Raw genomic sequence first — 57,671 nt, 5'->3', positions numbered from 1 at the left:
CGGTGACCTTCTGCCCGGGCCCCCGCTCGGCCTGGCCGCGCTGGCGGGGCACGGTCGGGCGGCCCTGGGTCGGGATGCGGGTGAGCGGCTCGCCGCGGGCGACCTTCTCGTCGGCGCGGCCGATCAGCCAGTCCCGGCTGGGCACGACGAGGCCGGCCGGGGTGAAGGCGATCTTGCGGAGCTCGGCATGGCTGCCGGAGTCCTTGCGCCACAGGCCGCTGATGATGTCGACGGCCTCCTCGGGGGTCGCGGCGAACTCCAGCCCCGCGTACACCGGCGCGCAGGCGTCGAGGCCGAGGTCCTGGGCGGTGAGCCGGCGCCCCAGACGCCGGGTGAAGACCTCGGCGATGAGGGCCGGGGTCGTGCCGCGCGGCTGCTGCCCGCGCAGCCAGCGGGTGACCGAGGTCTTGTCGTATCTGAGATCAAGCCCGTGTTCGAGGCCGAGCTGGTCCACTCGGCGGGCGAGACCCGCGTTGGAGAATCCCGCTTCTGCGATGAGCGCGGCGAGCTGTCGGTTGGGAGTGCGCTGCGCGGGTCGTTCCGTCATCTGCGGTGCGGTCTCCTGCCTTTCGGGCCTCGCAAAGCCATACGGCGGCCGAGTGCCCGGATTGCCGGTGAGCTGCCCTTTTGGCCTCTCGAACGGCGCGAATGTAGCGGAGAGTAAGCAGTCGATCGCACATTTCGCCGCCTATTCATCCGATCGTGTGAGGATTGCCCTACTGGGCTGACGCGGGCCGGGGGGCATCACCCGAACGAGCCGGTCGTACAGTGGCGTAGGCACGCTTTGTGCCTTACGAGCTGCCAGGGCACTTCGAGGGAGGCGCTTGCCGTGAGTGAGTTGCGGTTCGTCCGGGTCGGATTCGGTGCGGACGCCGTCGAGTACCAGGAGGCGTGGGACGAGCAGCGCCGGGTGCACGCGGCGCGGTTCCAGGACGAGATCCCCGACACGGTCCTGCTGCTCGAACACCCCCCGGTCTACACGGCGGGCCGGCGCACGGCGGACAACGAGCGGCCCCTGGACGGCACGCCGGTCATCGACGTGGACCGCGGCGGCAAGATCACCTGGCACGGCCCGGGCCAGCTGGTCGGCTACCCGATCCAGAAGCTCCCGCGTCCCGTGGACGTCGTGGCGCACGTACGGCGCCTGGAGGAGGCCCTGATCCGCACCTGTGCGGAGTTCGGCCTGGAGACGACCCGCGTGGAGGGCCGGAGTGGCGTGTGGGTCCTGGGCGACCCGGTGGAGCAGCGCCCCGCCCTCGGCGGTCTCGCCCTGGACTTCGACCCGCGGCTCACCGACGACGAGTTCGACCCGCGCCTGAACGGCCCCGAGTACGCGCCCTCCAACGCCGGCCAGCGGCGCGAGGACCGCAAGATCGCGGCGATCGGGATCCGGGTCGCGAAGGGCGTCACGATGCACGGCTTCGCGCTCAACGTGAACCCGGACAACAAGTGGTTCGACCGCATCATCCCGTGCGGCATCCGGGACGCGGGCGTCGCCTCCCTGGCCGCCGAGCTCGGCCGGGACATCACGATCGACGAGGTGCTGCCGGTCGTCGAGCGGCACCTGAGGGACGTACTGGAGAACGCGGAACCGAAGCCGCGGGAGATCGAGACGGCTGCCGTCTGAGACCGGGAATGAGCCCTCGGCCGACAGGGTTGGCCTGACCGCAGGGCTCAGTAAACACGGGCGTACCCTGGTGTACGCCGACGAATCGAAGCACAGGGAGCCGACGTGTCCGCAGTCTCACCGGACGGACGCAAGATGCTGCGCCTGGAGGTCAGGAACGCCCAGACCCCCATCGAGCGCAAGCCCGAGTGGATCAAGACCCGGGCGAAAATGGGTCCCGAGTACACCAAGATGCAGAGTCTCGTGAAGAGCGAGGGCCTGCACACGGTCTGCCAGGAAGCCGGCTGCCCCAACATCTACGAGTGCTGGGAGGACCGCGAGGCGACCTTCCTCATCGGTGGCGACCAGTGCACCCGGCGCTGCGACTTCTGCCAGATCGACACCGGCAAGCCCGAGGCGCTCGACCGTGACGAGCCGCGCCGCGTCGGCGAGTCCGTGGTCACCATGGACCTGAACTACGCCACCATCACCGGCGTCGCCCGCGATGACCTGGAGGACGGCGGCGCCTGGCTGTACGCCGAGACCGTGCGCCAGATCCACCAGCAGACCGCCGGCCGCGAGGGCGGCCACACCAAGGTCGAGCTGCTCGCGCCCGACTTCAACGCCGTCCCGGAGCTGCTCCAGCAGGTCTTCGAGTCGCGCCCCGAGGTCTTCGCGCACAACGTCGAGACGGTGCCGCGGATCTTCAAGCGCATCCGCCCCGGCTTCCGTTACGAGCGCTCCCTGAAGGTCATCACCGAGGCCCGCGACTTCGGCCTGGTGACCAAGTCCAACCTGATCCTCGGCATGGGCGAGACCCGCGAGGAGGTCAGCGAGGCGCTCAAGCAGCTGCACGACGCGGGCTGCGAGCTGGTCACCATCACGCAGTACCTGCGCCCGAGCGTCCGCCACCACCCCGTGGAGCGCTGGGTCAAGCCGCAGGAGTTCGTGGAGCTGAAGGACGAGGCCGACCAGATCGGCTTCTCCGGCGTGATGTCCGGGCCGCTGGTGCGCTCCTCGTACCGCGCCGGACGGCTGTACCAGATGGCCGTCGAGAAGCGTGGTGCCTACGTCGCGTCGCAGGCCGTCTGATGGCACGGAGTGCCACCGCGCGCGTGTGAATCCGCGCACAAGCAACTACCCCTCGGTAAAGACCCGTTGACGCGGCTCTGAGGCGTCCCCGCAGATGGGGGCGCTATCAGGGCCGCGTCAAGAGTTTGGGCCCGCGCATTAAGGCTTCATTGGTGTTTGACCGGTCGGTCACGCCCTGGTAACACCAATCAGTGACCCTGGTTGTACACCCCGTGCACCACTCACCAAAGCCGCCGATCCCGAGGGGGGACCTCCACCATGCAGGCCGCGCCGGTTCGCGCCACCGCCATTCCGTCGTTCACCACTGCACTCCGTGCCGTCGAGTCACTGCTGATGAGCAGCGGCCAGCGCACCGCCCGTCGCAACGCCTGGACGTCCGTACTGGAGGACCGCCGTCGCGCCAAGGACCGGGTCGAGGCCCAGCGCGTCCTGGACCAGGCCACCTCCGTCCACCCCTGACCCCCTCCTGGACACTGCCGTCGTCGGCGCTCCCGAGGCCACGTAGACTGCGTGGCATGGCGAGGAAGGACACGGCAGCGGACGCTGCGAACCCCGGGCGACTCAAGCAGATCGCTCTGACCTACAAGATGACCCGCAGGGCCGACAAGAAGATCGGTCTTGTACTCGCGGCTGTCGGAATCGTCACCTTCGGTGTCTTCCTCGCGATCGGTTTCTTGATCGGTCACCCCATCTATCTCGGCATCCTGGGCCTGCTGCTCGCCTTCCTCGCGTCGGCGATCGTGTTCGGGCGCCGGGCCGAGCGGGCCGCCTTCGGGCAGATGGAGGGCCAGCCGGGCGCAGCCGCGGCCGTGCTGGACAACATCGGCCGAGGCTGGACGACGACACCCGCGGTGTCGATGAACCGCAGCCAGGACGTGGTCCACCGGGCCGTCGGCAAGGCCGGCATCGTGCTGGTCGCCGAGGGCAACCCGAACCGGGTGAAGAGCCTGCTGGCCGCCGAGAAGAAGAAGATGAACCGCATCGTCGCGGACGTGCCGGTGCACGACCTGATCGTGGGCACGGGCGAGGGCCAGGTCGGGCTGAAGAAGCTGCGGACCACCATGCTGAAGCTCCCGCGCGTGCTGACCGGCCCCCAGGTGACCGCCACCAACGACCGGCTCAAGGCCATGGGCGACCTGATGAGCAACATGCCGTTGCCGAAGGGCCCCATGCCGAAGGGCATGAAGCTGCCGAAGGGCGGGCCGAAGGCTCGCTGACCTGCCTCGTACGAGAAAGGGGGCGCCCGGATCACTCCGGGCGCCCCCTTCGTCGTACGAGTGCTGGACGCGTTCGTCCTACGCGTACTAGATGCGCACTTCCACGGTCCCCGCCAGCCGGTCGTGCAGACCGCGGCCGTCGCGGTCCCAGATCAGGGCGGGGATCGCGACGCACAGCAGGGCCGTGCGCAGTAGGGCGCGCAGCGGGTTCACGGTGCCGGTTTCGAGGACGACCACGCGGAGGCCGAAGAGTCGCTTACCCGGAGTGAACCCGATGGTGCCGACGGTCAGGGCGCTCATCAGGAAGAAGACGAGCAGGGCCCAGTTTCCGGTCGCCTGGTCGTAGCCGTCGGTGATCAGACCGTATGCGATCAAGAGGCAGAAGCCCCAGTCGACTGCGAGTGCCCCGAGCCGTCGTCCCGGCCGGGCGATGGAGCCCGGCCCCTCCTCCGGAAGGCCCAGTTGCTGACCCCTGTATCCGAAGTCGACACCGGCTTCCTCGGCTGCGGCGCGGGGGCCCGAGAGCCAGGATCCGATTGCTTGCCTCTTGTCCACGCGTCCACGGTACTGTGCCCGTTTTGCGATACGGACAGGTGGGGTGCGGTACGGGATGTCCGGTTAACGTGTGCGAAACAAATGGGTCACGCCCGAGAAATCACCCGTCCCTAGGGTCGAAGACGGCGTGTGCCACCGCACTGGCCGCACGAACGAACTACCATCCCGGCGCGGACGGGCCCGGGAGTAGGAGGAGCTGGATGTTCCAGAACGCCGACGAGGCCAAGAAGTTCATCGCGGACGAGGACGTCAAGTTCGTCGACGTCCGGTTCTGCGACCTGCCGGGCGTCATGCAGCACTTCACGGTGCCCGTCGAGGCGTTCGACCCGGACGAGGAGCTCGCCTTCGACGGATCGTCGATCCGCGGTTTCCAGGCGATCCACGAGTCCGACATGGCGCTGCGTGCCGACCTGTCGACGGCCCGGGTGGACCCCTTCCGCCGGGACAAGACCCTCAACATCAACTTCTTCATCCACGACCCGATCACGGGCGAGCAGTACTCCCGTGACCCGCGCAACGTGGCGAAGAAGGCCGAGGCCTACCTCGCGTCGACCGGTATCGCGGACACCGCGTACTTCGGTCCGGAGGCCGAGTTCTACGTCTTCGACAGCGTGCGCTTCGCCACCACGTCGAACGAGTCCTTCTACCACATCGACTCCGAGGCGGGCGCCTGGAACACCGGTGCGCTTGAGGACAACCGTGGTTACAAGGTCCGCTACAAGGGCGGTTACTTCCCGGTCCCGCCGGTCGACCACTTCGCCGACCTGCGTGCGGAGATCTCCCTGGAGCTGGACCGCGCCGGCCTGAAGGTCGAGCGCCAGCACCACGAGGTGGGCACCGCCGGCCAGGCCGAGATCAACTACAAGTTCAACACGCTGCTCGCCGCCGCCGACGACCTTCAGCTCTTCAAGTACATCGTGAAGAACGTCGCCTGGCGCAACGGCAAGACGGCGACCTTCATGCCGAAGCCGATCTTCGGTGACAACGGCTCGGGCATGCACATCCACTCATCGCTGTGGACGGGCGGCTCGCCGCTCTTCTACGACGAGGCCGGTTACGCGGGCCTGTCGGACACCGCCCGCTACTACATCGGCGGCATCCTCAAGCACGCCCCGTCGCTGCTCGCCTTCACCAACCCGACGGTGAACTCGTACCACCGTCTGGTTCCGGGCTTCGAGGCGCCGATCAACCTGGTGTACTCGCAGCGCAACCGCTCCGCCGCGATGCGTATCCCGATCACGGGCTCCAACCCGAAGGCCAAGCGCGTCGAGTTCCGCGCGCCCGACTCCTCCGGCAACCCGTACCTGGCCTTCTCGGCCCTGCTGCTGGCGGGCCTGGACGGCATCAAGAACAAGATCGAGCCGGCCGAGCCGATCGACAAGGACCTCTACGAGCTGGCTCCCGAGGAGCACGCGGGCGTCGCCCAGGTCCCGACCTCCCTCCCGGCCGTCCTCGACTCCCTCGAGGCCGACCACGAGTTCCTCCTCCAGGGCGACGTCTTCACGCCGGACCTGATCGAGACGTGGATCGACTTCAAGCGGACGAACGAGATCGCGCCGCTGCAGCTGCGTCCGCACCCGCACGAGTTCGAGCTGTACTTCGACGTGTGACAGACGCGTACGCGAGGGCCGGCCACCCCATCACAGGGGGGCCGGCCCTCCGGCATACCGGGGCTCGGTCCCGACGGCTAACGAAGTGACTCGGGGCCGGTGGACGGCCCTGTGGAAGAGGCTGCGGCGACGAATGCCACGAGCTGCGAGGTCGCCCTGTCCGCCGCCTCGGTCGGCGACTGCTGCCGCACTCGCCGTATGGTTCGAAGCGTCTCGTGCCCCGGCCACACCAGGGCAAGCAGCCTCAACGCGTCGATCCGTACCGGTCCGTCTACGCAACGCTCCACAGCGGAGCGCGACTCGGGGTCGTCCGGCCACCGCTGCGCCAGTACGCACAGGGCGGTCAGCACGACCTCCGGCGCGGCGTCGTGCGTGGCCTTGAGCGCGATCTCGCGGACCATGCGGTCCCCCGGCCAGCGGTCACTCGACACCTGCAAGGCAATACTGCGGACATACGAGTCCGGGTCGCTCGTGGCCGCGAGCACCATACGCTGTGCCTCTGGATCCTCGGGCCAACGCTCGCCCAACCCCAGCAGGGCCCTCGTCCGGACGTACGCGTCTTCGTCGCCGACGGCAGCCAGCAGAACCTGCCGGACGTCCTCGTCCTGGGGCCACCGTTGGGCAAGGGTCTCCACGGCGAACCAGCGGACGTCACTGTCGTCGTCACTCGCGCCTGACAGCAGTGCCTGCCGAATCTCGGGATGCCCCGGCCACTCCCACCCGGAGATCTCGAGGGCCGCCTGACGTACCTGGGGCGCGACGTCGCCTGTGGCGGCGAGCGCCGCGCGCCGCGCCTCTTCGTCAGGTTGCATGACGTCGAGGACCTGCCAGCGGAGCTGGGCGTCGGAATCGCGAGTGAGGTCGAACATCAGCCGCCGAACCTCTTCGTCATCGGGCCACTGATCGGCCAGTGCCCACAGCGCACTGTGCCTTTGGTCCGCGGACAGGTCGGAGTTGGACGCGGCCGTGAACAGGATCTCCCGAGCTTCGCGGTCCCCGGCCCAATGCTCGCTCAGGCTCGCGAACAGCCCGTCACTGCGGCCCTTCCGAACTGCGGCGAATACGGCCTTCCGTACCTCGTCTTCCTGGGGCCAACGAGCTGCCAGCACCTTGCACGCGCTTTGCCGGACGTACGGGTCCACGTCGCCCAAGGCCGTCAGCGCCAGCGGCCGAACCTCCTCCCCGACCGTCTCTTGCTCCGCAAGCGCCTTCCAGGCACCCCAGCGCATACGCGCTTCCGGATCGCCGACCGCCCCCAGCACAGCGCGTCGAACCTCAGAGTCCTCCGGCCACTGTCGCGCGAGCGCCCTCAGCGCCGCGATGCGGGCATCCGCATGAGCGCCCTGCTCATGGGCAACGGCGAGGAGCATGGACCGGGTCTCGGGATCCCCCGACCAGTGCTTCGCGACCAGATTCACGGCCGCGATCCGCACTTGTGCCTCCAGGTCGGCGGCGCGAGCCGCGTCGAACAATATCGATCGAACACGGGGGTCTCCCGCATAGTGCCCCGCCAGTGTCCGAAGCGCTTCGGCGCGAACGGCCGGAACCGCTTGCTCGTCACTCGCGAGGGCGTTCACCGTCTCCCTGACCCCGGCTTCGTGGGCCCATCGTCTTCCCAGCACCCGCGCGGCGACAGCCCCCGTCTCGTTCCATGTGACCCGAGCCAGTGCCATGGCCTCCTGCGCATCGCGGCACATCGCCAGGGCGAGCTCGGCCGCACGGGGACTGCCGCTCAGGACAAGTTGCGGCAAGAACCAGCTCCGGAAGCGCTCGCGGCCGCTCCAAGACCTTGGGAACGTCGGAAGGGCAACCAGCGCCCGGGGGAACGTCACACCGGGAAGTACGGTGAGCAGCGCGGTGACAGCGTCGACGACCGCATCGCTCTGGACAGCGAGCGACGACTCGGCCCGCTGGGGCGTGAGGGCTGAGTCGACGGGCGGGCGGCCGATGCGGCGCGCCTCGGCGAGGACCTGCAGGGCGAAATCGAGGAACTCGGTGTCTCCGGCGGAGCGATACAAGGGGGCCGCGCCGACGTGCCGGTGCAACCGCAGCAGACGCGCGATGAACCGGGCGTGCAGAGCCTCGGCATCGCGGCTGATCATGCCGAGGAACAACAGGATGACTTCGCGCCAGTGGGAATCGACCGCCTTGTCGGCGAGAAAGTCGATCACTCGCTCGTCATCCCACTGCCGACAGCGGTGCGACAGGTCGCGTGCGGCGAGGTACTCCAGGAACGTTCGGTGGACGAAGCCGTACGTCTCCGCTCCGAACGGATGGATGAGGAAGGCGCGCTCATGGAGTCGTTCGACCATCGCGCGCGCCACGGTACGGGCGACCGGAAGCGTGTAGCCCAGCTCCGTGACGAAGTCCCTGATCATCCGCTCCAGATCGCCGAGGGCGATCAGCGGCCCTTCGTCGGCCGCAGACCCGCCCGTGCCCTCCTGCATACGGGCGGCGATGCACTCCAGCAGTTCCTGGAGGGTCCGGCCGTCGAGTTCGTCGAGCGCATGAGCGACGTCGGGGTGCGCATGTCGTGGCAGGCGCAGGTGCTTGGCGTCGCGATCCCAACGGCCGGCCAGAACCGTGACAGCGTGTTCGTAGACGTCTCTGCGATCACGGGGGATGGAGGCTCCGAGGCCGATGGCCGCCAGGATCGTCAGCAACAGTGGATTGCCGGCGAGTTCGGCGACGGATGGAAAGTCACGCACGGCGTCGGTCAGGCGACGTGCGAGGCGGGCTGCCTCGGCCGGAGCGTCGGGTTGGGCCGCGGCATACCAACGGCCGATGAAGGAGTCGATCTGCCCTCGGGTGAGATCCTGCAACTTGGCCACACGGAAGTCGGCGCGGCTGAACTCACCCGCGCGGAAGCCGACGAGGCGGGAGGTCACTACGACGCGTGTGTGCGGGTTGCTCTGGGCGAAGGCCGTGACATGCCGGGCGATGTCGGCACGTCGAGCGGGGTCGAAGACCTCGTCGAGGCCATCGAAGACCATCACCACCGGACGCCGCCCGTTGGTCAGGAGATCGTCCAGCACCTCACGGGGCAGGCCCATGCGTTCGGCGCTGTTGTACTCCGCCCAGTAGTCCTCGACGGTTGATCCGATCCATCGCGGGTCGGCGAACCGACGCAGCTCCACCACGATCGGGATCGCGCCCCGCAGCGCCCGAAGACCGTAGGGGGCCACGTCCAGCCCCTCGGCCAGTGCCAGGGCAAGGTACTTGGCGAGCGTCGTCTTTCCGGCCCCGGGGTCGCCGAGTACCACAAGACGGCGTCCGTCCTCCGAACCCAGGACATCCAGGACGGGCTGCGGCGGGCGTTCGGGGCGCGGGTGCCGCCGCCCCGTGGCCTCCTTCGGCATGTCCCGTTCGCCCGGCTCCCCGCGTTCGAGCAGCTCGCGCACCAGCCGTTCCGAGAGGTGCCGCTGCGGCCACTCCCAGGCCAGAAGTGGCGCCTCGAACACCTCGCGCAAACCGATCTGCGGCTGTTCGCCGGCTCTCGCGGCCTCGCCGAGGACGTCCATGTTCAGGCTGCGATGTGTCTGGACCAGCCTCTGGAGATAGGCGGCGACGGCGGCGTCCGTACGGGCGTCCTGTGCGCTTCCGCCGTCCCGGGACTGCCGGCTCTCGTTCGCCTCGCCGACGGCCGCGTCGTACCGGTTGCGCCAGGACCGGCCGTCCGGATGCCTCAGCCACTCCGGCCGGACCCGGCCGTCCGCGTCCAGGGTTCGCTGGCCGGCCCAGGACAACCACACGGCGACAACCGCCAACAGGACATCAGCGTTCTTCGGCAGCCGGAAGTCCTCCGGTGTGGCCGCCGCCCACTCGCTCGCCCGCTGCCCGTGGAACCGCTCCGTTCCGGGCAGTCGCGTATGGCGCACCTGCCGCTGTAGGTGCGCCTGTGTCCGCTCGGAGCGTTTCTCTGCGGTAGCGCGCAACTCCCACAGCGCTCTGCGCAGTTCCTCACGAGCAAAACCCACGGAACGCCCCCTCCACTCCCCCGTCCCCGCCGCACCCGGGCACCCGAAGCGGGCGACCCGGGAGGACCCGGCACCGAGGCGCTGAACAGGCAGCATAGTGAACGGTCCGCCCGGCACGCCCGGGTGCCGGGACGCCACTCTTCCCCTCGGTCCACAGTCGACCGCAGCCGGCTTCGACCGGCGTCCACCGCACTCGACAGGAGGCCCCGTGTCCCGCAGGAGCAAGATCAGCGCCCCCGGCCCTCGAACGCCGCGCCACTCGGTGTGGCGGGAAGTTGGACGCCGTGCCCTTCTCAGTCTCGCCGGGTCTGCGGGCGCTGCCGCCGTCGTGGTCCTCGACTGGTGGCTCCGGGGCTAGGACCTGTCAGGCGTCGTAGCCGCATCCGGCGCGTCGCTCGTCCGACATCCGCCTGCCCGGCTCCCGGGCGGGCGCAGACGGCTCACCGGCCGGCTGCTCCGGCACGCGCCAGACGATACGGAAGCGTTCGGCATCGGGAAGGCCCAGCGGGCCCACCGGGCTGATCGATCTGATCAGGTAACCGAAGACCATGTGATGCGCCTCCTCCGACACTTCGTCCCAGGTGTCCGGAGCCACGATCATCACCTCACGCATCAGGCTCAGGTCCGACTCGTTCTCCAGCATCTCGGCCCGGTCCTCCCGGTCCATGGTCTCGTCGGCCCGCATGGCACGGATCGACTCGGCGAGGAGATTGGGCTCGCGGCTCAGGCGCCGGCGAATCTCCTGGCAGCCGTACTGGAAGGCCGCGGACGCCTCCATGGCCTCCCGGTCGGGATTGCGGTAGCCGTAGGGTGCCCCCTCCTCGGCCCCCACGTAGTCGCCCTTCAACATGTGCAAAAGGACGCGCATCGCGTGCTCGGCTCCCTGCTGCTCCACGTGCATCACCATCAGCCGGACCCAGTCGTCCTCGGACAGCAGTGGTTCGTGTGGAACGGCAAGCGACGGATGGATCTCGATGGCGTTGAAGGGATTGAGCAGTGCGCCCATGACCAGTTCCGCGTTCCACTTGCCGTCCTCGCCTCCCCAACCTCCGTGGAAGAGCTCCTGGAAGGACTTCAGCGCGCCCGACTCCCCTTCGTCGGTCGCGCGCCACAGCGGCAGGAACCTGGCCGTCTCGGACTCCTCGTCCCGAGGTGGGCTGCACAGCCGGGCCAGGGTCACGACGATGTCGTGAACGGTTTCCCAGCGCGACACGCGGCTGCCGTTGAGGGCGGCCCGCACGCTCTCGTGGCTGGCTCCCGACAACAGGTCGTCCCGGTCACGGATGCGCGTGCTCACCTTCCGGAAGCTGGGCTTACCCGCCGCGCGGTGCAATTCCTGGAGCGCTTCGACCAACTCCTGGTGCGGACCGGCCGGTTCGGGTGAGGCGTCGGATGCGGCCAACTGGATTCCTCGCTGTTCAGAGGTGTCAAGTTCCGCCAACACCGTAGAAGCCGCAGGCCAGGGCCGAGTCAGCTTTCGTCAAGTTCCCTGGCCCGGCCGCCAAACGGTGACTCGCGCTCGACGGGCGAGGTGAGCATGGAGAAGGCGCTGGTGGAGCGCCTTCGTCCAAGGAGTTGCCGCGCATGCACATCCCTTCCTACGCCCATGACACGATCCGCGCCGCCCTGCCCGCCATGCCCACGTCCCGCCAGGTCGGTGCCCTGGACTGCTGTCTGTGCGACGAGCCGTTCGGCGAGGACAGAGCCGCTCTTCCGCTCGGCCCGACACCTACGTCCGGCCTGTTCGGCTGCCGCCCGTGTCTCACCCGGCTGGTGCGGCTGGCACGCCGGTCACGCGATGCCCGGCTGGTCCGGGACGCCGAGCGGGCCAGGACCGAGGCAGCCGTATGGGAGGCGGAACGTGAGCGGTATCTGGCCGCGGTGCAGGGGGTGCGCGAGGCCGCCGAGGCCGTCACCCGGCTCGCCGGTGAGGCGACGGTGGCACCGCTGCCCCTCGCCTGGCTGCACGTGTCCCTGGAGTCGGCGTACGCCTGGGCCCCCGAGGACGTCCCCACACCCCCGGGGGCCGTCGGCTCCGAGGACAACGCATTGCAGGACGAGGGATTCCGGCTCAACCTGGAGATGTTCTCCGCGCGCGCGGCGGTCGCCAACCGGCTCGCCCATCACCTGATCAACAAGGCCGCCCCCGCCGAACCGGATCTGTGCGCGGAGTCGGAGTGCCCCGAGGACTGCTCCGGACGGCACCACACCGACCACATCGACTGCGGGCCGGACGCAATCTTCGAGCATCTGGCGCAGCACGGGGTCGTGATCGAGCGCCGGCAGAACGACGCCACCCCGGCCGCACCCGACCCGCCGGCACCTTCGGTCGGCAGCGCCGACCTGGTCGACGTACTGAAGCACTGCGGCATCGACGCGGACGACATGGAATCCGTCGTCAGCGCGGCCGCCGTCGGTCTCGTCTCCGTCGCCTGGAGGGACGGGCCGCTGGAGGCGATCCGTGAGGCCGACGGCGGGCCGAGCAACGGTGAGGTCCTCGCGCAGAGCGTCGACCTGTACCGCAGAGCCCACAAGGCACTGCTCGCCGCCCGGGAGAACGGGCCCGAGGCGCTGCTCGCCTTCCAGGCCGTCGCAGCGGACGTGGACCTGCCGTGGGCGGGCGGTTCGGGCTTCACCCTGCGGGCCGGCGGAGAACCCACCGAGGAGTTCGTGGAGAACGTCGACGACAGGGTCTGGTTCACAGTGAAGGTCATGCGCGAGCAGGGCTGGTGGACGGGGGTGCTGCGCAGAGCCACATCTGCCGCTGCCCTCGACGCCGACCAGTTCGGCATGCCGCGCTGGCCCGGCACCGTGCGCACGGCGATGGCGCGGCTCGCTCCGCTGGACCGGTCGGATGCGCCCGAGGCGCTGACCGACCTGGCGGCCGTGGAGGCCGCGCTGCTCGAGGCGCCGGACCGGCTGGGCGTGGCCGCCCTCGACTGGCTGGCCGCTCGTGGCCTGCTCGACCAGTGAGGGTGGGGGTCCGTCGTGGGATGGGACGAGATCACGCTGGCCGTCCTGGCCGCGTTCGGGTGCGTCACGCTGCTGCTGGCGCAGATCGACGACGTACTCGGCAGGCTGCCACGGATCATCAGGGCCTGGCGCCGGGTACGGCGGGAGCTGGACTGCGGTACGGAGGAGCCTCCGAACGAGCCGGACGCGGGTTGATGGCGGTCTCCCGGGCTTCGCGGACTTCCTCCCCCGGGGCGGGGCACCGTCGTAAGGTAGGGGTACTGCTGTTCGAGAAGGGTCAACGGGGATGTCCGAACAGGACGACGGCGAGCGCGAATTCGACATCAAGTGGGCGGACAACGCCGAGCACAAGGAGCCCTCGGCGCGGGCGCGCATGCTCGCCGCGCGCTGGAAGGAGAACCCGCCCGGTCCGGTGCCGTTCCGGGCCGATCCGGATCATGTGGCACGGCGGCAGCGCCGGTCGGGGTGGGTGTCCACGGTGGTCGTTCTGGGTTGCGTCGCCGCGTTGATCGTTCTGCTGGGGTACATCAACTTCCGCGGGGCCTACTAGGCGTCCGCCGGGCCCGGGGCCTTTGCTGGTCCTAGGGCCGATCGCGACCCGTTCATGGGCGTCACCGGGTGCACACTGGGCAGTGGGACGAGTGCCTGAGTGCGCGCGGGGTGATGCGAGATGCAGAGCCGGTTCCGGAGTGATCGGGGGTTGACCGCCCGTATGGGGGTCACTCTGTTTCTGCTCGGGTTGTTGTACGTGGCGTTCGTGGCCGCGTTGATCGTGCTGCTGAAGTCCTGGGTGCTCGTCGTGGTCGTGGCGGCGGGGCTGCTGGGGGCGCAGTACTGGTTCTCGGACCGGGTCGCGCTGTTCGCGATGCGGGGGCGGGTCGTGGAGCGGGAGGAGTATCCCGAGCTGCACGGGGTCGTCGATCGGCTGTGCGCGATCGCCGATATGCCGGGGCCCGTCGTCGCCGTGTCGGACATGGAGATGCCGAACGCGTTCGCCACCGGGCGCAATCCCGATCATGCCGTGGTCTGTGTGACCACGGGGCTGCTGCGCCGGCTGGAGCCGGACGAGCTGGAGGGGGTGCTCGCGCACGAGCTGTCGCACGTGGCGCACAAGGACGTCGCCGTGATCACGGTCGCCTCGTTCCTCGGTGTGATCGCGGGGCTGATCGTGCGGTTCGCCTTCTACTCGCAGATCTTCGGCGGCGGGCGACGGGACCAGAACACCGCCGTGATCTTCGCCGCCGTGATGGGAGTGTCGGCGGCCGTGTACGCGATCAGCTTCCTGCTGATCCGGGCCCTGTCCCGGTACCGGGAACTGGCCGCCGACCGGGCCGCGGCGCTCCTCACCGGGCGCCCCTCGGTGCTGGCCTCCGCGCTCACCAAGGTCTCCGGCGACATCGCCCGGATCCCGACCAAGGACCTGCGCACGGCCCAGGCCTTCAACGCCTTCTACTTCACTCCGGCACTGGGCCGCGGGCCCAGCATCGGGCAGCTCTTCTCGACCCACCCGAGCCTGGAGCAGCGGCTCGAACAACTGGGGCGGATCTCCGTCGAGTTGGGCGAGACCACGGCTCCCGGAGGGGTGTGAGCATGGGGCTGCTGGACATTCTGCTCGGTCGTACGAAGCCGGTCGCGCCCGACCTCGACCAGCTCTTCGGGCTGCCGTCGGCGGCGGTGACGCTGGAGGCGGCGGCCGGGTTCAGGCCGACCGGGAACGGCGCCGTGTGCTTCGCCGCGGTCGAGGGCGCGGCCTTCGAGCAGACCCACCGCGAGGTCCAGGCGCTGCTCGACGCGGACGCCGAGCGCGACGGACGGCCGGTGGAGCTGGCCCGGGACCGCTACGGCTACTCGTGGCTGGTCTCCCGGCGCACCCCCGACCAGCTGCCGGAGCTGGTCAACGACCTGCACGCGGTGAACAGCGCGATGGAGGTCAACGGCTTCGGGCCGCAGCTGCTGTGCTCGCTGGCCGGGTTCGAGGACGAGCGCCAGGGCAGGCGCCTCGCCCTCGTCTATCTCTACAAGCGCGGCACCTTCTATCCCTTCGCGCCCCTGCCCGGCACGGCGGAACGCCGCGACAACCCGCTGGAGCTGCGGGTGAAGGCGGCCCTCGCGAACGACCTGCGGATCGAGCAGGACCTGAACCGCTGGTTCCCGGTGTGGGGCGCCCCCGGCCTGTGACCGTGGGCGCCCCCTCGGGCTACCACCGGAGCTGGTCTCAGCTGCTCTTCTCCCGCTCCTGCCGACGGGACTCAAGCGGGCGCTCGCGGCGGTAGCGGCGCTCCCACTTGGCCTGCATGTCACGGCGGTCGCGGTACGCCCGGTAGTCCGACGGCATGGATCCTCCCGACGAGGACCCTCCCCCGGCTCCCCCGCTCGGCGCGGAGGCGTCCCGGCCGTACCGCAGGTACAGGAAGAGCACGGCGACGGCGGCCAGCCAGTAGTTGTGGTTTCCGAATCCTAAGATCACCAGGACGACAGTCCCGGCCATGACGATGGTGCCCATCACGGGCCTCCGTGAGCGTGGGTTGGATCTGGTGCTGATTCTGGATCTGGTGCTGGACCTGGAGCGGTGATCGATGTCTCGACGGGGCGCTGGGGAGGGGCGACCGTCCGTCGGTGCGTAGAGAGTAGCCCCGAGTCCGCAGGGTGACCCCCGCCCTGCGGAAAGCGGCGTGAGCAGCTCCGTTACGCGTGTCCAGGGTAGGGATGCGGTCACTCGGCGTGCATCTTCTTTTCCCGGTACGGCAGTTCGGCAGGCGTCGTCGGTGCCGGAAGGAAGCCGGTCAGATCCCGGGCGTGGCCCTGATCAGCCCGGCCTCGACGGCCGCGCCCAGCGTCGCGTGGTCGGCGGCTGTCTGGTCGGCGTAGGAGAGGGCGAACCCCGTGACCGCGTGGTCGAAGGTGTCGGCGTTGCCGAGGTAGGCCGCGATGGCGATACGGTCGCCGGAGCGGGCGTGGGCCCGGGCGAGGGCGGTGCCGCACAGGCGGGCGTAGGACCGGAGGTCCTCGGGTCTCATCCCGGCGACGTCCGCGGAGGCCTTCATGTCGCGCAGCTGACGCCAGTAGAAGGCGCGGCCCTGCGGCCCGGACATCCAGCCGAGGAAGATGTCGCCGGCGGCCTGCAGCACGCGCTGGCCCGCGACGACGCGATGTCCGTGGTGAACGTACGGCCCACTGGGCAGATGCTCCTCCAGTACGGACTGCCGTGCCTCCTTGATCTGCAGGAACAGCGGGTCGTCGGCGTCCCGTCCGGCGAGCAGCACGATGAAGCAGCGCAGGCCGACGCTGCCGACGCCGACGACCTTGTGCGCGGCGTCGACGAAGCGGTAGCGGTCGAGGAGGCGGCGGCGCTCCTCGGAGAGGGTCGAGCGGTAGTCGCTGAAGATCTTGCGCAGGAAGGCCATGTCGGAGTTGCCCACGGGTTCGATGAGCGGCGGGTCCTGGATGATCCGGCGGCGCCCGTCGACCACGTCGGTGAGCTTGCCGTAGGCCTGGAGGCTGGTGCGGCGGCGGGCGCGGCCGAGGGTGGCCTCGACACGGCGGCGGTCACGGGCGGTACGGACGAGGGGCAGCAGTTCGTCGGCGTCGATGCGCGTGTACCAGACGTCGAGTTCGCCGAGCCGGGCCAGCTTACGGATGGCGATGCGGTACGCGGCCACGGCCTCCCGCGTCGCGCGGCGGACCCCGGCCTCCGGGTGGCCGATCTCGCGGGCGGCCACGGCGACCGAGGCGGCGAGCCGTTTGACGTCCCACTCGAACGGGCCGCGGTACGTCTCGTCGAAGTCGTTGAGGTCGAAGAGGAGGGCGCGTTCCGGGGAGGCGTACAGGCCGAAGTTGAGCAGGTGGGCGTCGCCGCACAGCTGCACGGTGAGGCCGGTGTGCGGGGCGGCGGCGAGATCGGCGGCCATCACGGCGGCGGCGCCGCGCAGGAAGGCGAAGGGGGACGCCGCCATCCGGCCGTACCTGATCGGCAGCAGCTCCGGCATCCGGTCGCGGCCCTGGCGTTCCAGTACGGCGACGGGGTCGGGCCGGTCGACGGAGGGCAGCTGGGCGCCGTGCGCGGAGCGGCGGACGCGTTTGCGGGCGGCCTTGCCGCGCAGGGCACGGTCGGCGGGGGTGGCGGCGGCGGTGGGGGCGGTCACGAGAGTTCGGGTCCGGGTCCGGCCGACCCGTGCGCCGGGTGTCGTAGGCCGTCCGGGCGGTGGCTGTCGTATGCCGTCCACGCCCTGGCTGTCCATCGCGCCTCCCGCTGCCACGCCCGCTCACACGGCTCGCCACCCTCTGATCGCAGTGAAGGCGGGCCGAGGGGCATGCGCATGCCGGGTACGGCGATCGGGTGAACCGGCAGGTGGCCGTCCCGGTGGCGGACCGTTGTCAGTGGCGTCCGAGAGGATGCGGGTGCGGGTGCGGGTGCGGGACGAGGTGACCGCGTGACGGGTGGAGGCCGGGATGGGTGACGGGTTGCGGTACATCGGGGTGGCGGAGCGGCGGGCCCGGCTGGGGCTGCGGCATCGGCTGGCCGGAGCGGCCCGGGCGGCGAGTCCGGCCGAGGTCGCCGAGTCGCTGGTCGCGCTGCACGGCACCGATCCGGCGACCGTGTACCTGGCCGTGGGCGCGCGGCTGGCGGACCCCGCGAAGACCGTCGCCCGGACCGAGCGGGCGCTGTACGAGGACCGGGCGCTGGTCCGGATGCACGGCATGCGGCACACCGTGTTCGTGTTCCCCACCGAGCTGACCGCCGTCGTGCACGCCTCCACCGGCCTCGCGGTCGCCGCCCGGGAGCGGGCCTCGCTGGTCAAGGACATGGCGAAGGCGGGGGCGCCGGATGCGGCGTGGCTGGCGGAGGTCGAGGAGTCGGCGCTGGCCGCGCTGGCGCGGCGCGGGCAGGCGACGGCGGCCGAACTCGCGGAGGACGAGCCGCGGTTGCGCGAGCAGTTCACGTACGCGGCCGGGAAGAGCTACGAGGGCGTGCACACCGTCTCGACACGGCTGCTGCGGGTGCTCGGCGTCGAGGGAAAGGTGGTGCGCGGGCGGCCACTTGGCTCCTGGACGTCCTCGCAGTTCCGGTGGGCACCCGCACCCGAACATCCCGAACTGGACGTGGCCGAGGCGCAGTCGGAGCTGCTACGGCGCTGGCTCGCGGTATGCGGACCGGCGACGGAGGCCGACCTGAAGTGGTGGACGGGGTGGCGGGTGACGGAGGTGCGCCGGGCCCTCGCGGCGATCAAGGCGCAGGCCGTGTCCCTCGACGAGGGGACGGGGTACGTCGTCGACGGCGATGCCGGTCCGGTGGCCGGGCCCGCCGAGCCGTGGGCGGCACTCCTGCCCGGGCTCGACCCGACGGCGATGGGGTGGCAGCGGCGGGAGTGGTACCTGGCGCCGGAGCTGTGGCCGTCGCTGTTCGACCGCAGCGGCAATGTGGGGCCGACGGTGTGGTGGAACGGGCGGGTGGTCGGCGGGTGGGCCCAGCGGGGGGACGGGGAGATCGTCTGGCGGTTGCTGGAGGATCTGGGGGGTGCGGAGCGGCGTGCGGTGGAGGCGGCGGTCGGGGTGGAGGCGGAGCGGTTGTGGGGGTGGGTGGGGGCAGCGGAGGCGAGGGTGGGGGCAGTTCGGGTGACGCCTCGGTTTCGGACGCCGTTGGAGCGGGAGTTGGCGGGGTAGGGGGCAGGGGTTCGGTGGAGTGGCGGGGGCATCCTGGACGCCGGTCCCGGCAATCCAGCCCGTCCGGCGTTTGAGGACGAGGCCCCTTCAGGGCCGAAAGCGGGGGTCTGGGGGCGGCAGCCCCCAGTCCACGGCAACGACAACGCCGGGTGCCGCCCAAAAAAGAGACCGCACCCGGCGCCACAGTTAACGCGCGTACCGCATCAGCGCCCGCACCATGTGACACGTCGTGTCCGACGGCGGATGAACGCCGATCATCTCCGCGGCGCCGCGGATCGTTTCGTTGCGGGCCTGGTTCGGCATGTAGACGCCCGAGTCGAGCAGCGCTATCGCGAGGCGCATGGCCTTGAGACGGCGGTTGTGGGTGATGTACCACTCGCGCGGCCGGCCCGGCGGCAGTACCCGCTTCTCGATGGGCGCGTACGGCAGGTCGAGCAGGACCGGGTGCTTCGCGGTGGACTGGGTGGGCAACGGCTTGCGGGTCGGCTTCTGCTTCAGTGCGGCAGCGGGCACAGGCATCCTCCTGTCGCGGTCGAGCGCCGGCCGGGTTTCCCCGGTGACGCTCTCGAACACTGCCTCCAGTTTACTGCCCACCACTGACAATCAGGAGGCCTCGGCAGGCCTCGGAAGTTCACTAAGTCCGCTGGTCAGCAACGAAACTGTCACCGTGTCACACAGGGTTCGCGCGATGCGCGTGAGGCGGCGGCAAATTCGAACAGAGACCGCCGGGATACCGTGGGTCGTATGGAGATCTGGATCAATCCGGCCTGTTCGAAGTGCCGTAGCGCCATCAGCCTGCTCGACGCCGAGGGGGCCGACTACACCGTCCGCCGCTATCTGGAGGACGTTCCGACCGAGGACGAGATCCGGGACGTACTGGACCGGCTCGGACTTGAGCCCTGGGACATCACCCGGACCCAGGAGGCCGTCGCCAAGGAGCTCGGGGTCAAGGAGTGGGCCCGGGACGCGAGTGCGCGGGAGCGGTGGGTGAAGGCGCTGGCCGAGCATCCGAGGCTGATCCAGCGGCCGATCATCACCGCGCAGGACGGTACGGCCGTGGTGGCGCGCACCGATGAGGCGGTCCAGGACGCTCTGTCCCGTAAGGGCTGAAGGTCCCCGACTCGGCTGTGACGCAGGTTACTTCGGTGACTCCTGTAACCGCTGAGTAACCTCGTTCGGCATCTCGTACATAGCGGCGTACGCTCCCCTACCTCTCAGGAGGCGCGCATGTCGCGTAGGCGAACTGTCGGTACGAAGAAGAAGATCGCGCTGCTGGTGAGTGCGGCGACGGTGGCGGGAGGTGGCGCCTTCGTCATGGCGAGCACCTCGAACGCCTCGCAGACACCGACGGTCAAGTCCGCCGCGGAGTCGAGTGTCTGCCAGGGGCTCGCCACCGCGCTCGGCAACAATCAGCGGTTCATCGAGGGACAGCAGGCCAATCCGGATGCGCAGTCCGCTGCGCGGATCGCCAACCGCGAGGCCGTCATCGCGCAGATCAAGGTCCAGCAGGAAGCGTCCGGGTGCGCTGCTGGGGAGTCGGCTCAGGACTCCCAGGCGAGCGCTCCCGCGGGGAATGCTGGGGACGCCGGGGACACCGGCAACGCTGGGGACGCCGGGGACACCGGCAACGCTGGGGACGCCGGGGACACCGGTAACGCCGGGGACGCCGGAAATGCGGGGGACGCCGGTAACGCCGGCGACGCTGCGGGCGAGGGGGACGCCGCCGGCGGTGCCGCGGCCTCGGGGGAGCAGGTCTGCAACGGCTCGACCGTCACGCTGTCCGGCGAGGGCGGTGCGCCGGCGGCGTCCAGCAACCAGTTCCCGGCCGGTACGAAGCTGAAGGTCACCAACCTGGACAACAACAAGTCCACGACGGTGGAGGTCACTTCGGTGTCCGGCAGCTGTGTGCTGCTCAACAACGCGGCCTTCGAGCAGGTTCGTGAGGCCGGGAAGTTCCTGATCCGCCGGGCGGTGATCGAGAAGGTGGGGTGATGCGCGGATAACCACGCCGTATGTGATGGGGGAGGGTCCCGCTGCTCGCGGCCACGGGCGGTGGGGCCCGCGTGCGGGTATGGGAGTGCGCGTTGATGCCTGCGGCGGCCTGTGCGGGTTTGGTGGGGGTGCGCGTAGCGCCTTGGGTCTCGGTGGGTGGGTCGGGGCCGCGTCGGGGGGTGTCCGTTTTCGGACCGGCGGCTGGACTTAGACCAAGAGGGTGCTGCGTGTTGACGCCGGCCACTGCGGGCGGACACCCCCCGACGCGTCCCCTTGCCGCCGTTGGCGACTGCGGCGCCGCGGGGGTACGCGCCAACGCCGCACGCCTTGCCGCCGTGGGCGGCCGCGGCGCCGCGGGGGTGCGCGGTCCTCATCCCCATCGCATACGAGCGGCCCGGCCGTCCCCCTCGGTCGTGCCGGATGTCGCCGTATCGACTTTGCACGGCCGCTCACAGCGTGAGTCGTGCCACACCACTACCAGGTAACACGGGGTTCACATTCGAGCAACGGGCGGGAAATCGCCTGTTGACAGGCTCGCGGGCATCAAGAGCGGCGCCTCAGTGCCGCAGCGCCGCAGCACCCGCAAGTGCGCCTAGACCCACCCCCGAAGGATGTGGCCCGTGACCTTCAAGGCTGAGTACATCTGGATCGACGGCACCGAGCCGACGGCCAAGCTGCGTTCCAAGACGAAGATCATGTCGGGGGAGCCCGCCGGTCTGGACGCGCTGCCGATCTGGGGCTTCGACGGGTCCTCCACGAACCAGGCCGAGGGCCACTCCTCGGACCGTGTCCTCAAGCCGGTCTTCACCTGTCCCGACCCGATCCGCGGTGGCGACGACATCCTCGTCCTGTGCGAGGTCCTCAACATCGACATGACGCCGCACGAGTCCAACACCCGTGCCGCGCTCACCGAGGTCGCCGAGAAGTTCGCCGCCCAGGAGCCGATCTTCGGTATCGAGCAGGAGTACACGTTCTTCCAGGACGGCTACCCGCTCGGCTTCCCCAAGGGCGGCTTCCCGGCCCCGCAGGGCGGCTACTACTGCGGTGTCGGCGCCGACGAGATCTTCGGCCGTGAGGTCGTCGAGGCGCACCTGGACAACTGCCTGCACGCCGGTCTCGCCATCTCCGGCATCAACGCCGAGGTCATGCCCGGTCAGTGGGAGTTCCAGGTCGGTCCGGTCTCCCCGCTGGAGGTCTCCGACCACATGTGGGTCGCCCGCTGGCTGCTCTACCGCACCGCCGAGGACTTCGGCGTCTCCGCGACGCTGGACCCGAAGCCGGTGAAGGGCGACTGGAACGGCGCCGGTGCGCACACCAACTTCTCCACCAAGGCGATGCGCGAGGGCTACGACGCGATCATCACCGCGTGCGAGTCGCTCGGTGAGGGCTCCAAGCCGCTCGACCACGTCAAGAACTACGGCGCCGGCATCGACGACCGTCTGACCGGTCTGCACGAGACCGCCCCGTGGAACGAGTACTCCTACGGTGTCTCCAACCGTGGCGCCTCGGTCCGTATCCCGTGGCAGGTCGAGCAGGACGGCAAGGGCTACATCGAGGACCGCCGTCCGAACGCCAACGTCGACCCGTACGTCGTGACGCGTCTGATCGTCGACACCTGCTGCTCCGCGCTGGAGAAGGCCGGCCAGGTCTGAGCCACCCGGTAGTTGCTTGAGGGGGGCACCCGCCAGGTCGGTGGGCGCCCCCCTGATTTCGTTGTGCATGGGTTCCACCGGGAGCGGACCGGGTCCGTTTCACGTCAAGGAATCGTCCAAGTGGTGAGAGGAGGGTCCTGAGCATGGAAGGTGTCTGCTTCAATGGGGGCATGGCCAGCTACCAGAAGTACTCCGCGACAGGTCGCCATGACCTCGAGCCCTTCTGGCCTTCCCGTCAGCACCACGACTTCGACCGGGTGTGTTGCCGCGCGGTGAACGCGCGGGCCCTGTAAAGCCGTAACTCCTCGGCCTTCGGCCAGCGCGAACGACGTACGTCTCCCAACGGACCTCTCGCGCGAAAGAGCTGACCTCTCATGGCGACCACTCGTTCTCTGTCCTCCGCCCCCACGCTCAACTCCCCCGCCCCGAACGGCTCACGGCATCATCTGCGTGCCGTGGACCGGGACGAGGTGATCGACGTCGCGGACCTCCTGCCGCCCGGTGCCACCTGGCTGCCCGCTCCCCAGCACTCCCTGCCCACACTGCCGGGGCAGCCGCCGATGATCGGCTATCTGGTGCTCGTCCCGGCCGACCAGCACCCGCCGGTCGCACCGGTTCCGCCGGTCCGTGACTCCGGGGGCGACCCGCTCGTCACCGTCGACACCGTGCGGCGCGCGGCCGCGGTCGACGGGCGTGAACTCGACCTCACCTACCTGGAGTTCGAGCTGCTCGCCCATCTGGTGGCCAACCCCTACCGGGTGCACACCCGCGACCAGCTGGTCACCACGGTGTGGGGGTACGGGCACGTGGGCGACGGCCGCACGGTCGACGTCCACATCGCCCGGCTGCGCCGCAAGCTGGGCGCCGAGCACCGGGACACCATCCGGACCGTGCGTCGGGTGGGGTACCAGTACGCCCCGCCGGTCGGGCGCTGACCGCCCCGGTTGCTCCCCCACGGGTCTTCTGCTGACGGCAGAGTCCTGTTCCGTCCCGCGCCCGTACCGTGCAGAGTCGGCGGCATGAGACTTCTGGTTCTTGGTGGTACGGAGTTCGCGGGACGGGCCGTCGTGGAGGCGGCCCTCGGGCGCGGCTGGGACGTGACCGTCTTCCATCGGGGGCGGCACGCTCCCCCGGCCGGGGTGCGGACGCTGCACGGTGACCGCCTCGCGCCCGACGGGCTCGCCGCCCTCGCGGCGGCGGAGGGCGACTGGGACGCCGTCGTCGACACCTGGTCGGCGGCGCCGCGTGCGGTACGGGACTCGGCGCGGCTGCTGCGGGGCCGAGCCGGGCGGTACGTGTACGTATCGAGCTGCTCGGTGTACGAGTGGGCCCCGCCCGCCGGGTACACCGAGGACGCGCCCGTCGTCGAAGGCGCCGAAGCCGGTGCGGAGCAGACCGACTACGCGCGCGACAAGCGGGGCGGCGAGCTGGCCGCCGTCGAGGAGTTCGGCGCGGACCGCTCCGTGCTGGTGCGGGCCGGGCTGCTCATCGGGCCGTACGAGAACGTCGGCCGGCTGCCGTGGTGGCTGACGCGGATCGAGCGGGGCGGGCCGGTGCTGGCGCCGGGGCCGCGGGATCTTCCGCTCCAGTACGTCGATGGCCGCGACCTCGCAGAGTGGATCCTGGGAGCGGTGGAGCAGGAGTTGAGCGGACCGTACAACTTGATGTCACCTCAGGGGCACGCCACCATGGGCACGTTGCTCGACGCCTGCGTGGCGACCGTCGGCGGCACCGCCGAACTCCGCTGGACCGAGCCCGAGGTGATCCTGGACGCCGGGATCGAGCCGTGGACGCAGCTGCCGGTGTGGGTGCCGCCGGGCAGCGACATGCACGACGCCCTGCACAGCGCGGACGTGTCCGGAGCCGTCGCGACCGGGCTGCGCTGCCGTCCCGTCGAGGAGACCGTCGCCGACACCTGGCAGTGGCTCCGGGACGTCGGGGGTACGGCGCCGATGCGGCAGGACCGGTCCGCCAAGGGTCTCGATCCGGAGGTGGAGGCGAAGGTCCTCGCGGGCGACACCAGCGACACCGGCGCCGACGGGGGTGTACCTGGCACCACCTCCTGATCCGGGGGTTCGGCCCCGTGACCCCCGTCCCTGCCCTCGGCCAGACTGACGCCATGACCATCGACACGAAGAGCGGCACCGGCGGCAGCGGACGAACGAGGGCGCGGGGCATGGGACTTGCGGCCGTGCGAGGGCTGGCGTTGGCCCTGATCGCGCTGCCGGGGTCCGTGCTGTGCTTCGTGCTCTCCCTCGTATCCATCGCGCTCATCCCCATCGGCGTCGGCATCGTCACGACGCCATGGGTGCTGACGGGGGTACGGGCGTTCGCGGACTGGCGGCGGGTGCTCGCGGCCGAGTGGGGCGGGGTGCGGATACCGCCGGCGTACCGGCCGATGCCGAAGGGCGCCAATCCGTGGACCCGCACCTTCGGGATGCTGCGCGACCCGGCGACGTGCCGGGATCTGAGGTGGCTGCCGGTCGACATGACGGCGGGGTTCCTCACCGCGCTGCTGCCGGCCGTGCTGCTCTTCTATCCGCTGGAGGGGTTCGCGATCGCGGCCGGGCTGTGGCGGGTCTTCACGGACGTCGGGGGCGGCACCTACTGGTACGGCTTCGTGCCGGTCACCGGGCAGGCGTCCGCGCTCGGCGCCGGCGCCCTGGGCCTCGCGCTGCTCTTCGTCGCCCACTTCTACACCGCTCCCCTGCTGCGGGCCCACTTCCGCCTCACCCGCGCCGTGCTCGGCTCCAACCAGGGCGAACTCGCCGAGCGGGTAAGGGTGTTGACCGAGACCCGGCGGGACGCCGTCGACACCTCCGCCGCCGAACTGCGCCGGATCGAACGCGATCTGCACGACGGGGCGCAGGCGCGGCTGGTGGCGATGGGCATGGATCTCGGCACCATCGAGATGCTGCTCGAAAAGGACCCGGCGAAGGCCAGGGAGCTCGTCGCGCAGGCCCGTCAGTCCTCCGTCGACGCGCTCGCCGAGCTGCGTGACCTGGTGCGCGGCATCCATCCGCCGGTGCTCGCCGAGCGCGGACTGGGCGACGCCGTACGGGCGTTGGCGCTGCGGCTGCCGGTCGCGACCGAGGTGAACGTGGAGCTGCCCGGGCGGGCGGAGGCGCCCGTGGAGTCGGCGGCGTACTTCGCGGTCAGCGAGGTGCTCACCAACGCCGTGAAGCACGCGGGCGCCGACCGGATCTGGATCGACGTGCACCACGCGGCAGAAACCGACGGCGACGGCATGCTGCGCATCACCGTCACCGACAACGGCAAGGGCGGCGCGGCGATCGGGGCCGGTTCGGGGCTCGCCGGAGTCGAGCGGCGACTGGGTACATTCGACGGCGTCCTGGCCGTCAGCTCTCCCGCGGGCGGCCCCACCATGGTCACCATGGAGATTCCTTGCGCGTTGTCCTAGCAGAAGACCTGTTCCTGCTGCGCGACGGACTCGTCCGGCTCCTTCAGGCCTACGACTTCGAGATCGCGGCGGCCGTGGAGACCGGCCCCGAGCTGGCGCGGGCGCTGGCCGAGCTGGAGCCGGACGTCGCCGTCGTCGACGTACGCCTGCCGCCGACCCATACCGACGAGGGGCTGCAGTGCGCGCTTCAGGCCCGCAGGAAGAAGCCCGGGCTGCCGGTGCTGGTCCTCTCGCAGCACGTGGAGCAGCTGTACGCGCGGGAACTGCTCGCCGACGGCAGTGGCGGGGTGGGGTATCTGCTGAAGGACCGGGTGTTCGACGCGGAGCAGTTCGTGGACGCCGTACGACGTGTCGCGGCGGGCGGGACCGCGATGGACCCGCAGGTGATCCAGCAGCTGCTGTCCCGGCGCGCGGCCGACGACCAGCCGCTGGCCCGGCTCACGCCCCGCGAGACGGAGGTACTGGAGTTGATGGCGCAGGGGCGGACGAACGCGGCGATCGCCGACCGGCTCGTCGTCACGGAACGGGCCATCGCCAAGCACACCGCCAACATCTTCGCCAAACTGGGTCTGGAGGTGTCGGACGACGACAACCGTCGCGTGCTGGCGGTTCTCGCGTATCTCGACCACGGCCGGTGAAAACGGACCCGGTCATTCACCCGCCGTGCGGGATCAACAACTGCCGGTGTTTCCGGGGCTGTTGAGCACACAGCGTTCTCACGAATCTCTCAACAATTTCCGGGACGGCTGAACACCCCTGGGACGCCCTCCGTATGAATGGGCGCCGCTTCACTCCTGTCGGGCGCCCTCGATGCCCCGGAAAAGGAAGTCAGAGGAGTTCCATGGGACGCAACACAAGAAAACGCCGTACGCCGCTGGCCACCAAGGCCATAGCCGCATCGGCAGCCCTAGCGCTCGGTGGGGGCGGGCTGGTATGGGCCAACTTCTACGCTTCGGCACACGAGGACAACTCTGGTTACAACCAGACGAAGTCCACGAACGCCCAGGTCGCGACGATCAACTGCCCGGACGTCGGCCAGAAGCTGACGAACGTGCCGCGGAGTGCGCGCCAGGGCGTTGCCAAGGAGCTGGCGCTGCTCGACAGGCAGATCACGGATGCCTACACGCGTCTCGCCGAGACGCGGCAGGCCCAGGCGGGGGACGCCAACTTCGTCAACAACGCCATTCTTGGCCCGCTGAAGTCCAAGCGGGTGGCGACGCTCGACCGGATCGGTATCAACATCAACCGAGCCGGCGGCCAGCGCCCGCAGGGACTCGACCAGTTCGCCCAGTGCCAGGGCGTCCCGGCCGAGCAGCCGGAGGTCAACGACGGCAACGGTGACGGCCAGAACAACGACGGTCAGAACAATGACGGTCAGGACCAGAACAACGACGGTCAGAACCAGGGTGACGGCGGCCAGGATGGAAACGACCAGGACCAGGTCGTCAACGGTCCGGTCGCGGAGGACTTCGTGGACATCACCACGGTCCAGCCGAACGGCGGCCCACAGGGTGTCAACGGAAACGGTCTCGCCGCGAACGGTGACGGTGGTTCGACGGGCACCTTCACCACGAGCTGCGGCACCAACGGGAACGACAACCACAACTCGGACAACATCATCGTCGCTCCAGGTGTCGACAACGGTGCGCAGCACACGCACGACTACGTCGGCAACCAGGACAACAACGCCTTCACCAGCGACCAGGAGTTCCTCCAGGCCGACACAAGCTGCCAGAACCAGGGCGACAAGTCGTCGTACTACTGGCCGGTGCTGCGCCTGCAGGACGGGACGGACGAGTTCGACGCGAACGACCTCGGTGGCGGTGCAGAAGGCAACATCGGCAAGATCCTCGAAGCCAGCGAAGCGCAGCTGAAGTTCGTCGGCAACAAGACGAGCGACGTCGTCGCGATGCCGCAGGCCCTGCGCATCATCACCGGTGACGCCAAGGCCTTCACCAACGGCCTCGCCAACGCCAACACGAACTGGAGCTGCACCGGCTTCGAGGACCGGCAGCTGACGGACAAGTACCCGATCTGCCCCGAGGGCAGCTCCGTGGTGCGGACGTCCTTCTTCCAGAGCTGCTGGGACGGCCAGAACATCGACAGCGCCAACCACCGCACGCACGTCGACTTCGTCGAGGCGGACGGCAGCTGTGCCAACGGTTTCCAGGCCATCCCCCAGCTCCAGGCCCGCCTGGTCTACGACGTCCCGGCCCCGCAGATCCAGAACGGACAGGTCGTGAACCCGTTCGCGGTGGACGGCTTCCCGGACCAGCTGCACAAGGCGATCACCGACCACAACGACTTCATCAACTTCTTCGACGAGAACACGATGAACCAGGTGGTCCAGTGCATCAACAGCGGCCAGGACTGCCAGTAGTCCTGAACCACTAGGAAGCCGGCGGTGGGATTTCCCACCGCCGGCTTTCGCTTGCCCGCGCCCTCAGCCGTCGTGGCTGCCACGGTTGTGACTGCCACCCGGATTCATGTGCTCGGAGCCTTCCTGCATGTCCCCGCCGAGCGTGCCCTGCAGCCCGGTGACCGTCTTCTCCTCGCCGATGGCGACCCACTTGCGGCCGACGAGGTAGTAGCCGCCGTAGTCCTTGGCGCCGGCGAGCCATTCCGCCTGCCCCCGGTCGGTGGCGAAGGTCGCGAGGACGAACTTTCCGGCGGTGTTCTTGCAGAGGGCCTGCCGGATCTCGTCCGCGTCCGTCTGCATGTTCGGCTTGCACTTCACCTCGGCGGCCAGGTGTTCGAGGCTGCCGGTCGCCGTCTTGGGAACGGCGGCCTCGCTGTCCCCGCCGGATCCACAGCCCGCCAGTGCCACTACCGCCGCCACGCCGGTCAGCGCGAGCCAGGTTCGGGTCAACCTCATGTCTTCCTCCGGTCCATGCCGCACAGAGCCCCGGCAGGGCCCTCATCCCACATACGGCTGTGGCATGCGATGCGCTCAAATCCGAGGTTCTCACGGGTACGGATGTGCGAGTGTGGGCCGGTGAACCAGGACTGGGAAGACCGCGTGACCGCCGTATGGGCGTCCTTCGACACCTACGCCGAAGCGGAGGCGGCCGACTTCCGGGCGGTCGTCGACGCCCTTGTCGCCGAACTGCCCGACGACAGCCCGCTCGGGCCGTTCGAGCAGGCCTGCGCCTGGGACTCGACCGGCCACTCGGACAAGGCGGTGCCGCTGTACCGGGAGGCTCTCGCAGCAGGGCTGACCGGCTACAAGGGACGGCGGGCCAGGATCCAGCTGTCCAGCTCGCTCAGGAACATCGGACAGGCGGAAGAGGGCGTCAAGCTGCTGACACCCGAACTGGACGCCCCGTCCGACGAGCTGGACGACGCGGTACGCGCGACACTCGCCCTGTGCCTGTCCAGCCTCGGACGCGACCGCGAGGGCCTGTCCCTCGTCCTTGGCGCCCTCGCGCCCCATCTGCCGCGCTACCAGCGGTCGATGGCGAATTACGCGCGGGCGCTCCGCGGGGAGAGCCGCGAGTAGGCCGTCTGGCGTCTGCGGGGCCGTTGTGGCTGGTCGCGCCCATGCGGCAGAGCCGCACATCGATGCAGCCCCGCGCCCCTTTGGGGGCGCTGCCGAACCGGAGTTGACTTCGCCAGGCCTCTCGCAGCCTGGGCACTGGGCTGTTCGTGTGCCGGTGACCAACCGACGATTCGCTCGTTCTGCTGAACGTGCAGTCACAGGATGTCGCCCCGCGCCCCGCCCCCGCCTCGGACGACCCGGTCGTCGACGTCGAGCGGGCCGAGGCCGCGCTCGTCGAGCACTACCCGCGTCTCGTCCGGCTCGCCTACCTGGTGCTGCCGCCGAGCCTCGGCCGCAACCGGCGCGTGGTGACCGCGCACTCCCTCACCCAGCGCGCGCTGCCCCGGGGCCGGACGACGGCGACGCCCGTGATCCCGGCCCAGTCGACCGGCCGCGAGGGCGACCCCGGGTACGCCCTCCTGCGGCTCCGCGTCCTGCGTACGGCGCTGGAGGCGGACCGGCCCCTGAAGCGCCTGGCCTGGCCCAAGCGCTCCCAACTGCCGCCCCTGCTGCCCCAGATCTGGGGCCTGCGCCTCTTCCCCCGGTCGGGCGGCGCCGACGAACTCGCCCTGGACCAGCGGCTGTCGGCGCTGTCCGGCCCGGCGCGGGCGGCCTACGTCCTGCGCGGCCTGGAGAAGCTCACGGACGCCGACGTGTGCGAGGTGCTGGACGCGGCCGGTGTCGACTACGTGGACGAGGCGCTGGAGGAGGCCGACGCCGTTCCCGCGCAGTACGCGCTGCTCGACTCACCCGAGTTCGACCCCTGCTCGCTCCAGGCCCGGCCCACCGACCTGATGCGGCGCAGGCAGCACATGAAGGCCGCGCTCGCCGCCGCTGCCGCCCTGCTGGTGTCGGGGGCGCTGCTCGGCCTGCCCGGCGAGAGCTGGGGTCCGGAGGGTGCCGCCGCACCCTCGTACGCCCAGAACCCTGCGGCCGAGGCCGCCCTGGACCCGGCCCAGCTGACCAGGGTCCCCGCGCTGGCCTGGCAGTCCTCCGCGCGCATCGACTTCTCCGTGTGGCCGGCGCGCGGCGACCTCGCCGGCGACTCGGCCCTGCTGCGCCGCGCCCTCGCCGTATGGGCCCGCCCCGGCGAGACGGTCCAGGTCTCGGCGACCCCGGGCACCCCGGCGGGCGGCCCGCCCGGCGCACCGCACCTGCTGTACGCGGGGACCGTCGACAACGCCCGCGTGGTGATCCTCTACGACGGTCTGCGCATCGCCCGCTACGCCGAGCCCGCGGACGGCACGGCCGGCGCCGCCCTGGACTTCTCCCGGGTCGACGGCGCGGGCCGGGCGGAGGCGAGCGCGGTGGTGCTGAGCCGGGCCGACGGCAACGTCCGCTATCTGCTGGCGCCCTGGGTGAAGAAGGCGGCCGAGCGGGATCTGCTGAAGTCACGCACCGGGGCGATGGACCTCACCGTGACCGAGGGCGTGACCTCGCCGATGGCGAGCCCCGGCACCCAGCAGAGCGGCACCTGCACCTCGTGGAACGCCCTGCAGCTGACCGACAGCACCGGCACCCGGCTGCTGACCGACCTCGCGGAGCTGGTGCCGGCCCGCCTCACCACCGGCCGCCCCGGGGCGGTGAAGGACGCGGACGGTGCGGCGGCGCTGCGCACCTGGGCGCCGTACTCCTGCTGGCTGGGCGCGCTGCGCTCGGCGGGCGTGCGCACGGTCAACGCCTGGGCGTACGCACGGCAGGCGCTGCCCGACGGGACCGGTTCGGCGGAATGGCTGTGCACGCGTGCCGAGACCTGGCGGGGTGGCGGCGAGCGGGTGCTGGCCCAGTTCCGGACGCCGGGCGCGACCCACGCGGCGGTGGTGGCGAAGGGCCAGAACGTGGCGGCGTGCGGGGCGCGGGATCCGCATGTGCTGGCGGGGGTGCTGTGGAAGGCGCAGACGGGCGAGTGGTACCTGCTGGCGGCGGGCACGCGCGACACGGAGTCGATCCGGGCCACGGGAGGTGTCCAGGGCACGTCCCGGGGCAGCCTGTTGATCGTACGGGCCGAGCAGGGTGCGCAGGCCGAGTTGAAGGGCACGCTGGAGAGCGGGCGTTCGATCAGCGGGCTGGGCTGAGCTCGGCAGCGGCGGGAGCGCCGTTGCTGACGATCGCGTAAATAAGCCCGCGCACAGGGGTTCACCCGGGACCTACCCGTCAGTACATTGACGCCATGTCCAATACGCAGGACCAGGTGCCCCTCAAGGCTCGCAAGGTGTCTTTCTCCTGGGACGACACCCCGTTGCACTGGGTGCCCGGGGATCCCTTCACGACGCACACCATCAACGTGCTGCATCTGCTCCTGCCGGCCGGTGAGCGGTGGTTCGTCCATGTGTACAAGCAGGTGCTGCCGTACATCCGGGACGAGCGGCTGCGCGCGGACGTCATCGGGTTCATCGGGCAGGAGGCGATGCACTCGCAGGCCCATGACGAGGTGCTGCCGCATCTGCGGGAACTGGGGCTGGACCCGACGCCGTACACCGCCCAAGTGGACTGGCTCTTCGAGAAGTTGCTCGGCGACCGCACCCTGCCGCCGGGGCGGCCGCGCCGCTGGTGGCTGATGGAGCGGGTGGCGATCATCGCGGCCATCGAGCACTACACCGCCTTCCTGGGCAACTGGGTGCTCAACGCCGAGGAGTTGGACCGGCGCGGCGCCGATCCGACCATGCTGGATCTGCTGCGCTGGCACGGTGCCGAGGAGGTCGAGCACCGGTCCGTCGCCTTCGAGCTGTTCATGCACGTCGACGGGAGCTACCGGCGGCGCGTACGGACCTGGGCGTCCGCGTTCACTGTTCTTGTCTTCCTGTGGCAGCGCGGGGCGCGGTTCTTCATGGAGAACGATCCGACGCTCGTCGACGGCCGGGCCACCTTCAAGGACTTCTATGTGCGGGGCAGGCGCGGCACGCTCCCCGCGACCGGGGACATGCTCAGGTCCATACCCCGGTATCTGAGCCGTGCTTACCACCCCTCGCAGGAGGGCTGCACCGAACAGGCCGTCGCCTACCTGACCTCCTCCCCCGCCGCGCTGGCCGCCGAGGCCGCCGAGAAGTCCGCGAAGGGTGCCGCCTGATGCCGAAGCTCCGGACCGTCGCCGTGGTCGCCGGTGCCGCCCTGCTCGCCCGGCGGGCGATGCGGCGCCGTATCCAGGCCTCGCCGCTGTGGCCGATGCCCGCCCTGGAGGAACCGGTCTCCGGGCGGCCGAGGTCACGGGCGCTGCGTCTGCTGGTGACCGCGCGCGAGGAGGTCGCCGAGGGGGTCGTACGACTACGGCTGGAAGGGCGGGAGTTGCCGCGCTGGGAGCCCGGCGCGCATCTCGACCTCGTACTGCCGTCCGGGCTGGTGCGGCAGTACTCGCTGTGCGGGGACCCCGAGGACACCTCGTCCTACACCGTGGCGACCCGGCTGGTCCCGGACGGGCGGGGCGGCTCGCGCGAGGTGCACGAGCAGGTCCGGGAGGGCATGGAGCTGGAGGTTCGCGGGCCGCGGAATCGTTTCCCCCTCGTCGAAGCCGAGTCGTACGTCTTCGTCGTGGGCGGCATCGGGATCACGCCGGTCCTGCCGATGCTGCGGGCGTTGCCCGACGAGGTCGAGTGGAGGCTGGTGTACTGCGGGCGCGATCGGGCGTCCATGCCGTTCGTGGAGGACGTCGAGAAGCTCGGCCGGGACCGTGTGACCGTCGTGGAGGGGCTGCCCGATCTCGACGCGCTCCTCGCCGGCGTGCCCGAGGGTGCCGCCGTCTACTGCTGCGGTCCGCAGGGGCTGATGGCCGCGGTGGAGGAGCGGCTTCCGCGGGTCCACCTGGAGCGGTTCCAGCCCCGCGCCTCGGGAGGCGATGCCTTCGAGGTCGAACTGCGACGCAGCGGGCGGACGTTGACCGTCCCCGCCGACTCGACCGTACTGGCCGCCGTGCGCGCCGAGTTGCCCGACACCCTGTACTCCTGCGAGCAGGGCTTCTGCGGTACCTGCCAACAGCGGGTGCTGGAGGGCGAGGTGGACCACCGGGACGAGCTGCTGACGGACGGGGAGCGGGCCGACTCCATGCTGATCTGCGTGTCGCGGGCGCGAGGTGATCGACTCGTACTGGACATGTGAACGCCCGTGATCGGTCCGGTCCATTCGGGGCCGGAATCGATCGGTAAGGTGTTCGCATGACTACCGGGGTACGGCGAAGAATGGGAGTCGAGGAGCGGCGCCAGCAGTTGATCGGCGTTGCCCTCGAACTGTTCAGCCGACGCTCGCCGGACGACGTCTCCATCGACGAGATAGCCGCGGCCGCCGGCATCTCACGGCCGCTCGTCTATCACTACTTCCCCGGCAAACTCAGCCTGTACGAAGCCGCGTTGAAGCGTGCCTCGGAGGAGCTGGCGGATCGGTTCGTGGAGCCGCGCGAGGGGCCGCTGGGGGCGCGGCTGCTGCGGGTGATGCGGCGCTACTTCGACTTCGTCGACGAGCACGGGCCCGGTTTCTCGGCGCTGATGCGCGGCGGACCGGCCGTCGGCTCGACGGCGACGAGCGCCCTCATCGACTCCGTACGGCAGGCCGCGTATGTCCAGATCCTTTCGCATCTGAACGTGGAGAACCCACCCGCGCGTCTGGAGCTGGTCATCCGCTCCTGGATCTCGCTCGCCGAGTCGACGGCGCTGATCTGGCTGGACGGCCGGCGCATCCCGCGCGCCGAGCTGGAGGTCCAGCTCGTGCACGACTTCGCCGCACTGGCCGCCGTCAGCGCCGCCCACGACGAGGAGATGGGCAAGCTGCTGCGCCGCATGCTGAAGGACGAGCCGGGCGACGGTCCGTTCGGCGACCTGGTCACCCGGCTGATCTCGCTGGCGTCCTGAAGCCCGCCGGGGCAGGCCCTAGCGTTCGAACTTGCGGTACGACGGGTCCAGGTCGCGCACCTCGGCGGAGCCGTGCAGCACGGTGCCGTCGTTCTCGATGTGCTTGCGCAGCAGCTCCAGAACCGCCTCGGTCAGCCTGGCCTTGGTCTCGTCGGTGCGTCCGGCGAGCAGACCGAGCGTGACATGGACGACCGCGTGGCCCTGCTCCTCGGGGTCCTCGTAGCCGAAGGCCGTGAACTGGCCGGCCCGGAACTGCGTCTTGCACGCCTCCGGCTTGGCCGCCGCGATCTCGACGACCGCGGTGTGCAGGTCCCGGGCGAAGCCCTCCCGGTCGAAGGAGATCGTCTTCGAATGGTCGACGGTGATCTGCGGCATGAGGAGCACTCCTGTTCTAGGTCAGCAGCGCTCACCCTAACCGCAGCGCCAGCATCGCGATGTCGTCCTCCCGGTCCCGGCCGAAGCAGCCCAGCAGCGTGTCGCACAGCGGGTCGAGGCCGGCCGGGGCGTCGGAGGCGGCGGTGCGCAGTTGCTCCATGGAGGTGGCGAGGGCGATGCCCCGGGTCTCGATGAGGCCGTCGGTGACCATGAGGAGGCGGTTCCCCGGGGCCAGCACCAGCTCGCTCGGCACGGGCCGGTCCAGGCCGAGCCCGAGCAGCGGGCCGTCCACCGGGACGTACTCGGCCTTGTCCTCCGCCCGCACGAGCAGCGGCGGGATGTGGCCCGCGTTGGATATCCGGACCCGCCCGGTCCCGGGGTCGACCAGGGCCAGGCAGACCGTGGCGGTGACGTCGGGGTGGTAGTGCTGCAGCATCCGGTCGAGCCGTTCGGCCAGCGCCCTCGGGTCGCTCTCCTCGACGCAGTGGGCGCGCAGCGCGTGCCGCATCTCGACCATGACGGTGGCCGCCTCCAGCGAGTGCCCGACGACGTCCCCGACCGCCGTGAGCACCCCCTCCTCCGTGCGCAGGGCGGCGTAGAAGTCCCCGCCGATCTCGGCCTGCCGGGACGCGGGCACGTACCGCACGACGAGGTCGACGCCCTGCAGATGGGGCAGCCGGTGCGGCTGGGGCAGGAAGCTGTGCTGGAGGGTGAGGGCGATGTCCCGCTCCGCCTGGTACATCAGCAGCGGCTCGGCGGCGAGGGCGGTGGCCTGTGCGAGGCGCTCCGCGGGTCGCTCCGCGGGCGGTGCCGAGATAGGAAGTGCCGCGGGATGCCGTCGGTCGTCTGCGGGTTCGTTGTGGCTGGTCGCTCCCCCACTCTCGGCTTCGCTCGAGCGGGGGGACCCCCATCGCGGCGGAGCCGCATATCGATACAGTCCCGCGCCCCTTAAGGGCGCTGCAGGTACCGTCGCCTGACGTGCTTGCGTGGCAATGCACACCTGGGCACCGCCCTCCCGGGTGAGCGCCAGTACCAGGCTGGCGTCCTCGTTGACGCCGGGCTTGAAGAAGCCCGCGGGCCACAGCGGCGCGGGGACGACGACGCTGTGCACGCCGGTCCGCCCGCCCCAGCCCTCCGCTATCCGCGTGATCAGCCGTGCCACCGACTCGTGGGCACTGACGTCGGGCAGAGCGAGGCGGCTGCGCGAGGTACCGCAATGCGTTTCGCCGTCCGGGCCGATGACGAACACGACGGCGGGCGCGCCGACGAGCCGGGCCGCGCCCGCGGCGGCGGCGTCGGCCAGCTCCCCCAGACAGCGCGCGGTCTGGACGGCCACGATCGCCTCGGACAGCACCGTCAGCCGGTGCGCGACCGTCTCGGCGGCGACACCTCGACGCGCCCCGCGCACGGCGGCCCGGACGACGGCCTGGATCTCGCTCGGCTCGGCGGGCACCGTCAGATAGGCGTCGGCGCCCGCGTCGAGACCCCGGCACCGGTCCACCGCCTCCCGGGCCATCGCGGAGAAGTGGACGACGGGCAGCGCGGCCGTGGACGGCCGGGACTTGACCCGTCGGCACAGCTCGAAGCCGTTCATGTCGGGCAGACCGACGTCGACGAGGGCCACATCGGGCAGGGCGCCCGCACGCAGCCGCACGTCGAGCTCGCTCAGCGCCTCGCCCGCGCTCGCCACCGGTACGACGTCGTGGCCCGCCCGGCGCAGCACGGCGCCCATGGCATAGCGACTGGCCGAGACGTCGTCGACGACCATCACGGTCGTACCCGACTGCTTGTCGTAACCGTCCATCGTCAACCGTCCATGGTCGCCTGCCCCCGAATACGCATACGCACGAGTGGGGCGGACCCGGTGATCGAGTCCGCCCCACTCAAGCTAGTGCCGTATCAGAGGGCCCGTGAGAAGACGGCGACAGTACGACCCGGAACGGCGAACGTGCCCGTTTTCCCGTCGAAGGACGCGGACTTGACGATAGGATCCGCGCCCGAGGCCTGCACCGGATGCAGCCGGTAGCCGTCGCCGGCCAGCGCTTCGACGCGCTGCTCCTGCTTCCCGGGGGTCGCGTTGAAGACTACGACGAGATCACCGAGCCGCATGGTGATCACGCCGGGCGTCTCGTCCTTGCCGGACAGCGGGAAGGAGAGTTTCGACTGCACCTGGCCGGCCGTGGAGAGGGAGAACGCCGACTCCGTCGAGCGGATCTTCAACAGGTCCCGGTACGCGGCCGAGGTCCCCTCGATCTGCTCGCAGCCGACCTTCACCGAACCCAACAGGGGCTTGGAGAACGGCCACTTGGAGGCGTTGTCGGCCGCCATCGGCAGCCCGCGCCCGAAGCCGTTGCCGTCGGCGCAGTTCCAGTGGATGGCGTTGAACCAGTCACCGCTGTCGTAGGAGTTGCGGTCCAGCGACTTGGAGCGCAGCAGGTCGGTGCCGGCCTGGGAGAGCGCCGGGCCCTGCGAGAGGGTTGCCGTGGCCATGGCGAGGACCTGCATCCGGGCCCGGTCGGCCGCGCTCGTCGTGGCGGGCAGCTTGAACGCGAGGGCGTCGAACAGCGACTCGTTGTCGTGCGCGTCGGCGTAGGCGAGGGCGTCGCCGGGCGCGTCCGCGTAACCGGCCGACTGGCCGTTGTAGTCGACCTCGGAGCCCTTGACCTCCTTGCCGCTGGTGTCGGTGAAGCGATAGGCGGCGAGGTTGCCGGACAGGCCGACCTTGATCAGGTCCTGGTAGTGCAGCAGCCGGGCCTTCTGCTCCTCCGAAGTGCCGTTGTCCGCAGCGGGGTTGGGGTCGGTGTACAGCCCGGACGCGAAACCCTGGACGCCGGGATCCTCGTCGAAGGGCCCGCCACCGCGTACGGCGTCCCGCGCCCGGTCGGAGAAGGTCGCGATGCCGGTGCCGGCCATGTTCTTCTGCGTGGCCTGCACGAAGCGGGCGTCGTCGGCGATCTCGCCGAAGTTCCAGCCCTCGCCGTACAGGATGATCTTCTTGCCGTCGACGCCGTCCTTGGCCAGGGTCAGCGCGTCCAGAGCCTTCCTGACCGCGAGGATGTTGGCCTTCGGGTGGTGGCCCATCAGGTCGAAGCGGAAGCCGTCGACCTTGTACTCCTTGGCCCAGGTGACGATCGAGTCGACGACCAGCTTGCCCATCATGGCGTTCTCGGGCGCCGTGTTGGAGCAGCAGGTGCTGTTGGCGACCGAACCGTCCGCGAGGAGCCGCTGGTAGTAGCCGGGGACGACCTTGTCGAGGACACTGGTGTCGGCCTGACCGCTCGATGTCGTGTGGTTGTAGACGACGTCCATGACGACCCGCAGCCCGTCGTCGTTCAGCGCCTTGACCATCTTGCGGAACTCGACCGTACGGCCGGTGCCGTCCGGGTCGGTCGCGTACGAGCCCTCGGGGACCGTGTAGTGGTACGGGTCGTAGCCCCAGTTGTAGGCGTCCTTCGCAGCGATCTTCGCCACGCACTCCTGCTGCTTGTCGGAGTCGGCCGGGAAGGAGGCCAGATCGCAGTCGACGGCCGCCTGGTCGGACTTCTTCTCCGGAATCGTCGCGATGTCGAAGGCCGGCAGCAGGTGGACGTACGACGTGCCCGCCTTCGCCAGCTCCCGCAGGTGCTTGGAGCCGTCGCTCGCCTTGTCGGTGAAGGCGAGATAGGTGCCGGGGTGCTTGGCCGTCTTGTCCTCGACCGAGAAGTCCCGGATGTGCAGCTCCTGGATCTGGGCGTCGTTCAGCGGTACGGCCTTGGGCTTGCGGTACGAGGACCAGCCGCTCGGCGCCAGCGACTTGTCGGCGAGGTCGACGACCAGGCTGCGCTCCGAGTTCGCGGTCAGGGCGACCGAGTACGGGTCGGTGACCTTGTTGGTGACGATCTTCCGGACGCTGGGCGGCCAGACCTTGACGACGTACCGGTACGCCTTGCCCTTCCAGGACTTGGGGCCGGTGACGGACCAGACTCCGGTGCTGTCGTCACGCTTCATGGCGACGGTGGAGTCGCCGATCTCCAGCTTGGCCGACTGGGCCGTGGGCGCCCAGACGGCCAGCGTCGGACGGCCGCTCTTGTCGAAGGTCGGCCCGAGGTCGGCCTTCGTCGCGCCTGCGTAGAGATCGTCGATTACGCCGGCGATCTGGACGCCGGTCGCGGCCAGAACGGCACCGTTGGCGGCGCGCTGGGAGGCGACGAGCTGGCCGCGCAGGGCCTCGCGGACCCGGTCGCGGTCGCGTGGGTCGACGGACCAGGCCGTGTAGTCCTTCAGGTGCGGGAACTTCGTCTTCTGGGCGTCGGTGAGGGTGATCTTGGACAGGCGCAGCCAACGCTCGTCGTCGCTGGTCAGCGCGCCGTCCTTCACCGCGATCGAGCCGTCCCGGCTGTACAGCAGCTGGGTGGAGGCGGCCCTGTCGGTGCCGTTCCACGCGACCGTGTTCCGGTCGATCCAGACCGCCCTGGAGGTGGTCAGGTCGAGCGCGGCCGCCGAGCCGGCGGGCTGCGGGAGCAGGTACTTCTCCTGGCCGCTCAACAGCCACACCTCGTGACCGTTGGCGGTGAGGTCGAGCGACTGGTCCGTGGGCAGATCCTTCTCGTCGCCCTTGTGGAGGATGTAGCTGAGGCTGGTGGCACCGTCGGTGAGCGGTACCTCGAAGACCGCACCATAGGTATCAGTCTTGACCGGCTTCAGGGGGTTCGACCACTCGGTGGGGTTCGCGGCACCCGTCCAGACGTGCAGGCCCCAGCCGTCGTAGTTCCCGTCGGCGCGGTTGTAGTGGACGACCGCCTTGGTCTTGTCCTGCGCCGGGTAGTCGGGCCGGGTGGTCTGTACGGCCTCCTTGCCCTGCTCGATCCAGATCTCGCCGGTCTTGGCGAGGTCGATCGTGCGGTCGGCGGAGACGTCCTTGTTGCCGTCCTTGTCGATGACGAGGAAGCCGACGTTCGAGGCGCCTTCCTTCAGCTTGACGTAGGCGAAGGCGCCGTAGGCGTCCCGGCCGACGAAGGGGTGGCTGTCCGGCCAGTCCGTGGCCTCGCCGTCGGCGAGGTCGCCCCAGGCGTACAGGCCCCAGTTCGCGTAGTCGCCGTCGGTGCGCTTGTAGTGGACGATCGCGTAGTCGCGAGAGGCGACACTGGGGATCTCGGGGGCGGGCGGGGTGCCGGTGGTGGACTCGGCGGTCGTGCTCGCCGTACGTCCCGCCGAGTCGATCACAACTGCCTTGTAGCGCAAGGCGGTTCCGGCCGGTACGTCCTTGCCGACGACCTGCGTGACCTTGTACGGGGCGTGGTCGGCGGAGCCCAGCGTCCGCCACTTGCCGCCGCCGACCTGCGCGGCGAAGACGACGCGGTTGAGCTGTCCGCCGTCGACGTCGGCGCCGATCTCGACCGTGCCGGTGGCTCCCGCGGCCGGGGCCTTCAGGGTGATCGTCGGCTCGGTGGCGGGCTTGGCGGGCTTGCCGGCCGCCTTGAGGACGATCGCCGAGCCGGCCGGGACGGTGACGGTGATCTTCTTGTCGGCGTCGCTCTTCAGCGAGGCGTCGCCGCCGTGGATCCCCTTGAAGGCCATGCCGGCCGAGCCTGTCGCGAAGGTCGCCGTCTTCGCCTCACCGGCGTTGTTGAAGGCGACGACGTACTCGGTGCCCGTCTTGGCGTCGGTGCGGGAGAAGGCGTAGACGCCGGCGCCGTCGGCCGCGTACCGCTCTGTCTGAACGCCGTCGGTGAGGGCGGGGTTGGCCTTGCGGAGCTTGGCGAGGGCTGCGATCTGCCGGTACAGCGGTGCGCTCGTGTCGTAGGCGTCGCTCGCGTGGGTGCGGTCGGTGCCGATCTGGTCGTCGTCGAGGTAGTCGGCGGTCTTCGAGGCGAACAGGGTCTGGCGGGCGTCCTTGTCGCCGCCGGCGCCGGTGAAGCCCTGCTCGTCGCCGTAGTAGACGACCGGGTTGCCGCGGCTGAGGAACATCAGCTCATTGGCGAGCTTGTCCTTGGCGAGGAGTTCGGCGTCGGTCGCCTTCGGGTTGTCCTGGTTCAGGAAGGACCCGATGCGGCCCATGTCGTGGTTGCCGAGGAAGGTGACCTGCTCGTAGGCGTTGGCCTTGTCGGTCGTGTACTTGTAGTCGTCGCCGAAGACGCCCGCGAGCTTCTGTGCGCTGCCGCCCTGGGAGGCGTACTGCCGTGCCGCCTCCTGGAAGGGGAAGTCGAGCGTGGCGTCGAGGCGGCCCTGGGTGACGTACGGCGCGGTGATGTTCGTGTCGGCGGAGTAGACCTCGCCGAACATGAAGAAGTCGTCGCGGCCCTGCTTGGCGGCGTAGGCGTCCAGCGCCGTGGCCCACTGGGTCCAGAACTCCGTGTTGACGTGCTTCACGGTGTCGATGCGGAAGCCGTCGATGTCGAAGTCCCGCACCCACCGCTGGTAGATCTTCTCCATGCCGGTGACGACCTCGGGACGCTCGGTCCACAGGTCGTCGAGGCCGCCGAAGTCACCGTGTGTGGAGCTCTCACCGGCGAAGGTGGAGTCGCCGCGGTTGTGGTACATCGTCGGGTCGTTGAGCCACGACGGGACCTTGACGTTCTTCTTCGCTGCCGGGACGGCCGGCGTGCGGGGGAAGGAGTCGGTGTCGACCGCGGGGAACTTGGACTTCCCGTCCGCGTAGTCGGCGTCGTCGAAGGGCTCGCCGTTCTTCGTCAGGTACGGGAACGCGCCTTTGGAGAGGTAGTCGTACGACTTCTCCTCATAGTCGACGACATCCGCCGTGTGGTTCGTGATGACGTCGAAGAAGACCTTCATGCCCTTGGCGTGGGCCTTGTCGATGAGGGTCTCCAGGTCCTTGTTCGTCCCGAAGTGCGGGTCGACCTGGGTGAAGTCGGTGATCCAGTAGCCGTGGTAGCCGGCGGAGGCGTTGCTCCCCGTCCCCTGCACGGGCTGGTTCTTGAAGATCGGGGCCATCCAGATGGAGGTGGTGCCCAGGCCCTTGATGTAGTCGAGCTTCTTGGTCAGGCCCTTGAGGTCGCCGCCCTGGTAGAAGCCCTTGTCGGTGGGGTCGTAGCCGGTGGCGAGGCGGGAGCCGGTGAGGCCGCCCTTGTCGTTGCTCGTGTCGCCGTTGGCGAAACGGTCCGGCAGGACGAAGTAGAACTGCTCGCGGGTGGCGTCGTGCCGGGCGGGCTCGGCGGCGAGCTTCGCGTCGGACGGCGGCGGAGGCGGGGTGTCCGCCCGCGCCGCGAGGGGCTGGACGAGCGCTGCGGCCAACGCGGTCACGGTGACCGCGGCGACCCGTCCGGCATGGGTGGTTCGGCGCCTCGACGGCGACGGCCATCTCGATATCACAGATGGACTCCTTGCGATTACGGCTCTGTGGGTCCGACCCCGCGCGAAACGTATCGCCGCCGTAAGCATTACAGCAAGAGGCTTGAAACCATCGGTAAGAGCTTTCAGCAGGGGAGTTCGTCTGTGCCAGCAGTGTCACGGTCGTTGACGGAAACCAGCATCAGCCACCGAGCTGTTCATTTGACGTCCTCACCCACGTGAACGTGGGCGATTCCCGCCTGCCCCGCCACGCGCGGCGGCTGGGCTTCGGGTGGGTTCCTGCTTCACCAAGCGCCGCCCCGGCTTGCGGGGTCTTACGTGCTCTCCACAGGCGTTTTGACGCTCCGCCTCGTGCCGCATCTCAGCAACACGTTTCCGTCCAGCGGCGCGTAGGTTGGCCTCGGCGTTCTCGTCTCGGTCGTGCCGGGTTCCGCATCCCGTGCACGTCCATGCGCGTACATGCAGCTGCTCACGGCCCTTGGGACCGGTAAGGCGCCCGCACCCGGGGAGGGAGCAGAGCTGGGTGGAGGGGAACCATCGGTCGATCCTGACGAAGGTTCGCCCGTATCGTGCGCACTTGGCCTCCAGGGTGCGGACAAACCTGCCGAGGGACTGGTCAAGGACGCTCTTGCCGAGCCTGCCGCCGCGAGTGGCCATACCCTTCACGTTCAAGTCCTCCGCATAGACCGCTTGGCTTTCGCGGACGATGCGGGTGGTCTCCTGCTCGATGAAGTCGCGCCGCTGGTCAGCGATGCGGGTATGGATCTTCGCAACGGCCTGCTTGGCCTTGCGTCGGTTGTTCGATCCTTTCTCCTTGCGGGACACGGCCCGCTGAGCTCTTCTGAGCTTGCGCTCCTGGCGACGGAAGAACTTTGGGGAGGCGATCTTCCGACCGCGCAGCACGGCATAGGAGGCCAGGCCCAGGTCGATCCCCGTGTCTGTCTCGTCCACATCCAGCTCGGGTAACGGCTCGCCGTCCACCTCGACCACGAAGGAGGCGAAGTAGCGGCCGGAGGGGTCCTTGATGACCGTCACCGACGACGGCTTCGCGGGCAGTTCGCGAGACCAGCGCACCTCGATGTCGCCGATCTTCGGCAGCCGCAGCTTTCCACTCTTCGTGATGGACCAGCGGGCGTTCGCGGTGAACCGGATCGCCTGTCGGGCGGTCTTCTTCTTCGCCTTCGGCAGGCACATCTTCGGGCCCTTGCGAGTGCCGCTCTTCGAGGAGAAGAAATTGCTGTACGCAGTCTCCAGGTCACGCAGGGACTGCTGGAGCACCACAGCGGACACCTCTCCGAGCCATTCCCGTCCCCGAGTCTTCTTGGCCTCGGTGATGACCCGCTTCGACAGGTCAGCCGCCGTCGGGCGCGGCAGACCCTGCGCATAGGCATCACGACGTAGTCGAAGAGCGTCATTCCACACGACGCGGGCACACCCGAACGCCCTCGCCAGACAACCGCGCTGAGAAGCGCTCGGGTACACACGAGCGTTGTACCGGAGCTTCATGTCGATCACTGTATGAGCGCGCAACCCACCCTCGCCGCAAAGATCGCAATCAATCGAAACTGCACACTCCATGAGCAAGTGCGTTCGCATCCCCGCGGTCACACGACGGTTCGAACCCCTCCTGGCTGCTTAGAAGAATGCCCGGACCCCCGAGCGGGATCCGGGCACCCGTCCTGTCGCCTGCTCAGCAACTCGACTTGCCGGCGTAGATGGCGAGGGCGGTATTGGAGCCCAAAGTGGCCGTGAACTGCCCGCTTGAGTTCACCGTCACGGTGGTGCCGTTCTGCACGTTGCAGTACGTCCCCGCAGACATCGACGTCTGGTACGCACGGCTCAGCGAGCCCGACTCGTGATTGATGGCCACGAAGCCCTTGGCGCCCCGCCCGAAGGCGATGGCGTCGCCCCCGTTATCCCACCAGTTGCTGACGGCCTCGCCGCGGGTGGCGTTACGGAAGGCGACCATGGACTTGATCTCGGGCCAGTTGTGCTGGCACTTCCAGCCGTCCTGCCAGCAGGCGGTCACGGAGCCGCCGTTGGGCGGGCCCGCGTCCGTGTCGGAGAACTCGTACCCGGAGTTGATATCGGGGGCGCCGTAGGGCCAGGCGAGCATGAAGACGTTAGCCAGGGTGTAATTGGCGCCGTCCTTGTAGTTCAGGGTGCCGCCATTGCGCTCTGTGTCGTGGTTGTCGACGAAGACGCCGGCGACGGAGCCGCTCATATAGCCCCAGCCCTCTCCGTAGTTCTTCAGATAGGCGAGGTTCTCGTTGTTGAAGACGCGCTTGAGGTCGTACGCGTACCGGAACTCCTGCACATCGCCGTTGCCCGTGTACTCGGTGGGCTGGACGGCCTCGCCGCTGCCATAGATGGCCTCCTGCTTCCAGTACACCGACGGATTGCTCAGCCGGGACTTGATGTTGGCGAGGTCGGCGGCGTCCATGTGCTTGGCGGCGTCGATGCGGAAACCGTCGACACCGAGGGAGAGCAGATCATTCATGTACCCGGCGATGGCGCCGCGGACGTAAGACTCCCCCGTGTCCAGGTCGGCGAGGCCCACCAGTTCGCAGTGCTGCACGTTCCAGCGGTCCTGGTAGTTGCTGATCTGGCTCGTACAGTCGTCGAAGTCGGGCACCGAGTACAGGCCCGGGTAGTTGTACTTCGTGTACGACGAGCCGCCGGCGCCGGTGCCGCTGCCCGCCGACATGTGGTTGATGACCGTGTCGACGACGACCTTCACACCGGCGGCGTGGCAGGTGTTGACCATGTTCTGGAAGGCCGTACGGTCGCCGAGGCGACCGGCGATCTTGTAGCTCACCGGCTGGTACGAGGTCCACCACTGCGAGCCCTGGATGTGCTCCTGGGGCGGGGAGACCTGGACATAGCCGTAGCCGGCGGGGCCGAGGGTGTTGGTGCACTCCTTGGCCACCGAGGCGAAGTTCCACTCGAACATCACCGCGGTGACGTCCTTGGTGCCGGGCGGGGAGGCGGAGGCGGTGTCGCCGGGGGCCATGAGGACCGCTGCGGCGGCTGCGGCGAACGCGGTGAGGGCGGCGGTCGCGGTACGGCGCCTCGGGGGCGCATTCCATCTCGATATCACGGGCGAACTCCTTGCGAAGGCGGCTCAGTCGGGTCCCCCCTGCGCCGCGGCGCGGCTTCGTTGCCGGGCACCGGCGTGACCGTACCGCCACGAAAGGTTTACAGCAAGAGAGTTGAAAGTCATAGCAAGTACTTTCATCCGCAACCTTGACGTGCCCTTCTCAACTCCCTCACGCTCACCAGTTGTTGAGTCCCTGACCGCTGATCGACATCCCGAACACCGGTAATGGAGCCGCACATGACCACCAGACCCCGTCCCCCTGGGGCCCTCCGTCGGGCCCTGACCACCGCGGCGGCCGGCGCACTCGCCCTCGCCGGAGCCGTCGCCCTGCCCACCACGCCGGCCCACGCGGACGCCACGACCTCCGGCGATGTCATCGCCAACCTCTGGTCCTACAACTGGGACTCGGTCGCCGCCGAGTGCACCGACGTGCTCGGCCCGAACGGCTACGGCGCGGTGTGGGTCGCCCCGCCGGCCGAGTCGCTGAAGCAGACCAACTACTACTGGTGGGACGTCTACCAGCCGTACTCCTACGACCTGAACGGCCGCTTCGGTACGGCGGCGCAGTTCGCCTCGATGGTGGACGCCTGCCATGACGCGGGCGTGAAGGTATACACCGACGCGGTGATCAACCACACCGCCGCCCAGACCGGCACCGGCTACAACGGCACGACGCTCACCAACAAGTACGACACCCCCGACTGGGACCCGGACGACTACCACACGTCCGCCGAGTGCGCGGACTCCGACCTGATCATCGACGACTGGTCGAACCTCACGGAGATCCAGAACTGCGAACTGCTCGGCCTGCCCGACCTGGAGACGGAGGACGACGACGTCCGCTCGGGCATCGCGGCGTTTTTGAACAAGCAGATCGCGCTGGGCGTGGACGGCTTCCGTGTCGACGCGGCCAAGCACATGCCGGTGGCCGACCTCAACGCGATCTGGGCAAAGCTGGACAACACCACCGCGGGCGCGGAGCCGTACATCTTCCAGGAGGTGTATCCGGGCTCGACCCCGGCCGCCTCCGACTACTACTCCGCGGGCGACGTCCTGGACTTCACCTACGCGAGCAGGCTGAAGTCGGCGTTCCAGGGGAATGTGAGCGACCTGGAGTCGCTGCCGTCGTCCGGCGTCCTGACCCCCGCCAACTCGGTGTCCTTCGTGACCAACCACGACACCGAGCGCAACGGCCTGCACATGAGCTACAAGGATGGTGACGCCTACCGGCTCGCCAACGTCTTCCAGCTCGCCTACAAGTGGTCGACGCCGACGGTGTACTCGGGCTTCGAGTTCTCCTCGTCGGACCAGGCACCGCCGAACTCCAGCGGCTTCGTGACGGACACGAACTGCGCGAGCGGCTGGTCCTGCCTCCAGCGGGACACCGCGATCACCGGCATGGTGAAGTGGCACAACGCGGTGGGTTCGGAAGCGGTGGCCAACTGGTCGACGAAGTCGTCGAGCGTGATCGGCTTCGGGCGGGGCACGGCGGGCTACGTCGCGATCAACAACGGCTCGTCGGCGGCGACGTACACCTTCGCGACCGGAATGGCCGACGGCACGTACGCGAACGTCATCGACAACGGCTCGACCACGGTAACGGTGTCGGGCGACAACGCGATCCTCACGATCCCCGCGAAGAGCGCGGTCGCCTTCTACGACGGTGAGTTCACGCCCTGCGACACGGCCTGCGAGGAACCGGACGACGGCACCTCGACGGTGACGGCGACGTTCAACGAGTACGCGGCGACGACGTCCGGCCAGGACGTGTACGTGGTCGGTTCGATCGCGGCGCTGGGCGGCTGGGACCCGGCGAGGGCGGTGAAGCTGTCGTCGACGGGTTACCCGATCTGGTCGGGGGCGGTGAGCGTGCCGGTCAACACGTCGTTCGAGTACAAGTACCTGAGGAAGGACAGCTCCGGGAACGTCACCTGGGAGTCCAACGCCAACCGCTCGGCGACCACGACGACTTCGGCCGTCGGTCTGAACAACTCCTGGAACGTGGCGGACGCGGGCGCCACCGACGTGACCTTCAACGTCAGCGCCACGACCGACTGGGGCACCAACGTCTACGTCGTCGGCTCGATCGCCTCCCTCGGCTCCTGGAACACGGCCGACGCGATCCCGCTGTCCTCGGCGTCGTACCCGACGTGGAGCAAGTCGGTGATCGTGCCGAAGAGCACGACCTTCGAATACAAATACGTGAAGAAGGACAGCTCAGGGAACGTGACCTGGGAGTCGGGTACGAACCGGTCGTACACGACGGGAACGTCGAGCGGCAACACCTCTACCGACACCTGGAAGTAGCCAACCCGCTCAACGTCCTGTGGCCCACCCCGCTCAGGCGGTGGTGGGCCACAGGACGTGGGTCGATGGCCGTCAGGCCGTCGTCCACCACACCGTCGTGTCCGACGGGACCTTCGTCTCGCCGTCCGCCTCGGTGATCTCGCCGCTGGTGAGCAGCACGCGGCCGTAGGCCGGGAGCGTCACGGACTCGCCGGTGGTGTTGGCGACGCAGACGAACTCGCCGCGGCGGAAGGCCAGGACGCCTTCGGGTGCCCGGAGCCACTCCACCGAGTCGCCGGCACCGAGGTCGGGCTGCTCGCGGCGGGCGGCGAGCGCGGCGCGGTACAGCTCCAGGGTCGAGCCCTCGACGCCGGTCTGCGCCTCGATGCTCAGCTCGCCCCAGCTCGCCGGCTGCGGCAGCCAGCTGCCCCCGCTGCCGAAGCCGTACGACGATCCCTCGCGCGTCCATGGGATCGGCACCCGGCAGCCGTCACGGAAGCCGTCCTGGCCGGCGCCGCGGAAGTACGCCGGGTCCTGGCGCACCTCGTCGGGGAGGTCGACGACGTCCGGGAGGCCGAGTTCCTCGCCCTGGTAGACGTACGCCGAGCCGGGCAGGGCCAGCATCAGCAGGGTCGCCGCGCGAGCCCGGCGCAGGCCGAGTTCCCGGTCCCCGGCGGTGCGGATCTGGGTGCCGAGGCCGGGCGGGTTGGCGAAGCGGGTGGCGTGGCGGGTTACGTCGTGGTTGGAGAGGACCCAGGTGGCGGGGGCGCCGACCGGGCGCATCGCGTCCAGGGTGCGGTCGACGACCTTGCGGAGCTCGTCCGCGTCCCATTCCGTCGACAGGTACTGGAAGTTGAAGGCCTGGTGCAGCTCGTCGGGACGGACGTAGTTCGCGGTGCGCTCGACGGTCGGCGTCCAGGCCTCCGCGACGAAGATCCGCTCACCGGCGTACTCGTCGAGGATCGTGCGCCACTGGCGGTAGATCGCGTGCACACCGTCCTGGTCGAAGAACGGCATGACATCGTTGCCCAGCAGCTTGAGCTGGTCGTGGTCGCCCAGGTCGGGCAGCCCTTCGGCCTTCACCAGGCCGTGCGCGACGTCGATACGGAAGCCGTCGACGCCGATGTCCAGCCAGAAGCGGAGGATGGAACGGAACTCGTCGCCGACCGCCGGGTGTTCCCAGTTGAAGTCGGGCTGCTCGGGGGCGAAGAGGTGCAGGTACCACTCCCCGTCGTCGACCCTCGTCCAGGCCGGGCCGCCGAAGATGGACTCCCAGTCGTTGGGCGGGAGTTCACCGTTCTCGCCCTTGCCGGGGCGGAAGTGGTAGCGGTCCCGCAGCGGGGAGCCGGGGCCGTCCGCGAGCGCCCGCTTGAACCACTCGTGCTGGTCCGAGGAGTGGTTGGGCACCAGGTCGACGATGATCCTGAGCCCCAGCTCATGGGCATCGCGGATCAGCGCGTCCGCGTCCAGCAGGTTCCCGAACATCGGGTCGACGGCCCGGTAGTCGGCGACGTCGTAGCCGGCGTCGGCCTGCGGCGAGGCGTAGAAGGGGCTGAGCCACACGGCGTCGACGCCGAGGTCGCGCAGATACGGGAGACGGGAGCGTACGCCTTCCAGGTCACCCATGCCGTCGCCGTTGCTGTCGGCGAAGCTGCGCGGATAGACCTGATAGATCACCGCGTCCCGCCACCAGTCGCTGCGCTTGGCTTTGGCGGGGTTAGGGGCCGGGGCGATGGCGGAGTGCTGCTGGCTCATGGCGTCCTTGGTCGTAACGGGGTCATGGGGTCAGGTGTGCGTACAACGGTGATGACGAGACGGCCGCGGTGACAGCGGGGTCGGATGGCCTCCGCGACCGCCTCGGGTCCTTATCTTTTTTTGGGGGGCGCAGCCCACCCCTCAAGGGGCGCGGGGAACTGCGCGACCAGCCACGACGGCGCCGCAGATGATCAACTGCAGTCCTCCCGTCGGCGCTCAGCCCTTCGTGCCACCCGCGGTCAAACCAGTCACCAAGTTCTTCTGCACGAAGTAGAAGAACGCGGAAACAGGTATGGCGATCAGTACAGCCGTCGCAGCCATCAGATTCCGCTGCGCGTCATGCTCACTCACGAACGTCTGCAGACCAACCGCAAACGTGTACTTCGTGTCGGACAGCATGAACGTCGACGCGAACGCGACCTCACCGAAGGCCGTGAGGAAGCTGTAGAACGCGGCGACCGCCAGGCCCGGCTTGGCGAGCGGCAGGATCAGTCGCCCGAACGTGCCGAAGGGGCTCAGCCCGTCGACGCGTCCCGCCTCGTCGATCTCGAACGGGATCGTGTCGAAGTAGCCCTTCATCAGCCAGGCGCAGTACGGCACGGTCGTCGAGCAGTAGACGAGGATGAGACCGAGGTAGTTGTCGATGAGCTGGAGCCCGGACAGGATCTGGTACATCGGCACCATGAGGACGGCCACCGGGAACATCTGGGTCACCAACAGCACCCACATGAACTTCTTGTAGCCCGGAAAGCGCATCCGCGAGACCGCGTAGCCGGTGGTGGCGGCGATGACGACGCCGATGAGCGAGGTGCCCAGCGTGACGATGAGCGTGCTGCCCAGCCAGTCGAAGAACTTCGTCTCCTGCAGGACGAACGTGTAGTTGTCCAGCGACATCTTCCCCCAGATGCCGCCGGGGTGAAGGTAGTCGTCCTTGTCCGGTCCGAGGGACAGGAAGAGCAGCCAGGCCACGGGGAACAAGGCGATCAGGCTCGCCACGATGAGGATGCCGTGGGAGACGAGGGACGTGGCGCGGCTGTTCTCGCCGCGGCCGCGCACCTTGCGCCGGGGGACGGTGGTCACGGAGTCCTGCTTGTTCACCGGGGTCTCAACAGTGGTCGTACTCATGGGGACTCCTGCCTCAGATCGCGAGCTGCGGATCATTGCGGTTCAGCCAGCGGCGGTAGAAGGAGGTGAAGACGATCAGGATGGCCAGCAGCAGGATGCCGTAGGCCGCCGACTGCGCGAAGTCGCGCGGCTGCTGTCCGAAGCCGAGGTACCACGCCCAGGTGACCAGGATCTGGGCGTCGGGCGCGGTGTCGCCGAAGAGCAGGAAGATGATGGCGAACTGGTTGAAGGTCCAGATGATGCCGAGGAGTACGACGGTGGAGCTGACGGACCTCAGGCCCGGCAGGGTGACGTAGCGGAACTGCTGCCACCTGCTCGCGCCGTCCATCTCGGAGGCCTCGTACAGCGAGGAGTCGATGGACTGCAGTCCGCCGAGCAGCGAGAGCATCATGAACGGCACACCGCACCAGGTGTTGACCATGATCGCGGCGAACCGCTGCCAGAAGGTGTCCTCCAGCCACAGCGGTGTCGGCAGGTGGAGCGTCTCCAGGAACGAGTTGATGATGCCGCCGTCGGCGAGCATGAACCGCCAGCCGAACACGGTGACGAAGGTCGGCACGGCCCACGGCAGGATCAGGATCAGCCGGTACAGGGTGCGCCCGCGCAGCTTCTGGTTGAGCAGCAGGGCGAGACCCAGGCCGATCGTGTAGTGCAGGGTGACGCAGGCCGCCGTCCAGAAGATCGTCCAGATGAAGTGCGACCAGAAGCGGTCGTAGGCCGTCTCGCCCCACAGGATGTCGGCGTAGTTGTCGAATCCGATGAACTTGTACGTCGCCTCGATCTCGTTGACGCCGATCGTGCGGGCACTGTTGAGGCTGTTGGCGTCGGTGAGGGTGAGGTAGAAGCCGTACACCAGCGGATACAGCGCGAGGACGCCGAGGACGATCACCACTGGGGCGATCATCGCGTAGGCGTACCAATGCTTCTGGTAGCCGTGCTTCAGGCGCCGGCCCAGTCCGGGGCGCGGCGCGCGGTCACCGCGGCGCTTGCCGGTCGCGCGGTCGATGGCGACTGTCATGGTTCGACAACCTTCGTGGAGATCGACAGATCGAGGGGGTACGGCTGTACGGCAGCTGTACGACGTGCGGGGTGTACGGCGCACAGGCCGGTGACCGCCGGATCCTTCCCCCCATGATCAGGAGGATCCGACGGTCACTCGGGGTCACTTGCTGAAGTCCGGGACCAGCTTGGCGATCGCGGTCTCGGCGGTGCGCAGCCCCTTGTCCAGGGACTCCTTGTCACCGGCGATCTTCAGCAGCTCGGTGTCCACCGGGCCCCACAGGGAGCTGTACTCGGGCAGGGCCGGGCGCGGCTGGGCGGAGGCGAGGACGGTCTGGTAGCCGGCGATACCCGGGTCGGCCTTGACCTCGGCGGTGTAGGCGTCGTCGCGGGTCGGCAGCGTGGAGTTCTTGAGCGCGATCGTCTCCTGCGCCTTCTGCGACGTCATGAACTTCACGAACTTCATCGCGGCCTTCTGGTGCGCCTCGTCGGAGCCGGCGTACACGGAGAGGTTGTGGCCGCCGGTCGGGGCGCCCGCCTTGCCTGCGGAGCCGGCCGGGACGGTGGCGATGCCGAGGTTGGCCTTGTCCTTGAACGCCGAGCCCTTGTAGAAGTTGGTGATCTCCCAGGGGCCCTGCATGATCGCGGCGACCTTGCCGTTGACGAACGCCTCCTGGATGTGGGCGTAGGCGTCGGCGGTGGTGTCGGCCTTGTGCAGGCCCTTGCCGTCGAAGAGGCTCAGCCAGGTGCCGTAGCCCTTCTTGGCCTCGGCGCCGGCGACGGTGATCTTCTTGGCGTCGGCGTCGACGGTGTCGGTGCCCTCGCCGTAGAGGAACGTCTGGGCGTAGTAGGCCTGGGTGGAGCCCCAGTAGCCGTCGACGCCGGTCTTGTCCTTGATCTTGGCGGCGGCCTTCTTCAGGTCGTCCCAGGTCTTGGGGGCCTCGACGCCGGCCTTCTTGAACAGGTCCTTGTTGTAGACGAAGGCGAGGGTGTCCGTGGTGAACGGAACGCCGTACGTCTTGCCCTCGTACTTGGCCTGCTCGATCAGGCTGGGCTGGAACTTGCTCTCGTCGGCGAGGGCCTCGGTGCCGTCGAGCTGCGCGAAGAAGCCCTTCTTGGCGAAGGCGGGCGTCCAGCCGACCTCGGAGCGCAGCACGTCCGGGGCACCCTTGGAGCCGGCGGCCGTGTCGAACTTGTTCTGCGCCTGGTCGAAGGGGACGTTGACGTACTTGACCTTGACGTCCTTGTTGGCGGCCTCGAACTCCTTGACCAGGGCCTGGTACGTCGGCGCCTCGTTGGTGGCGTTGGAGGTGTCCCACCAGGTGATGGTGACCGGCCCGTCGGCACTGTCGCCGCTGTCACTTCCGCCGCAGGCCGTCGCCGCGAGGGCGAGGGACGCCACCAGCGCGGTGGCCGCTATGCCACGCCGCATGAGATCTCCTTGAGGGTGAAAGCCCGTGTGCTGCAGGGGCGGCCCCGTCTGCCATTCCCTGCCGTCTTACCGACTGCGCCGTTGCCGCCGCCGGGCGACGTGAACGTAACAGCGTTGAAAGCTCGACGAAAGACCTTGCAGAAAAAAAGTGCAAGAGAACACTGAAGTTACCGGGGCGTGACCTCTCGGCGACCCCCGTGAGACGCTTCTTTACAGGGGTGGAGCCGTACGGAGACGGTCTGTGCAAGACTCTGCAAGCTCTTGCTTTCATTTTCACGAGGGAGTGCGATGACGCAGCAACCGGGTCGGGGACGGCCAACGGGTCGCCCACGGCGTCCGATTGGTGTGCAAGGCGACATACGGCCGGTACAGTCCAGTGCCGTGACCACACGGCTTGCCGACATCGCTGCTCAGGCGGGGGTGAGCGAAGCGACCGTCAGCCGCGTCCTCAACGGCAAGCCGGGCGTCGCCGCCACCACCCGCCAGTCCGTGCTGGCCGCACTCGACGTGCTCGGCTACGAACGCCCCGTACGCCTGCGCCAGCGCAGTGAAGGCCTGGTGGGCCTGATCACCCCGGAGCTGGAGAACCCGATATTCCCGGCCCTGGCCCAGGTCATCGGCCAAGCGCTCACGCGCCAGGGCTACACCCCGGTGCTGGCCACCCAGACCCCGGGCGGCTCGACGGAGGACGAGCTGACCGAGATGCTCGTCGACCGCGGCGTCGCCGGCATCATCTACGTCTCCGGCCTCCACGCCGACACCACCGCCGACATGCAGCGCTACGAGCGCCTGCGCGCCCAGGGCGTTCCCTTCGTCCTGGTCGACGGTTTCTCCCCCAAGGTCCAGGCGCCTTTCATCTCCCCCGACGACCGCGCCGCGATGACGCTCGCGGTCACGCACCTCGCCTCCCTGGGCCACACCCGCATCGGTCTGGCACTGGGCCCCAAGCGCTTCGTCCCGGTCCAGCGCAAGATCGAGGGCTTCGTCCGCGCGATACAGGATCAGCTGAACCTGCCGACGGACGTCATAGAGACCGAGCTGATCCAGCACTCCCTGTACACGCTGGAGGGCGGCCAGGCGGCGGCCACGGCCCTGATCGACCGCGACTGCACCGCGGTCGTCTGCGCCAGCGACATGATGGCGCTGGGCGCGATAAGGGCGGCACGGCAGCGCGGCCTCGACGTCCCGAAGGACGTCTCGGTGGTCGGCTTCGACGACTCCCCCTTGATCGCCTTCACCGACCCGCCCCTCACCACGGTCCGCAAGCCGGTCCCGGCGATGGGACAGGCGGCGGTGCGCACGCTGCTGGAGGAGATCGGCGGGACTCCGGCCCCCCACAGCGAGTTCGTGTTCATGCCGGAACTGGTGGTGCGCGGTTCGACGGCTTCGGCACCCGGGAACAGAAACCACCCGTAACTCGTCCCCAAGGGGGAGAATCCCGGCATCCCGCCCTGCTTTGGTAGGAGAACGGGGTGTACGCCCGTCGTAGAACATGCGTCCTTAACCCACCCGAGGGATGATCGGTCGGGGAAGGCTTATCTGGCAGACTCTGTGCCCATGGGTGACACGACCGTGACGACACTGGAAAGCCGCGCAACGGCCGTTCCGAACCCCGTCGCGGACAAGACGGGGCAAAGCCCCCTGCGCCGTCTGCGCACCCCGCGCCGGCCCCGCCTCTGGTTCGAGATCCTGCTGATCGCGGTGAGTTACTGGACGTACTCACTGATCCGCAACGCGGTTCCGGAACAGAAGGCCGAGGCGCTGCGCAACGCCGACTGGCTCTGGCAGCTGGAACACCATCTCGGCATCGCCGTCGAGGAGTCGATCAACCACACCGTGAACTCGGTGACTTGGCTCATCGTCGGCATGAACTACTACTACGCGACCCTGCACTTCATCGTCACGATCGGCGTCCTGGTCTGGCTCTACCGCAGCCACCCCGGCCGCTACGCGGCAACGCGCCTGGTCCTCTTCGCAACCACGGGCGTGGCCCTGGTCGGCTACTACCTGTACCCGCTCGCTCCCCCGCGGTTGATGACCAACGGCGGCTTCATCGACACGGTCCTGGTCCACGACACCTGGGGCTCGATGGCCTCCGGCGACCTGAAGAACATGTCGAACCAGTACGCCGCGATGCCGTCCATGCACATCGGCTGGTCCGTCTGGAGCGGCCTGACGATCTTCGCCCTGGCGAGAATCCCCTGGATCCGCGTCCTGGGCCTCCTGTACCCGACCGCCACCCTGGTGGTGATCGTCGCAACGGCCAACCACTTCTGGCTGGACGCGGTGGGCGGCATCATCTGCCTGGCCTTCGGCTACACGGTGGCACGCCTGTGGTACGGAGCGTTCCCGCACGCACTCCCGAGGCGAGTGGCGAAACCACGCACGCAGCCGCACCCGCCCACGGCGGAAAGGGGACGTGCCGGGGGGTGTCCGCCCGCAGCGGCGGGCGTCAACGCCGAGCAAGCTCCTGACGAACCGAACCGCCCGACCGAGGACGGACACCCCCCGGCGCGGCCCCGACCCACGACCCACGCGTAGGCGCTGGGCGCACCCCCACAAGGCCGCACAGGCCGCCGCAGGCATCGACGCGCACGCCACAGGCCGCCGCAGGCACAGACGCGCACCCCCACGCAGCCGCGCAGCCCGCCGCAGGCATCCCGGCCCCACCGCCGGAGGCATCACGCGCCGTAGAACAACTCCTCCACCACAGCCCGCGCCCGACGCGTCGTACGCCGATACGCGTCGAGCATGTCCCCCACATGCCCCGGCTCGTACCCCAGATACCGCCCCACCGCCGCCAGCTCACGGCTGTCCGACGGGAACGTGTCCCCGGCCCGCCCCCGCACCAGCATCACCGCGTTGCGCACCCGCGTGGCCAGCACCCACGCCTCGTCCAGAATCGCCGCCTCCTCGGCCGGCAGCAGCCCGGCCGCACACGCCGCGGCGAGAGCCTCCCGCGTCCGCGTCGTCCGCAGCCCCGGCTCCGCCCACCCGTGCTGGAGCTGCAGCAGCTGAACCGTCCACTCGACGTCGGAGAGGCCACCGGGCCCGAGCTTGGTGTGCAGCTTGGGGTCGGCGCCGCGAGGGAGCCGCTCGGACTCCATACGGGCCTTCAGCCGACGGATCTCCCGTACGGCGTCCTCCCCCAGCCCCTCGGCGGGATACCGCAGCGGATCGATCAGGTCGATGAAACGCCGCCCCAGATCCTCGTCACCGGCCACCGCCTCGGCCCGCAGCAGCGCCTGCGACTCCCACACCAGGGACCACCGGCGGTAGTACGCCTCGTAGGAGTTCAGCGTCCGCACCAGCGGCCCCGACTTGCCCTCCGGCCGCAGATCGGCGTCGATCAGCAGCACCGGATCCGCGCTGGAGATCTGCAGCAGCCGGCTCATCTCCGAGACCACCCGGTTCGCCGCGGCCGAGGCCTCGTGCTCGTCGACGCCGTCCCGCGGCTCGTGCACGAACACGACGTCGGCGTCACTGCCGTAACCCAGTTCGTGCCCGCCGAACCGCCCCATGCCGATGATCGCGAACCGGGTGGGCAGCGTGTCACCCCACCCGTCCCGCACCACCGCCCGCAGGGTGCCCGCGAGCGTCGCCGACGTAAGGTCCGACACCGCGGCCCCGACACGATCCACCAGCGCGCCTTGATCCGCCTCGGCCGGCTTCGTCTCGGTGCCGTAGGAGTCGACGATGTCGGCGGCGGCCGTACGGAACAGTTCCCGCCGACGCACCCCACGAGCCGCCGTGACCGCCTGCACGGCGCCCTCCGCCCGGCCCACCGCGGCGAGGATCTCCTGCTCCAGGTGGCCGCGCGAGCGCGGCTCCAGACCGCTGCCGCCGTCGCCGTCGCCGAGCAGGGCCACCGCCTCGGGGGCCCGCATCAGCAGATCGGGGGCGAGGCGGCCGGCGGACAGCACACGTGCGAGGTTCTCGGCGGCGGCGCCCTCGTCCCGCAACAGCCGCAGATACCAAGGGGTCTTGCCGAGCGCGTCCGACACCTTGCGGAAGTTCAGCAGGCCCGCGTCCGGGTCCGCGGAGTCCGCGAACCAGCCCAACAGGACCGGCAGCAGGGTGCGTTGGATCGCCGCCTTGCGGGTGACGCCGGAGGCCAGCGCCTCCAGATGCCGCAGCGCGGCGGCCGGATCGGCGTACCCGAGCGCGATCAGCCGCTCGCGTGCCGCCCCCGCGCTCAACCGGGCCTCGTCGGGGGCGAGTTGGGCGACCGCGTCGAGCAGCGGCCGGTAGAAGAGCTTCTCGTGCAGGCGCCGTACGACACTCGCGTGCCGTTTCCACTCGCGGTTCAGCTCGGCGACCGGGTCGGCCCGCAGGCCGAGCGAGCGGCCGATGCGCCGCAGGTCGTCGTCGCCCTCGGGCACCAGGTGCGTGCGCCGCAGCCGGTAGAGCTGGATGCGGTGCTCCATGGAGCGCAGGAAGCGGTAGGCGTCGTCGAGTTGGGCGGCGTCGGCACGCCCGACGTAGCCACCCGCCGCGAGCGCCTGCAGCGCGTCCAGCGTGGTGCCGCTGCGCAGCGACGCGTCGTCCCGCCCGTGCACCAACTGCAGCAGCTGTACGGCGAATTCGACGTCCCTGAGCCCGCCCGGGCCGAGCTTGAGCTGGCGGTCCACCTCGGTGACGGGGATGTTCTCGACGACCCGGCGGCGCATCTTCTGCACGTCGGCGACGAAGTTGTCCCGCTCGGCGGCCTTCCAGACCAGCGGCTCCAGCGCGGCGACGTACTCCTCACCCAGCTCGATGTCGCCCGCGACCGGGCGTGCCTTGAGCAGCGCCTGGAACTCCCAGGTCTTGGCCCAACGCTGGTAGTAGGCGAGGTGGCTGCTGAGGGTCCGCACCAGCGGACCGTTCCGGCCCTCGGGCCGCAGATTGGCGTCCACGGGCCAGATGGACCCCTCGACGGTCGTCTCGGAGCAGATCCGCATCATGTGCGAGGCGAGCTTGGTGGCGGACCTCAGCGCCTTGCCCTCGTCGGCGCCGTCCGCGGTCTCGCCGACGAAGATGACATCGACGTCGGAGACGTAATTCAGCTCATGGCCCCCGCACTTGCCCATCGCGATCACCGCGAGCCGGCACTGTGCGGCGTCCTCGGGCGCGGCGGCGCGGGCGATGGCGAGGGCGGCGCGCAGGGTCGCGGTGGCGAGGTCGGCGAGTTCGGCGGCGGT

The 57,671-nt window shown here is 69.4% G+C and carries 45 protein-coding genes (2 of these 45 only partly in view); 27 read left to right on the top strand and 18 right to left on the bottom strand.

Features of this window, described 5'->3' with window-relative positions; genetic code table 11:
- Window positions 1-547: the start of a regulator gene (locus ACIA8X_RS33055; RefSeq protein WP_399459832.1), read on the bottom strand. Its footprint begins 890 nt before the window's first position; 547 of the gene's 1,437 nt are visible here — the first part of the coding sequence; its start codon is at window positions 545-547; its stop codon lies beyond the left edge, outside the window.
- Between the two features lie 282 nt (window positions 548-829).
- Here ACIA8X_RS33055 and lipB point away from each other — a divergent pair, with 282 nt between their 5' ends.
- The 4 genes from lipB (at window position 830) to ACIA8X_RS33035 (ending at window position 3,915) form a co-directional block, all read left to right on the top strand.
- The gene (gene lipB / locus ACIA8X_RS33050) at window positions 830-1,627 is read left to right on the top strand and encodes a lipoyl(octanoyl) transferase LipB (RefSeq protein ID WP_399459831.1); all 798 of its coding nucleotides are present in this window, start codon (window positions 830-832) and stop codon (window positions 1,625-1,627) included.
- Window positions 1,628-1,732: 105 nt separating this feature from the next.
- Complete coding sequence (gene lipA / locus ACIA8X_RS33045) at window positions 1,733-2,698, top strand: lipoyl synthase (protein WP_093908069.1); 966 nt, start codon at window positions 1,733-1,735, stop codon at window positions 2,696-2,698.
- A gap of 258 nt (window positions 2,699-2,956) precedes the next feature.
- Window positions 2,957-3,157: a hypothetical protein gene (locus ACIA8X_RS33040; RefSeq protein WP_093908068.1), complete on the top strand. Its 201-nt coding sequence runs from the start codon at window positions 2,957-2,959 to the stop codon at window positions 3,155-3,157.
- 56 nt (window positions 3,158-3,213) lie between these two features.
- Window positions 3,214-3,915 (top strand): DUF4191 domain-containing protein, encoded by a 702-nt coding sequence (locus ACIA8X_RS33035; protein ID WP_393442240.1) that lies wholly within the window; start codon window positions 3,214-3,216, stop codon window positions 3,913-3,915.
- Window positions 3,916-4,002: 87 nt separating this feature from the next.
- Here the strand turns inward: ACIA8X_RS33035 and ACIA8X_RS33030 are convergent, their stop codons facing one another.
- The gene (locus ACIA8X_RS33030) at window positions 4,003-4,470 is read right to left on the bottom strand and encodes an RDD family protein (protein ID WP_393442239.1); all 468 of its coding nucleotides are present in this window, start codon (window positions 4,468-4,470) and stop codon (window positions 4,003-4,005) included.
- A 200-nt stretch (window positions 4,471-4,670) separates the two neighbouring features.
- Between ACIA8X_RS33030 and glnA the strand changes: the two genes are divergently transcribed.
- On the top strand, window positions 4,671-6,080 hold the full coding sequence (glnA, locus tag ACIA8X_RS33025) for a type I glutamate--ammonia ligase (protein WP_393442237.1): 1,410 nt from the start codon (window positions 4,671-4,673) through the stop codon (window positions 6,078-6,080).
- A 77-nt stretch (window positions 6,081-6,157) separates the two neighbouring features.
- On the opposite strand, the gene ACIA8X_RS33020 is transcribed toward glnA, so the two are convergent.
- Window positions 6,158-9,601 (bottom strand): HEAT repeat domain-containing protein, encoded by a 3,444-nt coding sequence (locus ACIA8X_RS33020; protein WP_399459830.1) that lies wholly within the window; start codon window positions 9,599-9,601, stop codon window positions 6,158-6,160.
- Between the two features lie 820 nt (window positions 9,602-10,421).
- The gene (locus tag ACIA8X_RS33015; protein ID WP_399459829.1) at window positions 10,422-11,459 is read right to left on the bottom strand and encodes a hypothetical protein; all 1,038 of its coding nucleotides are present in this window, start codon (window positions 11,457-11,459) and stop codon (window positions 10,422-10,424) included.
- Window positions 11,460-11,641: 182 nt separating this feature from the next.
- Here ACIA8X_RS33015 and ACIA8X_RS33010 point away from each other — a divergent pair, with 182 nt between their 5' ends.
- From ACIA8X_RS33010 to ACIA8X_RS32990, 5 genes are all read left to right on the top strand, one after another.
- Window positions 11,642-13,030, top strand: coding sequence for a hypothetical protein (locus tag ACIA8X_RS33010; RefSeq protein WP_399459828.1), 1,389 nt, complete (start codon window positions 11,642-11,644; stop codon window positions 13,028-13,030).
- A gap of 15 nt (window positions 13,031-13,045) precedes the next feature.
- A complete protein-coding gene (locus ACIA8X_RS33005) occupies window positions 13,046-13,225 on the top strand; it encodes a hypothetical protein (protein WP_399459827.1) in 180 nt (59 codons plus the stop codon).
- Window positions 13,226-13,316: 91 nt separating this feature from the next.
- Complete coding sequence (locus ACIA8X_RS33000) at window positions 13,317-13,580, top strand: hypothetical protein (protein WP_393442228.1); 264 nt, start codon at window positions 13,317-13,319, stop codon at window positions 13,578-13,580.
- Window positions 13,581-13,700: 120 nt separating this feature from the next.
- Window positions 13,701-14,618: a zinc metalloprotease HtpX gene (gene htpX / locus ACIA8X_RS32995; protein ID WP_393442226.1), complete on the top strand. Its 918-nt coding sequence runs from the start codon at window positions 13,701-13,703 to the stop codon at window positions 14,616-14,618.
- A gap of 2 nt (window positions 14,619-14,620) precedes the next feature.
- Entirely contained in the window at window positions 14,621-15,208 is a 588-nt protein-coding gene (locus ACIA8X_RS32990) for a hypothetical protein (RefSeq protein WP_399459826.1), read from the top strand.
- Window positions 15,209-15,245: 37 nt separating this feature from the next.
- On the opposite strand, the gene ACIA8X_RS32985 is transcribed toward ACIA8X_RS32990, so the two are convergent.
- Window positions 15,246-15,533 (bottom strand): hypothetical protein, encoded by a 288-nt coding sequence (locus tag ACIA8X_RS32985; protein WP_393442222.1) that lies wholly within the window; start codon window positions 15,531-15,533, stop codon window positions 15,246-15,248.
- A gap of 280 nt (window positions 15,534-15,813) precedes the next feature.
- Entirely contained in the window at window positions 15,814-17,172 is a 1,359-nt protein-coding gene (locus tag ACIA8X_RS32980) for a DUF2252 domain-containing protein (protein ID WP_399459825.1), read from the bottom strand.
- Between the two features lie 307 nt (window positions 17,173-17,479).
- Here ACIA8X_RS32980 and ACIA8X_RS32975 point away from each other — a divergent pair, with 307 nt between their 5' ends.
- Complete coding sequence (locus ACIA8X_RS32975; protein WP_399459824.1) at window positions 17,480-18,691, top strand: winged helix DNA-binding domain-containing protein; 1,212 nt, start codon at window positions 17,480-17,482, stop codon at window positions 18,689-18,691.
- A gap of 186 nt (window positions 18,692-18,877) precedes the next feature.
- Here the strand turns inward: ACIA8X_RS32975 and ACIA8X_RS32970 are convergent, their stop codons facing one another.
- Complete coding sequence (locus tag ACIA8X_RS32970; RefSeq protein ID WP_393442213.1) at window positions 18,878-19,204, bottom strand: hypothetical protein; 327 nt, start codon at window positions 19,202-19,204, stop codon at window positions 18,878-18,880.
- A gap of 231 nt (window positions 19,205-19,435) precedes the next feature.
- Here ACIA8X_RS32970 and ACIA8X_RS32965 point away from each other — a divergent pair, with 231 nt between their 5' ends.
- The 8 genes from ACIA8X_RS32965 (at window position 19,436) to ACIA8X_RS32930 (ending at window position 28,136) form a co-directional block, all read left to right on the top strand.
- The gene (locus ACIA8X_RS32965; protein ID WP_399459823.1) at window positions 19,436-19,801 is read left to right on the top strand and encodes an arsenate reductase family protein; all 366 of its coding nucleotides are present in this window, start codon (window positions 19,436-19,438) and stop codon (window positions 19,799-19,801) included.
- Window positions 19,802-19,918: 117 nt separating this feature from the next.
- Window positions 19,919-20,683, top strand: coding sequence for a hypothetical protein (locus ACIA8X_RS32960; RefSeq protein ID WP_399459822.1), 765 nt, complete (start codon window positions 19,919-19,921; stop codon window positions 20,681-20,683).
- Between the two features lie 620 nt (window positions 20,684-21,303).
- Window positions 21,304-22,335: a glutamine synthetase gene (glnII, locus tag ACIA8X_RS32955; RefSeq protein WP_393442207.1), complete on the top strand. Its 1,032-nt coding sequence runs from the start codon at window positions 21,304-21,306 to the stop codon at window positions 22,333-22,335.
- Window positions 22,336-22,709: 374 nt separating this feature from the next.
- Window positions 22,710-23,270, top strand: a complete 561-nt coding sequence (locus tag ACIA8X_RS32950) for a winged helix-turn-helix domain-containing protein (RefSeq protein ID WP_399459821.1) — start codon at window positions 22,710-22,712, stop codon at window positions 23,268-23,270.
- Between the two features lie 84 nt (window positions 23,271-23,354).
- On the top strand, window positions 23,355-24,401 hold the full coding sequence (locus ACIA8X_RS32945) for an NAD-dependent epimerase/dehydratase family protein (protein WP_393442202.1): 1,047 nt from the start codon (window positions 23,355-23,357) through the stop codon (window positions 24,399-24,401).
- Between the two features lie 53 nt (window positions 24,402-24,454).
- Window positions 24,455-25,756, top strand: a complete 1,302-nt coding sequence (locus ACIA8X_RS32940; RefSeq protein WP_393442200.1) for a sensor histidine kinase — start codon at window positions 24,455-24,457, stop codon at window positions 25,754-25,756.
- Window positions 25,741-26,394, top strand: a complete 654-nt coding sequence (locus ACIA8X_RS32935; protein WP_393442197.1) for a LuxR C-terminal-related transcriptional regulator — start codon at window positions 25,741-25,743, stop codon at window positions 26,392-26,394. Before ACIA8X_RS32940 ends, ACIA8X_RS32935 begins: the two co-directional genes overlap by 16 nt.
- 203 nt (window positions 26,395-26,597) lie before the next feature.
- Complete coding sequence (locus ACIA8X_RS32930) at window positions 26,598-28,136, top strand: DUF1996 domain-containing protein (protein ID WP_393442195.1); 1,539 nt, start codon at window positions 26,598-26,600, stop codon at window positions 28,134-28,136.
- 63 nt (window positions 28,137-28,199) lie between these two features.
- On the opposite strand, the gene ACIA8X_RS32925 is transcribed toward ACIA8X_RS32930, so the two are convergent.
- Window positions 28,200-28,631 (bottom strand): hypothetical protein, encoded by a 432-nt coding sequence (locus ACIA8X_RS32925; protein ID WP_399459820.1) that lies wholly within the window; start codon window positions 28,629-28,631, stop codon window positions 28,200-28,202.
- Between the two features lie 102 nt (window positions 28,632-28,733).
- Between ACIA8X_RS32925 and ACIA8X_RS32920 the strand changes: the two genes are divergently transcribed.
- The 5 genes from ACIA8X_RS32920 (at window position 28,734) to ACIA8X_RS32900 (ending at window position 34,129) form a co-directional block, all read left to right on the top strand.
- A complete protein-coding gene (locus ACIA8X_RS32920) occupies window positions 28,734-29,255 on the top strand; it encodes a tetratricopeptide repeat protein (RefSeq protein ID WP_393442191.1) in 522 nt (173 codons plus the stop codon).
- Between the two features lie 188 nt (window positions 29,256-29,443).
- Window positions 29,444-31,369, top strand: a complete 1,926-nt coding sequence (locus ACIA8X_RS32915) for a hypothetical protein (RefSeq protein WP_393442189.1) — start codon at window positions 29,444-29,446, stop codon at window positions 31,367-31,369.
- Between the two features lie 95 nt (window positions 31,370-31,464).
- Window positions 31,465-32,361, top strand: coding sequence for a metal-dependent hydrolase (locus tag ACIA8X_RS32910; RefSeq protein ID WP_399459819.1), 897 nt, complete (start codon window positions 31,465-31,467; stop codon window positions 32,359-32,361).
- Window positions 32,361-33,383: a PDR/VanB family oxidoreductase gene (locus ACIA8X_RS32905; RefSeq protein WP_393442185.1), complete on the top strand. Its 1,023-nt coding sequence runs from the start codon at window positions 32,361-32,363 to the stop codon at window positions 33,381-33,383. Before ACIA8X_RS32910 ends, ACIA8X_RS32905 begins: the two co-directional genes overlap by 1 nt.
- Window positions 33,384-33,439: 56 nt before the next feature.
- On the top strand, window positions 33,440-34,129 hold the full coding sequence (locus ACIA8X_RS32900; protein ID WP_399459818.1) for a TetR/AcrR family transcriptional regulator: 690 nt from the start codon (window positions 33,440-33,442) through the stop codon (window positions 34,127-34,129).
- Between the two features lie 18 nt (window positions 34,130-34,147).
- On the opposite strand, the gene ACIA8X_RS32895 is transcribed toward ACIA8X_RS32900, so the two are convergent.
- The 5 genes from ACIA8X_RS32895 to ACIA8X_RS32875 all read right to left on the bottom strand — a co-directional run bounded on the left by ACIA8X_RS32895 (window position 34,148) and on the right by ACIA8X_RS32875 (window position 44,891).
- Entirely contained in the window at window positions 34,148-34,504 is a 357-nt protein-coding gene (locus ACIA8X_RS32895; protein ID WP_393442182.1) for a 5-carboxymethyl-2-hydroxymuconate Delta-isomerase, read from the bottom strand.
- Window positions 34,505-34,535: 31 nt separating this feature from the next.
- A complete protein-coding gene (locus tag ACIA8X_RS32890; protein ID WP_399459853.1) occupies window positions 34,536-36,308 on the bottom strand; it encodes a SpoIIE family protein phosphatase in 1,773 nt (590 codons plus the stop codon).
- A gap of 95 nt (window positions 36,309-36,403) precedes the next feature.
- A complete protein-coding gene (gene pulA, locus ACIA8X_RS32885) occupies window positions 36,404-41,812 on the bottom strand; it encodes a pullulanase-type alpha-1,6-glucosidase (protein ID WP_399459817.1) in 5,409 nt (1,802 codons plus the stop codon).
- A gap of 189 nt (window positions 41,813-42,001) precedes the next feature.
- Complete coding sequence (locus ACIA8X_RS32880; RefSeq protein ID WP_393442178.1) at window positions 42,002-43,297, bottom strand: RNA-guided endonuclease InsQ/TnpB family protein; 1,296 nt, start codon at window positions 43,295-43,297, stop codon at window positions 42,002-42,004.
- 184 nt (window positions 43,298-43,481) lie between these two features.
- Window positions 43,482-44,891, bottom strand: a complete 1,410-nt coding sequence (locus ACIA8X_RS32875; protein WP_399459816.1) for an alpha-amylase family protein — start codon at window positions 44,889-44,891, stop codon at window positions 43,482-43,484.
- 237 nt (window positions 44,892-45,128) lie between these two features.
- On the opposite strand from ACIA8X_RS32875, the gene ACIA8X_RS32870 reads away from it, so the two are divergent.
- Window positions 45,129-47,198, top strand: coding sequence for a carbohydrate-binding module family 20 domain-containing protein (locus ACIA8X_RS32870; protein ID WP_399459815.1), 2,070 nt, complete (start codon window positions 45,129-45,131; stop codon window positions 47,196-47,198).
- A 72-nt stretch (window positions 47,199-47,270) separates the two neighbouring features.
- Here the strand turns inward: ACIA8X_RS32870 and ACIA8X_RS32865 are convergent, their stop codons facing one another.
- From ACIA8X_RS32865 to ACIA8X_RS32850, 4 genes are all read right to left on the bottom strand, one after another.
- Window positions 47,271-48,932 carry a glycoside hydrolase family 13 protein gene (locus ACIA8X_RS32865; RefSeq protein ID WP_393442174.1) on the bottom strand — a complete coding sequence of 554 codons (1,662 nt, stop codon included), beginning with the start codon at window positions 48,930-48,932 and terminating at the stop codon, window positions 47,271-47,273.
- A 216-nt stretch (window positions 48,933-49,148) separates the two neighbouring features.
- A complete protein-coding gene (locus tag ACIA8X_RS32860) occupies window positions 49,149-50,057 on the bottom strand; it encodes a sugar ABC transporter permease (RefSeq protein ID WP_399459814.1) in 909 nt (302 codons plus the stop codon).
- Window positions 50,058-50,070: 13 nt separating this feature from the next.
- Window positions 50,071-51,075, bottom strand: coding sequence for a carbohydrate ABC transporter permease (locus ACIA8X_RS32855; RefSeq protein WP_399459813.1), 1,005 nt, complete (start codon window positions 51,073-51,075; stop codon window positions 50,071-50,073).
- A gap of 144 nt (window positions 51,076-51,219) precedes the next feature.
- Entirely contained in the window at window positions 51,220-52,488 is a 1,269-nt protein-coding gene (locus ACIA8X_RS32850) for an extracellular solute-binding protein (protein ID WP_399459812.1), read from the bottom strand.
- Window positions 52,489-52,869: 381 nt separating this feature from the next.
- On the opposite strand from ACIA8X_RS32850, the gene ACIA8X_RS32845 reads away from it, so the two are divergent.
- Both ACIA8X_RS32845 and ACIA8X_RS32840 read left to right on the top strand, forming a co-directional pair.
- On the top strand, window positions 52,870-53,904 hold the full coding sequence (locus ACIA8X_RS32845) for a LacI family DNA-binding transcriptional regulator (protein ID WP_393442166.1): 1,035 nt from the start codon (window positions 52,870-52,872) through the stop codon (window positions 53,902-53,904).
- Window positions 53,905-54,045: 141 nt separating this feature from the next.
- Entirely contained in the window at window positions 54,046-55,029 is a 984-nt protein-coding gene (locus tag ACIA8X_RS32840; RefSeq protein ID WP_399459811.1) for a phosphatase PAP2 family protein, read from the top strand.
- Window positions 55,030-55,169: 140 nt separating this feature from the next.
- On the opposite strand, the gene ACIA8X_RS32835 is transcribed toward ACIA8X_RS32840, so the two are convergent.
- A protein-coding gene (locus ACIA8X_RS32835) for a bifunctional [glutamine synthetase] adenylyltransferase/[glutamine synthetase]-adenylyl-L-tyrosine phosphorylase (protein ID WP_393442162.1) crosses the window boundary here: on the bottom strand, window positions 55,170-57,671 show its 3' portion. Its footprint extends 498 nt past the window's final position; only the last 2,502 of its 3,000 coding nucleotides appear in the window; the start codon falls outside the window, past its right edge — the gene reads right to left on this strand; it ends in the stop codon at window positions 55,170-55,172.

This window comes from Streptomyces sp. NPDC051738 (assembly GCF_044453205.1).
Classification (GTDB): Bacteria; Actinomycetota; Actinomycetes; order Streptomycetales; family Streptomycetaceae; genus Streptomyces.
The sequence above is the reverse complement of the archived record's forward strand: the minus strand, read 5'-3'. Positions and strand labels throughout refer to the sequence as shown.

Coding starts and splice junctions, on each gene's coding strand:
- htpX (WP_393442226.1), top strand. CDS start 13,701: ATGCAGAGCCGGTTCCGGAGTGATCGGGGGTTGACCGCCCGTATGGGG.
- ACIA8X_RS32990 (WP_399459826.1), top strand. CDS start 14,621: ATGGGGCTGCTGGACATTCTGCTCGGTCGTACGAAGCCGGTCGCGCCC.
- ACIA8X_RS32925 (WP_399459820.1), bottom strand. CDS start 28,631: ATGAGGTTGACCCGAACCTGGCTCGCGCTGACCGGCGTGGCGGCGGTA.
- ACIA8X_RS32905 (WP_393442185.1), top strand. CDS start 32,361: ATGCCGAAGCTCCGGACCGTCGCCGTGGTCGCCGGTGCCGCCCTGCTC.
- ACIA8X_RS32985 (WP_393442222.1), bottom strand. CDS start 15,533: ATGGGCACCATCGTCATGGCCGGGACTGTCGTCCTGGTGATCTTAGGA.
- ACIA8X_RS32975 (WP_399459824.1), top strand. CDS start 17,480: ATGGGTGACGGGTTGCGGTACATCGGGGTGGCGGAGCGGCGGGCCCGG.
- ACIA8X_RS32855 (WP_399459813.1), bottom strand. CDS start 51,075: ATGACAGTCGCCATCGACCGCGCGACCGGCAAGCGCCGCGGTGACCGC.
- ACIA8X_RS32850 (WP_399459812.1), bottom strand. CDS start 52,488: ATGCGGCGTGGCATAGCGGCCACCGCGCTGGTGGCGTCCCTCGCCCTC.
- ACIA8X_RS32945 (WP_393442202.1), top strand. CDS start 23,355: ATGAGACTTCTGGTTCTTGGTGGTACGGAGTTCGCGGGACGGGCCGTC.
- ACIA8X_RS32860 (WP_399459814.1), bottom strand. CDS start 50,057: ATGAGTACGACCACTGTTGAGACCCCGGTGAACAAGCAGGACTCCGTG.
- ACIA8X_RS32870 (WP_399459815.1), top strand. CDS start 45,129: ATGACCACCAGACCCCGTCCCCCTGGGGCCCTCCGTCGGGCCCTGACC.
- ACIA8X_RS32900 (WP_399459818.1), top strand. CDS start 33,440: ATGACTACCGGGGTACGGCGAAGAATGGGAGTCGAGGAGCGGCGCCAG.
- ACIA8X_RS32865 (WP_393442174.1), bottom strand. CDS start 48,932: ATGAGCCAGCAGCACTCCGCCATCGCCCCGGCCCCTAACCCCGCCAAA.
- ACIA8X_RS33020 (WP_399459830.1), bottom strand. CDS start 9,601: ATGGACGTCCTCGGCGAGGCCGCGAGAGCCGGCGAACAGCCGCAGATC.
- ACIA8X_RS32880 (WP_393442178.1), bottom strand. CDS start 43,297: ATGAAGCTCCGGTACAACGCTCGTGTGTACCCGAGCGCTTCTCAGCGC.
- ACIA8X_RS33035 (WP_393442240.1), top strand. CDS start 3,214: ATGGCGAGGAAGGACACGGCAGCGGACGCTGCGAACCCCGGGCGACTC.
- ACIA8X_RS32950 (WP_399459821.1), top strand. CDS start 22,710: ATGGCGACCACTCGTTCTCTGTCCTCCGCCCCCACGCTCAACTCCCCC.
- ACIA8X_RS32920 (WP_393442191.1), top strand. CDS start 28,734: ATGTGCGAGTGTGGGCCGGTGAACCAGGACTGGGAAGACCGCGTGACC.
- ACIA8X_RS32910 (WP_399459819.1), top strand. CDS start 31,465: ATGTCCAATACGCAGGACCAGGTGCCCCTCAAGGCTCGCAAGGTGTCT.
- ACIA8X_RS32840 (WP_399459811.1), top strand. CDS start 54,046: ATGGGTGACACGACCGTGACGACACTGGAAAGCCGCGCAACGGCCGTT.
- ACIA8X_RS32890 (WP_399459853.1), bottom strand. CDS start 36,308: ATGGACGGTTACGACAAGCAGTCGGGTACGACCGTGATGGTCGTCGAC.
- ACIA8X_RS33010 (WP_399459828.1), top strand. CDS start 11,642: ATGCACATCCCTTCCTACGCCCATGACACGATCCGCGCCGCCCTGCCC.
- ACIA8X_RS33040 (WP_093908068.1), top strand. CDS start 2,957: ATGCAGGCCGCGCCGGTTCGCGCCACCGCCATTCCGTCGTTCACCACT.
- ACIA8X_RS32940 (WP_393442200.1), top strand. CDS start 24,455: ATGACCATCGACACGAAGAGCGGCACCGGCGGCAGCGGACGAACGAGG.
- ACIA8X_RS32930 (WP_393442195.1), top strand. CDS start 26,598: ATGGGACGCAACACAAGAAAACGCCGTACGCCGCTGGCCACCAAGGCC.
- ACIA8X_RS33000 (WP_393442228.1), top strand. CDS start 13,317: ATGTCCGAACAGGACGACGGCGAGCGCGAATTCGACATCAAGTGGGCG.
- ACIA8X_RS32895 (WP_393442182.1), bottom strand. CDS start 34,504: ATGCCGCAGATCACCGTCGACCATTCGAAGACGATCTCCTTCGACCGG.
- ACIA8X_RS32960 (WP_399459822.1), top strand. CDS start 19,919: ATGTCGCGTAGGCGAACTGTCGGTACGAAGAAGAAGATCGCGCTGCTG.
- glnA (WP_393442237.1), top strand. CDS start 4,671: ATGTTCCAGAACGCCGACGAGGCCAAGAAGTTCATCGCGGACGAGGAC.
- ACIA8X_RS32965 (WP_399459823.1), top strand. CDS start 19,436: ATGGAGATCTGGATCAATCCGGCCTGTTCGAAGTGCCGTAGCGCCATC.